This is a genomic window from Methylorubrum thiocyanatum (assembly GCA_014138645.1).
Taxonomy (GTDB): Bacteria; Pseudomonadota; Alphaproteobacteria; order Rhizobiales; family Beijerinckiaceae; genus Methylobacterium; species Methylobacterium thiocyanatum.
On the sequence record JACJIB010000006.1, the window covers coordinates 56842 to 112382 of the forward strand.

The 55541-nt window shown below is 70.8% G+C and carries 53 protein-coding genes (2 of these 53 only partly in view); 27 read left to right on the forward strand and 26 right to left on the reverse strand.

Going from position 1 to position 55541, the window contains the following annotated elements:
* Window positions 1-143: the 5' portion of a multidrug effflux MFS transporter gene (locus tag HNR51_RS16960; RefSeq protein WP_012455478.1), read on the reverse strand. Its footprint begins 1024 nt before the window's first position; the window shows 143 of its 1167 coding nt (coding positions 1-143); its start codon is at window positions 141-143; its stop codon lies beyond the left edge, outside the window.
* Between the two features lie 278 nt (window positions 144-421).
* Window positions 422-1030, reverse strand: a complete 609-nt coding sequence (locus HNR51_RS16965) for a hypothetical protein (protein ID WP_182555708.1) — start codon at window positions 1028-1030, stop codon at window positions 422-424.
* Window positions 1031-1252: 222 nt separating this feature from the next.
* On the opposite strand from HNR51_RS16965, the gene HNR51_RS16970 reads away from it, so the two are divergent.
* From HNR51_RS16970 to HNR51_RS16985, 4 genes are all read left to right on the forward strand, one after another.
* Entirely contained in the window at window positions 1253-3082 is a 1830-nt protein-coding gene (locus HNR51_RS16970) for a serine hydrolase (RefSeq protein WP_239681512.1), read from the forward strand.
* A gap of 252 nt (window positions 3083-3334) precedes the next feature.
* Window positions 3335-4858 carry an aldehyde dehydrogenase gene (gene adh, locus HNR51_RS16975; protein ID WP_012455481.1) on the forward strand — a complete coding sequence of 508 codons (1524 nt, stop codon included), beginning with the start codon at window positions 3335-3337 and terminating at the stop codon, window positions 4856-4858.
* A gap of 107 nt (window positions 4859-4965) precedes the next feature.
* On the forward strand, window positions 4966-5343 hold the full coding sequence (locus HNR51_RS16980) for a hypothetical protein (RefSeq protein ID WP_182555709.1): 378 nt from the start codon (window positions 4966-4968) through the stop codon (window positions 5341-5343).
* A 444-nt stretch (window positions 5344-5787) separates the two neighbouring features.
* The gene (locus tag HNR51_RS16985; protein WP_239681513.1) at window positions 5788-6186 is read left to right on the forward strand and encodes an ester cyclase; all 399 of its coding nucleotides are present in this window, start codon (window positions 5788-5790) and stop codon (window positions 6184-6186) included.
* Window positions 6187-6213: 27 nt separating this feature from the next.
* On the opposite strand, the gene HNR51_RS16990 is transcribed toward HNR51_RS16985, so the two are convergent.
* From HNR51_RS16990 to HNR51_RS17000, 3 genes are read right to left on the reverse strand one after another with little or no spacing between them, the layout of a single operon-like run.
* Window positions 6214-7503 (reverse strand): type III PLP-dependent enzyme, encoded by a 1290-nt coding sequence (locus HNR51_RS16990; RefSeq protein WP_182555711.1) that lies wholly within the window; start codon window positions 7501-7503, stop codon window positions 6214-6216.
* A gap of 5 nt (window positions 7504-7508) precedes the next feature.
* On the reverse strand, window positions 7509-9026 hold the full coding sequence (locus tag HNR51_RS16995; protein ID WP_182555712.1) for an AMP-binding protein: 1518 nt from the start codon (window positions 9024-9026) through the stop codon (window positions 7509-7511).
* Window positions 9027-9033: 7 nt separating this feature from the next.
* Window positions 9034-9285 carry an acyl carrier protein gene (locus tag HNR51_RS17000; protein ID WP_012455487.1) on the reverse strand — a complete coding sequence of 84 codons (252 nt, stop codon included), beginning with the start codon at window positions 9283-9285 and terminating at the stop codon, window positions 9034-9036.
* A gap of 208 nt (window positions 9286-9493) precedes the next feature.
* On the opposite strand from HNR51_RS17000, the gene HNR51_RS17005 reads away from it, so the two are divergent.
* Window positions 9494-10018, forward strand: coding sequence for a DoxX family protein (locus tag HNR51_RS17005; RefSeq protein WP_182555713.1), 525 nt, complete (start codon window positions 9494-9496; stop codon window positions 10016-10018).
* Here HNR51_RS17005 and HNR51_RS17010 read toward each other — a convergent pair.
* Window positions 9975-11519, reverse strand: coding sequence for an MFS transporter (locus HNR51_RS17010; RefSeq protein WP_182555714.1), 1545 nt, complete (start codon window positions 11517-11519; stop codon window positions 9975-9977). The two genes, HNR51_RS17005 and HNR51_RS17010, sit on opposite strands and share 44 nt — an antisense overlap.
* 263 nt (window positions 11520-11782) lie before the next feature.
* Between HNR51_RS17010 and HNR51_RS17015 the strand changes: the two genes are divergently transcribed.
* On the forward strand, window positions 11783-12673 hold the full coding sequence (locus tag HNR51_RS17015; protein ID WP_182555715.1) for a DUF3313 domain-containing protein: 891 nt from the start codon (window positions 11783-11785) through the stop codon (window positions 12671-12673).
* 84 nt (window positions 12674-12757) lie between these two features.
* On the opposite strand, the gene HNR51_RS17020 is transcribed toward HNR51_RS17015, so the two are convergent.
* Together HNR51_RS17020 and HNR51_RS17025 are read right to left on the reverse strand one after the other, a co-directional pair.
* Window positions 12758-14563, reverse strand: a complete 1806-nt coding sequence (locus HNR51_RS17020) for an adenine deaminase C-terminal domain-containing protein (protein ID WP_012455491.1) — start codon at window positions 14561-14563, stop codon at window positions 12758-12760.
* Between the two features lie 84 nt (window positions 14564-14647).
* Window positions 14648-15364: an RlmE family RNA methyltransferase gene (locus HNR51_RS17025; RefSeq protein WP_041372072.1), complete on the reverse strand. Its 717-nt coding sequence runs from the start codon at window positions 15362-15364 to the stop codon at window positions 14648-14650.
* A 274-nt stretch (window positions 15365-15638) separates the two neighbouring features.
* On the opposite strand from HNR51_RS17025, the gene HNR51_RS17030 reads away from it, so the two are divergent.
* On the forward strand, window positions 15639-16094 hold the full coding sequence (locus HNR51_RS17030) for a DUF4440 domain-containing protein (RefSeq protein ID WP_141952473.1): 456 nt from the start codon (window positions 15639-15641) through the stop codon (window positions 16092-16094).
* A 153-nt stretch (window positions 16095-16247) separates the two neighbouring features.
* Here HNR51_RS17030 and HNR51_RS17035 read toward each other — a convergent pair whose 3' ends face one another.
* From HNR51_RS17035 to croR, 12 genes are all read right to left on the reverse strand, one after another.
* A complete protein-coding gene (locus HNR51_RS17035; protein WP_012455494.1) occupies window positions 16248-17390 on the reverse strand; it encodes a Ppx/GppA phosphatase family protein in 1143 nt (380 codons plus the stop codon).
* Between the two features lie 147 nt (window positions 17391-17537).
* Window positions 17538-18698, reverse strand: a complete 1161-nt coding sequence (locus tag HNR51_RS17040; protein ID WP_182555716.1) for a glycosyltransferase family 2 protein — start codon at window positions 18696-18698, stop codon at window positions 17538-17540.
* A complete protein-coding gene (locus tag HNR51_RS17045; protein WP_182555717.1) occupies window positions 18695-19450 on the reverse strand; it encodes a lysophospholipid acyltransferase family protein in 756 nt (251 codons plus the stop codon). Before HNR51_RS17045 ends, HNR51_RS17040 begins: the two co-directional genes overlap by 4 nt.
* A 63-nt stretch (window positions 19451-19513) precedes the next feature.
* The gene (locus tag HNR51_RS17050; RefSeq protein ID WP_012455497.1) at window positions 19514-21052 is read right to left on the reverse strand and encodes a phytoene desaturase family protein; all 1539 of its coding nucleotides are present in this window, start codon (window positions 21050-21052) and stop codon (window positions 19514-19516) included.
* Between the two features lie 70 nt (window positions 21053-21122).
* Window positions 21123-22004 (reverse strand): glutamine amidotransferase-related protein, encoded by an 882-nt coding sequence (locus HNR51_RS17055; protein WP_182555718.1) that lies wholly within the window; start codon window positions 22002-22004, stop codon window positions 21123-21125.
* 110 nt (window positions 22005-22114) lie between these two features.
* Window positions 22115-23326 carry an ABC transporter permease gene (locus tag HNR51_RS17060; RefSeq protein ID WP_182555719.1) on the reverse strand — a complete coding sequence of 404 codons (1212 nt, stop codon included), beginning with the start codon at window positions 23324-23326 and terminating at the stop codon, window positions 22115-22117.
* The gene (locus HNR51_RS17065) at window positions 23323-24291 is read right to left on the reverse strand and encodes an ABC transporter ATP-binding protein (RefSeq protein ID WP_141952482.1); all 969 of its coding nucleotides are present in this window, start codon (window positions 24289-24291) and stop codon (window positions 23323-23325) included. The genes HNR51_RS17060 and HNR51_RS17065 overlap by 4 nt, the downstream gene beginning before the upstream one ends.
* Before the next feature lie 7 nt (window positions 24292-24298).
* Window positions 24299-24727 (reverse strand): DUF2141 domain-containing protein, encoded by a 429-nt coding sequence (locus HNR51_RS17070; protein WP_141952484.1) that lies wholly within the window; start codon window positions 24725-24727, stop codon window positions 24299-24301.
* On the reverse strand, window positions 24727-26319 hold the full coding sequence (gene crtI, locus HNR51_RS17075) for a phytoene desaturase family protein (RefSeq protein ID WP_182555720.1): 1593 nt from the start codon (window positions 26317-26319) through the stop codon (window positions 24727-24729). Before crtI ends, HNR51_RS17070 begins: the two co-directional genes overlap by 1 nt.
* 172 nt (window positions 26320-26491) lie before the next feature.
* On the reverse strand, window positions 26492-27994 hold the full coding sequence (locus HNR51_RS17080; RefSeq protein ID WP_012455503.1) for a helicase HerA domain-containing protein: 1503 nt from the start codon (window positions 27992-27994) through the stop codon (window positions 26492-26494).
* A gap of 112 nt (window positions 27995-28106) precedes the next feature.
* A complete protein-coding gene (locus HNR51_RS17085) occupies window positions 28107-28916 on the reverse strand; it encodes a TrmH family RNA methyltransferase (RefSeq protein WP_182555721.1) in 810 nt (269 codons plus the stop codon).
* A gap of 6 nt (window positions 28917-28922) precedes the next feature.
* Window positions 28923-29396 (reverse strand): 3-hydroxybutyryl-CoA dehydratase, encoded by a 474-nt coding sequence (gene croR / locus HNR51_RS17090; protein ID WP_012455507.1) that lies wholly within the window; start codon window positions 29394-29396, stop codon window positions 28923-28925.
* A gap of 202 nt (window positions 29397-29598) precedes the next feature.
* On the opposite strand from croR, the gene HNR51_RS17095 reads away from it, so the two are divergent.
* The 6 genes from HNR51_RS17095 (at window position 29599) to HNR51_RS17120 (ending at window position 33629) form a co-directional block, all read left to right on the forward strand.
* Window positions 29599-30219 (forward strand): cation efflux transmembrane domain-containing protein, encoded by a 621-nt coding sequence (locus HNR51_RS17095; protein WP_012455508.1) that lies wholly within the window; start codon window positions 29599-29601, stop codon window positions 30217-30219.
* 51 nt (window positions 30220-30270) lie between these two features.
* Window positions 30271-31119, forward strand: a complete 849-nt coding sequence (locus tag HNR51_RS17100; protein WP_182555722.1) for a metallophosphoesterase — start codon at window positions 30271-30273, stop codon at window positions 31117-31119.
* A 93-nt stretch (window positions 31120-31212) separates the two neighbouring features.
* A complete protein-coding gene (locus HNR51_RS17105) occupies window positions 31213-31434 on the forward strand; it encodes a hypothetical protein (RefSeq protein WP_012455510.1) in 222 nt (73 codons plus the stop codon).
* A gap of 125 nt (window positions 31435-31559) precedes the next feature.
* A complete protein-coding gene (locus HNR51_RS17110) occupies window positions 31560-32702 on the forward strand; it encodes an alpha/beta hydrolase family protein (RefSeq protein ID WP_182555723.1) in 1143 nt (380 codons plus the stop codon).
* 34 nt (window positions 32703-32736) lie between these two features.
* Window positions 32737-33348, forward strand: a complete 612-nt coding sequence (locus HNR51_RS17115; protein ID WP_182555724.1) for a glutathione S-transferase — start codon at window positions 32737-32739, stop codon at window positions 33346-33348.
* 68 nt (window positions 33349-33416) lie between these two features.
* Window positions 33417-33629 (forward strand): hypothetical protein, encoded by a 213-nt coding sequence (locus HNR51_RS17120; protein WP_012455513.1) that lies wholly within the window; start codon window positions 33417-33419, stop codon window positions 33627-33629.
* 278 nt (window positions 33630-33907) lie between these two features.
* On the opposite strand, the gene HNR51_RS17125 is transcribed toward HNR51_RS17120, so the two are convergent.
* A complete protein-coding gene (locus tag HNR51_RS17125) occupies window positions 33908-35089 on the reverse strand; it encodes an amidinotransferase (RefSeq protein WP_141952497.1) in 1182 nt (393 codons plus the stop codon).
* Window positions 35090-35300: 211 nt separating this feature from the next.
* On the opposite strand from HNR51_RS17125, the gene HNR51_RS17130 reads away from it, so the two are divergent.
* The 6 genes from HNR51_RS17130 (at window position 35301) to HNR51_RS17155 (ending at window position 41535) form a co-directional block, all read left to right on the forward strand.
* Window positions 35301-36434, forward strand: coding sequence for an HpnL family protein (locus tag HNR51_RS17130; RefSeq protein ID WP_182555725.1), 1134 nt, complete (start codon window positions 35301-35303; stop codon window positions 36432-36434).
* Entirely contained in the window at window positions 36425-37045 is a 621-nt protein-coding gene (locus HNR51_RS17135; RefSeq protein ID WP_182555726.1) for an MlaC/ttg2D family ABC transporter substrate-binding protein, read from the forward strand. Before HNR51_RS17130 ends, HNR51_RS17135 begins: the two co-directional genes overlap by 10 nt.
* Before the next feature lie 174 nt (window positions 37046-37219).
* Window positions 37220-38416, forward strand: coding sequence for a bacteriohopanetetrol glucosamine biosynthesis glycosyltransferase HpnI (gene hpnI / locus HNR51_RS17140; RefSeq protein ID WP_182555727.1), 1197 nt, complete (start codon window positions 37220-37222; stop codon window positions 38414-38416).
* 53 nt (window positions 38417-38469) lie between these two features.
* Window positions 38470-39894: a hopanoid biosynthesis associated radical SAM protein HpnJ gene (gene hpnJ, locus HNR51_RS17145; protein ID WP_012455519.1), complete on the forward strand. Its 1425-nt coding sequence runs from the start codon at window positions 38470-38472 to the stop codon at window positions 39892-39894.
* A 128-nt stretch (window positions 39895-40022) separates the two neighbouring features.
* Complete coding sequence (gene hpnK, locus HNR51_RS17150; protein WP_182555728.1) at window positions 40023-40865, forward strand: hopanoid biosynthesis-associated protein HpnK; 843 nt, start codon at window positions 40023-40025, stop codon at window positions 40863-40865.
* A 151-nt stretch (window positions 40866-41016) separates the two neighbouring features.
* Window positions 41017-41535: a hypothetical protein gene (locus tag HNR51_RS17155; RefSeq protein WP_182555729.1), complete on the forward strand. Its 519-nt coding sequence runs from the start codon at window positions 41017-41019 to the stop codon at window positions 41533-41535.
* 25 nt (window positions 41536-41560) lie between these two features.
* On the opposite strand, the gene HNR51_RS17160 is transcribed toward HNR51_RS17155, so the two are convergent.
* Window positions 41561-44209 carry an MMPL family transporter gene (locus tag HNR51_RS17160; protein ID WP_182555730.1) on the reverse strand — a complete coding sequence of 883 codons (2649 nt, stop codon included), beginning with the start codon at window positions 44207-44209 and terminating at the stop codon, window positions 41561-41563.
* A gap of 713 nt (window positions 44210-44922) precedes the next feature.
* Between HNR51_RS17160 and hpnH the strand changes: the two genes are divergently transcribed.
* A complete protein-coding gene (hpnH, locus tag HNR51_RS17165) occupies window positions 44923-46086 on the forward strand; it encodes an adenosyl-hopene transferase HpnH (protein ID WP_012455523.1) in 1164 nt (387 codons plus the stop codon).
* A gap of 140 nt (window positions 46087-46226) precedes the next feature.
* On the opposite strand, the gene HNR51_RS17170 is transcribed toward hpnH, so the two are convergent.
* Window positions 46227-46910, reverse strand: a complete 684-nt coding sequence (locus tag HNR51_RS17170) for a phosphorylase (protein WP_182555731.1) — start codon at window positions 46908-46910, stop codon at window positions 46227-46229.
* Window positions 46911-46933: 23 nt separating this feature from the next.
* Window positions 46934-48100: a polysaccharide biosynthesis/export family protein gene (locus tag HNR51_RS17175; RefSeq protein ID WP_012455525.1), complete on the reverse strand. Its 1167-nt coding sequence runs from the start codon at window positions 48098-48100 to the stop codon at window positions 46934-46936.
* Between the two features lie 292 nt (window positions 48101-48392).
* Between HNR51_RS17175 and HNR51_RS17180 the strand changes: the two genes are divergently transcribed.
* The 4 genes from HNR51_RS17180 to rpmF all read left to right on the forward strand — a co-directional run bounded on the left by HNR51_RS17180 (window position 48393) and on the right by rpmF (window position 51307).
* Window positions 48393-48965, forward strand: coding sequence for a gluconokinase (locus HNR51_RS17180; RefSeq protein ID WP_182555732.1), 573 nt, complete (start codon window positions 48393-48395; stop codon window positions 48963-48965).
* A gap of 19 nt (window positions 48966-48984) precedes the next feature.
* On the forward strand, window positions 48985-49788 hold the full coding sequence (locus HNR51_RS17185) for a Cof-type HAD-IIB family hydrolase (protein WP_182555733.1): 804 nt from the start codon (window positions 48985-48987) through the stop codon (window positions 49786-49788).
* 242 nt (window positions 49789-50030) lie between these two features.
* Window positions 50031-50960, forward strand: coding sequence for a transglycosylase SLT domain-containing protein (locus HNR51_RS17190; protein ID WP_182555734.1), 930 nt, complete (start codon window positions 50031-50033; stop codon window positions 50958-50960).
* Window positions 50961-51118: 158 nt separating this feature from the next.
* Complete coding sequence (gene rpmF, locus HNR51_RS17195) at window positions 51119-51307, forward strand: 50S ribosomal protein L32 (protein WP_003601373.1); 189 nt, start codon at window positions 51119-51121, stop codon at window positions 51305-51307.
* 34 nt (window positions 51308-51341) lie between these two features.
* Here the strand turns inward: rpmF and HNR51_RS17200 are convergent, their stop codons facing one another.
* Both HNR51_RS17200 and phaR read right to left on the reverse strand, forming a co-directional pair.
* Window positions 51342-51584 (reverse strand): hypothetical protein, encoded by a 243-nt coding sequence (locus HNR51_RS17200; RefSeq protein ID WP_141952516.1) that lies wholly within the window; start codon window positions 51582-51584, stop codon window positions 51342-51344.
* Window positions 51585-51742: 158 nt separating this feature from the next.
* A complete protein-coding gene (gene phaR / locus HNR51_RS17205; protein ID WP_012455530.1) occupies window positions 51743-52351 on the reverse strand; it encodes a polyhydroxyalkanoate synthesis repressor PhaR in 609 nt (202 codons plus the stop codon).
* A 323-nt stretch (window positions 52352-52674) separates the two neighbouring features.
* Between phaR and HNR51_RS17210 the strand changes: the two genes are divergently transcribed.
* The 3 genes from HNR51_RS17210 to HNR51_RS17220 all read left to right on the forward strand — a co-directional run.
* Window positions 52675-53859 carry an acetyl-CoA C-acetyltransferase gene (locus tag HNR51_RS17210; RefSeq protein WP_012455531.1) on the forward strand — a complete coding sequence of 395 codons (1185 nt, stop codon included), beginning with the start codon at window positions 52675-52677 and terminating at the stop codon, window positions 53857-53859.
* Between the two features lie 260 nt (window positions 53860-54119).
* Window positions 54120-54848, forward strand: coding sequence for an acetoacetyl-CoA reductase (gene phbB / locus HNR51_RS17215; protein WP_012455532.1), 729 nt, complete (start codon window positions 54120-54122; stop codon window positions 54846-54848).
* Window positions 54849-55009: 161 nt separating this feature from the next.
* Window positions 55010-55541 carry the 5' portion of a lipid A biosynthesis lauroyl acyltransferase gene (locus HNR51_RS17220; RefSeq protein WP_012455533.1) on the forward strand. Its footprint extends 443 nt past the window's final position, so 532 of the gene's 975 nt are visible here — the first part of the coding sequence; its start codon is at window positions 55010-55012; the stop codon falls past the right edge of the window.

The window sequence follows — 55541 nt, forward strand, 5'->3', positions numbered from 1 at the left end:
TAGACGATCTGCGCCACCCCGAAGCCGATCATGTAGACGTAGACGAGGAGTTGCAGGCTGTTGGGGTCGGCGACCGAGAACCGCTCCTGGATCAGCGGGAAAGCCGGCAGCAGGTTGTCGATCGACATGGCGGTGACCGCCATCATCAGGGCGACGATGCCGACGAACTCGGCAAATCCCGGCCCGACCCAAGGAGGGGCACCCGGCGAGGCCTCCGAGGCGGGGCTGCCGGGAATGGGCCGAGGGGAGGATGTCACGGGCGAAAGCGCTTTCGGAGAGCAGGCCGGCCGGGTTCGCGGCGGTGCGGTGTCGTCAATGGTCGAGGATGTCTTCAACGTTCCAGAATGCGGCGCTTTCCCTCTCCCGTCCGCTCCGCGGGCACCCTCTCCCCAGAGGGGGGAGGGAGATACGGGCGGAGCGCCTACTCCTTATCCTGTCCCTCACCCATCGCCGCGCTGAGGCGAACGTAGTTCTTCGTCACCAGGGCGATGTTGGCCTCGGAAGGCTTGGCCGGTTCGCCGGCGGCGAGCGCCTCCTTGATCTCCTTGACCGTCTCGGCCTTCTCCTGGGCGGGCATCGCCTTGTCGGCCTGCACCGCCGCGAGCTGCTTCTTCAGCAGAGGGGTGGCGCCGACATAGCTCTTGGTCTCGGGGTCGATCCCGCCGAGCACGGCATCGACGGTGTCGCTGGCATCCTGAAACTCCTCCAGGCTCGCAAACCCGTTGCGCTTCACGATCGCCTCGGCCTGCCCCTGCGCCTGCGCCTCGGCCTTCGGATCGGGCTTGTCGGGCGCACCGCCGGTCAGCTTGGCGAGTTCCGGCTGCGCGACGAGGAGGCCGTCGATCTGCCACTGCGTCAGTGCGATCTCCTTGCCCGCCTCCGGTGCCTCGGCCTTCGCGGCGGGCGGGCTGGCGGCGGGTTTGGCGGCCGTCCCGGCCTGGGCCAGGGCCGGCGCGGCGGAGAGGATCGCCGCCGCGGCGAGGGTCGCCGAAAGCGAGGCGGCGAGCAGGGTGCGCGAGTGGATCGTCATGGTCTTCGGCCTCTGATGTCTCGTCGGCTGCGCCGGGCGGAAGGCCGACACGGAACGCCGCCCTTCCGCCCGCGCGGCGCGTTTCTCGCAACGGGTCGCGGCGAAACCGTGATGGCAGCGCTTGACCGCTCCGCGCCGTGCGCTGGCGCAGATGCCACGCAGCGGCCGCAAAGGCGGCTTCTGTTCCGCGCCCGTCCGCCACCCGCGGGGAAAGGGGAGCCCGTGAGCCATGCCAAGGCAAGCGTCACAGCAAACCCGTGCCGTGCGCGGCCCATCCTCGCGATTCTGCTGGCCGCCCTGTTCGCCGTTGCGCTCGCCGCTGCATCCGTGACGGCGGCGCGCGCCGAGGCGGATTACGCGGAGCGGGCGCAGGCCCTCGTCGCCCCCTACATCGAGGCAGGCCTGTTCTCGGGCGTCATCCTCGTCGCGCGGGACGGGCGGCCGGTCTTCCGCCGAGCCTACGGCCTCGCGGATCGCGAGTGGGAGGTCCCCAACACGCCGCAGACCCATTTCCGCATCGGCTCGCTGACCAAGGCCTTCACCGCCGCCGCCGTGCTGAAGCTCGCGGAGGCCGGGCGACTCGGGCTCGACGATCCCGTCCGGCGCTGGGTTCCCTCCGTTCCGGAGGCGTGGGCCGGGGTGAGCCTGCGCCACCTGCTCCAGCACCGCTCCGGCATCATCAACTTCACGGCGCTGCCGAACTACTACGACCAGATCGCACGGGTCGATCACACGCCGGCGCAGATCGTAGCCCTGACCGCGGGCGATCCGCTGCTGTTCCCGCCGGGCGAGCGGTTCGAGTACAGCAACACCAACTACGTGCTGCTCGGCATGGTGATCGAGGCGGCCTCGGGCCTGTCCTACGAAGCCTACCTGCGCGAGACCATCCTCGCGCCGCTGGGGCTCAAGGAGACCGGCTACGACGACCTCACGGTGATCCTGCCGCGGCGGGCCGCCGGCTACCGCCGGGGGCGGGCGCAGTGGCGCAATGCCGTGCCGATGGCGGCAAGTTCGGCCTATGCCGCGGGCGCGCTCTACTCCACCGTGGACGACCTGCTGGCTTGGGACGAGGCGCTCGCCGGGCCGCGCCTGCTCTCGGACGCCTCGCGGGCGGCGATGTTCGACGATCGCGGCACCGGCTACGGCCTCGGCTGGTTCGTCTCCCGTGCCTTCGGCAAGCAGTCCGACACCAAGCCCGGGGCCAAGACGAGCGGCCACCGCGTCTACGGCCATGCCGGTTCGATCCCCGGATTCCTGTCGATCAACGACGTCTACCCCGACGATCATCTCACCGTGATCGTGCTCTCGAACACCGAGACGGCGCCCGCTCAGAAGATCGCCCGCGACCTCGCCTCCCTGCATTTCGGCCACTACGCGGCGCCCGAGGCGATCGTGCTGGAGGACGTGATCCTCGACCGCTACCCCGGCACCTACCGCCTGGGACCGCGCGCCTTCCTCACCGTCGCCCGCGAGGGCAAAGGCAGCGGGCTGACGGCGCGGGCCACCGGAGAGCCCGCCTTTCCCTTCGTGCCGGAGAGCGACCGCACCTTCGTCTCCAAGGTCGCCGACATGCGCCTCACCTTCGAGACCGAGCCCGACGGCACGCCCACCGGCCTGATCCTGCACCGCGACGGCCGCGACCGGACCGGCCCCCGCGTGACCGAGGACGAGGCGAAGGCCGTGCTCGCCGCGCCGCCGCGGCAGCACCGGGAGATCGCCATCGACCGCACGCGCCTGCCCGCCCTCACCGGACGCTACGCCCTGGGGCCGGGTGTCGAGATCGCCGTGACCGTGGAGGGGGGGCGGATTTTCGCGCAGGCCACAAGGCAGCCGCGCAACGAACTCGTTCCCGAGGGGGAGCGGGACTTCTTCCTGCGCGGGAGCGACGCGCAGATCACCTTCACCGCCGACGAGGCGGGCCGGGTGACGGGCCTGATCCTGCACCAGGGCGGCTACGATACCGAGGCGCCGCGGCGGCCCGAGGCGGACGGCCCGACCCCGGGGCTTGGACCAAGGGCGGGGTCGCCAGCGAGCGTGAAAGGGTCTAACTGAAAGGCAGCGCGCGACAGGCGCTCGCGCACGGGAAATCGAGTCGGCGGCCGCCAGAAGCCGCGTTGGCCAAAAGTCCACCTTGATCCGAGACGGCGGCTGTTCTTGTCTCTCGCCGCAATTCGGCGAGGCGGTCGCCCCAGCATCGCCGCGGACGACGGACGGGTTCCGGCTTCCGCCAAAAAGACGATGCACGGCAAAGATCTGCCGCAAAAAGCCTGACGCACAAAAACCGGGCGCAATGGAGGAAACGCGATGAACAAGCCTGAATTCCTGGCTGACGCCAAGACCAAGTCGCCCTTCTCGGCGCGCTACGACAACTTCATCGGCGGCCAGTGGGTGGCGCCGGTGAGCGGCCGCTACTTCGAGAACACCTCGCCGATCACCGGCAAGGTGATCTGCGAGGTCGCCCGCTCCGAGGCGCAGGACATCGAGAAGGCGCTCGACGCCGCCCACGCCGCCAAGGACGCCTGGGGCCGCACCGCCCCGGCCGAGCGCGCCCGCATCCTCAACAAGATCGCCGACCGGATGGAGGACAACCTCGATCTGATCGCGCTGGCCGAGACCTGGGACAACGGCAAGCCGATCCGCGAGACCACCGCCGCCGACATCCCGCTCGCCATCGACCACTGGCGCTACTTCGCCAGCTGCGTGCGCGCCCAGGAAGGCGCGATCTCCGAGATCGACCACGACACGGTGGCCTACCACTTCCACGAGCCGCTCGGCGTCGTCGGCCAGATCATCCCGTGGAACTTCCCCATCCTGATGGCGGTGTGGAAGCTCGCCCCGGCGCTCGCCGCCGGCAACTGCGTGGTGCTCAAGCCCGCCGAGCAGACCCCGGCCTCGATCCTCGTGGTGATGGAGCTGATCGGCGACCTGCTGCCGCCGGGCGTGATCAACGTCGTCAACGGCTTCGGCCTGGAGGCCGGCAAGCCGCTCGCCTCGAACCCGCGCATCGCCAAGATCGCCTTCACGGGTGAGACGACCACCGGCCGCCTCATCATGCAGTACGCCTCGCAGAACCTGATCCCGGTGACACTGGAGCTGGGCGGCAAGTCGCCGAACATCTTCTTCGGCGACGTCGCCAACGAGGACGACGACTTCTTCGACAAGGCGCTCGAAGGCTTCACCATGTTCGCCCTCAACCAGGGCGAGGTCTGCACCTGCCCGAGCCGCGCGCTGGTGCACGAGTCGATCTACGACCGCTTCATCGAGCGCGCGATCAAGCGCGTCGAGGCGATCACCCAGGGCTCGCCCCTCGACCCGGCGACCATGATCGGCGCCCAGGCCTCGTCCGAGCAGCTGGAAAAGATCCTGAGCTACGTCGATATCGGCCGCCAGGAAGGCGCCGAGTGCCTCACCGGCGGCGCCCGCGGCACCCGCGAGGGCGAGCTGGCCGACGGCTTCTACATGCAGCCGACGGTGTTCAAGGGCCACAACAAGATGCGGATCTTCCAGGAGGAGATCTTCGGGCCCGTCCTCTCGGTCACGACCTTCAAGGACGACGAGGAGGCGCTCTCCATCGCCAACGACACGCTCTACGGGCTCGGCGCCGGCGTGTGGACCCGCGACGGAACCCGCGCCTACCGCTTCGGCCGCGCCATCCAGGCCGGCCGCGTCTGGACGAACTGCTACCACGCCTACCCGGCGCACGCGGCCTTCGGCGGCTACAAGCAGTCCGGCATCGGCCGCGAGACCCACAAGATGATGCTCGACCACTACCAGCAGACCAAGAACATGCTGGTCAGCTACTCCTCGAAGAAGCTCGGGTTCTTCTGAGCGTTCGATCGGGATAAACGTTCGAGACCGACTTCAGCCCCGGCCGCAAGGCCGGGGTTTTTTGATAGGCGCGGCGGGCGTGCGGGCTCGATGATGAGGCGGCTTGGGTGCGGTACACGCGCATGGGACCGGCGGGCTGGGTCGGGCAGATCGATCACGTCCGCGTCTATCTGAGCGACGCGGACGGCGAGATCTGCCGCGCCCAGGCCGCGGTGGCGGCGGTGGTGACCGCCTCGCTCCCGCGCCTTCGCGACGCGGCCTCGGCCTATCTCGACCGCTTCGTGGACAGAGCGAAAGCCTGCGGCAGCGCGCAGGAGCCCTGGTGGCTCGACGAAATCGAATTTCGCGATCACGCCGGGGACGCGACGGTCTGCTACGCGCTCCACTTCCGCCTGCAGGGCGACGACGGTGGCCTGTGGACGGTCGACATGCGGGCATCCGCGGACGGGCATCGTCCCTTCCGGTTCGAGCGACGGCAGGGCTGAGGCTGCGCGGGAGGGACGGCGCCATCGCCGACCTCTTGCGCAGGGCGCGGGAATCGCCCGGCAGGCGCGATGAAGCGGCCGTCGCCGAGGGCGATTGGGTCGCGCGGCCCTGCGCTCGGCGCCGGCCCGGGGACCACGACGCCGCGGCCATCGGCATCGTCCGGCTCGGCGCTCACGGCAGGATCGTTGAGCGCTGGGACGTGATGCAGATCCTTCCCGAAACCGGCGCCCCTCCGAACGGGCTGTTTCGAGAGCCCAGCGTCGTTCGAACGTCGATCGCCCGAGAGATGAGCCATTCGACGGGCATCGAAAGCTAGAAACCGGAAAATCTGCAAACTTTTGCAGCAATGCTCCGGTGTTTCTCGCGTATCCTGAGATCGATAAACAACCTAGTCTCGCGCTCAACGAACGAGCGAGGCCTGTCCCATGAGCACGATTACCTCCGTGGCCGAAGCCTTCTTCGAGGCGTGCGAGACGGGCGGTGGCTGGGCGGCGTGCGAACGCTATTGCGCACCGGATGCTGGATTCTCGGCTCAGGCGGATGCCCTGGCGGGCATCACCACGCTGCGCGATTACGCCGAGTGGATGAAGGGCCTTCTGACGGTCCTGCCCGACGGGCGGTACGAGGTGAAGTCGTTCGCCACGGACGAGGAGCGCCGGAACGTGGCGGCGTATGGCGTCTTCCGCGGGACCCATACCGGCGAGGGCGGCCCGTGCCCTCCGACCGGGAAAAGCACGTCGACCGACTACGTCTACGTCATGCAGTTCGACGGCGAGCGGATCGCTCACATGACGAAGATCTGGAACGACGCGCGCGCCGTGAAGGAACTCGGCTGGGCCTGAGATCCGCACCCCGGCCGGGCGGCGGGCTCAGCCCCGAGCGCGGATCATCTCGGCCCTGCCTCCCTCCACCAGCACCTCGGCCGGGGTCGGGTGGCTCAGGAACCCCGTCGGGCTCGCGGTGAGGCCGTAGGCGCCCGATTGCAGCACCGCCACGAGATCGCCCTCGGCCAGCGGCGGCAGGGGGGCGGCGCGGGCCAGCATGTCGAGCGGCGTGCAGAGCGGGCCGACCACGGCGGTGGCGGCGCGCGGCGCCTCAGGGCCCTCGACCCCGGCGGCGAGGGGAAAGTCGCGCTTGACGATCTGGCCGAGATTGCCGCTCGCCGCGAGGTGATGGTGCATGCCGCCATCGGTGATGACGAAGCGGCTGCCGCGCGAGTCCTTCACCGCCAGCACCCGCGCCACGTAGAGCCCCGCCGGCCCGGCGAGGTAGCGGCCGGGCTCCAGCACCACCCGGGCGCCCGCGAGCCGGGGGTCGGCCCGCAGCGTCGCGATCAGGTCGGGCAGGCCGGCGCGGATCGCCCCAAGGTCGAGGGCGGCCTCGCCGGAAAAATACGGGATACCGAGCCCGCCGCCGAGATCGATCGTCTCCAGCGCCCGCCCGGTTCGCTGGGCGATCCGCGCCGCGAGGCCGAGTCCGTAGGCCCATTGGCCGAGAAGCGTCTCGGCCTTCAGTCCCTGCGTGCCCGCGAAGAGGTGGAGCCCGACGAGACGCAGGCGCGGCATGGCCTCCACCGCGTCGATGGCGGCGTCCATAGCCTCCTCGTCGAAGCCGAAGGGGGAGGGCTTGCCGCCCATCCGCATCGCCCCGCCCTGTGCGGTGGCGCCGGGATTGATCCGCAGCGCCACCCGCACGGTCACGCCGTGACGCTCGGCGGCGGCGGCCACGCGAACCATCTCCTCGCGGTTCTCGAGGTGGATCTCGCCGATGCCGCCGGCCACCACCCGGTCGAGATCGGCCGTGCCCTTGCCCGGCCCCGCGAACAGGATCTTTTCCGGCGCGACACCGGCCTTGAGCGCCGCTTCGAACTCGGCACCGGAGGCGATCTCGGCGCCCGCGCCCTCCTCACGGAAAACGCGGATGACCGCCGGGTTCGGGTTCGCCTTGACCGAGAAATCGACCTCCGCGAAGCCGGCGACCGCCGCGCACAAGGCCCGGTAGGTCCGGCGCATCGTGGCGGCGTCGTAGACGAAGAGCGGCGTGCCGAATTTTTCGGCGAGATCGGTCAGCGGCAGGCCGCCGACCTGCAGCACGCCGCCCGCATCCCTAGAAAAGTTTTCGGCGATCAGCGCGGCGGCGAGGTCGGGAGCGTCGGCCATAGGAGCTAGATTTCCGCCGCCGCGCGCTCGGCGGTGAGGCGCTTGTAATCGACCTTGCCGTTGGGCGTGGTCGGCAGCGCCGCCACCGCCTCGATGGTGCGGGGCACGAGATGGGGCGCCAGTGCCTTGCGCAGGCCTTGGAGGACATCCGCGGTGCCCGGCGCGTCCTCGGCCGGCACGGTGACCGCGTGGATGCGCTGCCCCAGGCTCGGATCGGGCAGGCCGATCACGGCGGCCGCGCGGAAGGCGCCGGTCTCCATCAGCGCCGCCTCGACCTCGGTCGGGCTCACGCGGAACCCTTGCGTCTTGATCATCGTGTCCTCGCGGCCGATGAAGCGGAAGAAGCCGTCCTCATCCTCCACCACGAGGTCGCCGGAGCGGCAGACGAGGCCCGGAGCCGATCCGGGCGGCGGGAACGGGTCGGGCACCAGCACGCGGGCGGTGTCCTCCGGCCGGTTCCAGTAGCCCATCGAGACGGTGGGGCCGCGGTGATGCAGGATGCCGGGCTCGCCCGGCCGCGCCCGCCGCCCGCCGGTCGTGACGGCGAAGATCTCGGTCTCGGGGATGGCGCGGCCGATCGAATCCGGCCGCCGGTCGATCTCCTCCGGCGGCAGATAGGTCGAGCGGAAGGCTTCCGTGAGGCCGTACATCAGCACGATCGCCGTGTGCGGCAGCCGCGCCCGCAGGCGCTCGATCGTCGGCAGCGCGAGGCTGCCGCCGGAATTGGTGATGGCGCGGAGGGCCGAGAGATCCGCCTTGGCGAGGTGCGGCGCGGCCCGCGTCAGCAGCGTCCACAGCGTCGGCACGCCCGCGAGCAGGGTGATGCGATGCGCCTCCAGGGCGCGGACGACGTCGTCGCCGAGCCTCGGCGTCAGCAGCACGATCCGCGCGCCCTGCTCGACGCTGGTGAGGAGCTGGTTGAGACCGTAATCGAACGAGAACGGCAGCACCGAGAGGATGCGGTCTTCACGGTTGATGCCGAGATAGGTCCGCACGATGCGGGTACCGGCGATCAGGTTGGCGTGGGAGAGCATCACGCCCTTGGGCAGGCCGGTCGAGCCCGAGGTGTAGAGGATCGCCGCCAGACCGTCCGGCGCCGGCTCGCCGGGGACAAGGGCCGTGCCGTTCTCCCCCGCCTCTCCGTCGAGGATCACCAGATCCGAAAGGTCGTCCAGCGCGCCCTCCAGCCCGGTGGCGTGGGCGGCATCGGTCAGCAGCACCCGCGCCCCGCTGTCGGCGACGATGTGGCGGACCTGCCGCGGGCGCAGGGACGGGTGGATCGGCACGAACACGCCGCCCGCCGCGCTCACGGCAAAGATCGCGACGCCTTCGCGGATCGATTTCGGCAGCAGGATCGCGACCCGGTCGCCGGGCGCGAGCCCGAGGCGCGCCAAGCGCCGCGCCAGCGCGCCGACCCGCGCCCGGAAGGCGGCGTAGGTGAGGGTCTCGTGGCCCTCGACGATCGCGGGGGAATCCTCCGCGCCGGCTCCTTCGAGCAGGTGGTGCAGCAGCGTCGGGGCCATCACGGAGTCAGGCGTCGGAGCGCCGGTCGTCGATGAAATGGGCCAGCGCATCGACGCTGTCGAAATTGGCGAGGTCGAAGCTGTCCTCGTCGATCTCGACGCCGAAGCGGTCGCCGAGATGCATCATCAGGTCGAGGATGCCGATCGAATCCAGCGCGTCACTGGTCACGAGGGAGGTCTCCCCGGTGACGGCGCCGGAGGGAAGGCCCGGGTTGCGGGCCGCGATGAAGGCGAAGATCGCCTCCCGCACGTCGGCCATCGACTGAACCACGGCTCGGATGCCCCTCGATCGGTCCTGTGCTGGTCTCGGGTTGCGGGCTTAAGCCCAACGCACGGGCAAGTCCATGGTGCCTCCCTGGTGAGCGCAAGATCCCCAGCCTTCCGCGCCTTCGCGCGATCCGCTTAACCCGCGATTCACGCTGGCCCCCGAGGCTTCGGGCTCCCTTCCCTCCCGGAGTCCTCGGCCCGTGTTCGGTTCAGCCCAGAACGGTGTGCTTCTCGCCGCCCGCCTCCTCATGGCCTCGGCCCTGCTGCCGACCGGCGTGGCGCGGGCGCTCAACGTGTCCGGTTTCGCGGTGACGTTGGCCGGGGCCGGCTGCCCGGCGCCGAACGCCGTCGCAACGGCGGCCGTGATCGTGCAGGTGTTCGGCCCGCTCGCGGTGATCCTCGGCGTGATGCCGCGGATCACCGGGCTCGCCATGGCCGGCTTCGTCGCCGGCATGGCCGCGCTGCTGCACCCGTTCTGGCTCCAGGCCGGCGCCGCCGCGGTGACGGAGCGCAGCTTCTTCCTCGCCGATCTCGGTCTGGCGGGCGCCTTCCTGATGTATGCGATGACCGGCCCCGGCGCCTGGGGCTGGCAGGGCTTCTTCCGGAGCGGCGACGCCCCGGCGCCCGCCCGCGCGACGAAAGCCGCACCGAAGGCGCCGGCGCGGGCCAAGACCGGCGGCGTCAAACGGAGCGGCGGCCGGGCTCCGGCGCGTGCTGCGGCGTGACCGGAGCGAGGCTCGCGCCTTTCGTGTTCGCATCGTCTCTGTCCGATAGCCGGCAACCACCGATCGGGACGATGCTCTGAGGCGACCCGTCGGCGGGTCGCGGGACGGCCTGCGCGACGCGGCGCTGCCCCGAGACTTCGGCGCCGGCATCCGGCGCCAGCCGCCGGAACACGAAGAACGCGCCGACCGAGATCACGGCCACGCCGAGGAAGGCGAGGGAGAAATCCCTTGCCTCGATCCCCGCATGGCCGTGCCACGCGGCGGCGCCTTCCAGCGCGAGGGCGCCGATGGAGACGCCGAGGCTCAGGGACAGTTGCTGCGCGACGCTGGCCAGACTCGTCGCCGCGCTCATCTCCCGCGATTCGAGGTCGGCATAGGCGATGGCGTTCACGCAGGTGAATTGCAGCGAGCGCACGCAGCCGCCGAGCAAGAGCACGCTGATGATGATCCAGTGCGGCGTCTGCGCGGTGAACAGCCCGTTGGCGGCGAGGAAGGCGGAGGCGACCAGCGCATTGACCACCATCACCCGGCGGAAGCCGTAGGCGCGCAGGATGCGCGGGCCGACGATCTTGATCAGCAGCGCGCCCGCGGCCGCGGCGAAGGTGATGAGCCCCGAATGCAGCGGATCGAGCCCGAAGCCGATCTGCAGCATCAGCGGCAGCAGGAAGGGGATGGCGCCGGTGCCGATCCGGAACAGGCTTCCCCCGGTCACGGCCGCGCGAAACGTGTCGTGCTTGAGGAGGTCGAGGCGGATCAGCGGATGCGCGGTGCGCTTGGCGTGGCGCAGGTAGAGCCCGACCAGCACGGCCCCGCCGGCCATGCAGCCCCAGGACACGCCGTCGGGCAGCAGGTGGCGCCCGGTCGCGGCGAAGCCGAGCATCAGCAGGGCGAGCCCGCCGCCGGAGAGCAGGAAGCCGGCGACGTCGAGGGGCGGGCGCGTCTTCTCGCGGATGTCGCCGAAATACACGGTCGCCAGCACGATGCCGGCGAGCCCGATCGGGATGTTGATGAAGAAGATCCAGCGCCAGTCGGCGTAGGTGGTGATGAAGCCGCCCAGCGGCGGCCCGAGGATCGGGCCGATCAGCGCGGGGATGGTGAGGTAGGCCAGCGCCCCGACGAGTTCGGATTTCGGCACCGAGCGCAGGATCACGAGGCGGCCGACCGGCACCATCATCGCCCCGCCGATCCCCTGCACGAAGCGGGCGGCGACGAAGCCGGTGAGCGAGTTCGCCGCGGCGCAGGCGAGCGAGCCCGCCATGAACACGCAGAGCGCCGCGCGGAAGACGTTGCGCGCGCCGTATCGGTCGGCGGCCCAGCCGGAGACCGGGATGAAGATCGCCAGGGACACGAGATAGGCGGTGAGCGCGAGCTTGAGGGCGATCGGATCGACGCCGAGGCTCGCCGCGATCGCCGGCAGCGCCGTGGCGATCACCGTCGAGTCGGTGTTCTCCATGAACAGGGCGGTGGCGACGACGAGGGGAACGATCTGGGCGGGACGCATCGGCAGAGACAAGTGTAGGACGTGTCGAAGGGTTGCGGCCGACGGCAGGTGGAGCACGTCTGCGGCAACGCGTCGGAATAAACGACGTGGCCGAACGGTCACAGCCCCCGGGGATACGTCCGGCAGCCTGCCGCGCGTCCTTCCGGGACGCGCCCCGCACGGCTAGGCTTCCGCCCGAAAAGAGGGGCTGTCCCGCCATCCGCGGCAGGATCGTCTCCCCGCGCGCCGCACGGTGCCGGTCCTATTATCCACGAAAGTGCCCGATGCCCCTGCGGTCGAATCCTCGTCCCGCCTTCTCCGCCCGCCTCGCGCTCGCCGCCTCCCTGCTCGCCGGCCTCGCCGGCTGCGGCGACGTCGTGCTCACCGACGGCAGCGCGCTCTCCCGCCGCGACCAGTTCGTGACGAGCGACGCGGTGGCCTCCGAATCCAAGCTCTTCATCGACCCGACCCTGCCGCAGACGGTTCGGACCGTGCGCATCGTGCCGACGCGGTTCACCGAGGCGGTTTCCGGTCCCGGTCTGAACGAGGTGGAGCGGCGCCTGATCGCCAACGCCGCCGACCGGGCGCTCTGCTACGACCTGTCGCTGCGCTACGACGTGGTCTCGTCGGGCCGCGCCGACCTCACCGTCCGCTCGGCGGTCACACGGGTCGATCTGACCAACGTGCCGGCCTCGGGCGCGACCATCACCGCCTCGGCGGCGATCTCTATCGCGGCCCAGGTCGGCGTCGGCTTCGCCGACACGGTGGGCAAGATCCCGGTGCCGCGGGTGCCGATCGGGCTGGGCAGCCTGACCATCGAGGCCGAGGCGCTCGACGCCCGCAATCGCCAGCGCGCGGCGATGATCTGGGCCGGGGCGGCCAACTCCTTCACCAATCAGGCCCGCTTCTCCGCCGCCGGCGACGCCTACGATCTGGCCGGCGAGTTCGGCCAGGATTTCGGCTCCTACCTCGCCACCGGCCAGGATCCGTTCAAGGGCGAATTGCAGATCCCGACCTACGACCGGATCCGCATCACCACGCTGGGCGAGGCCCCCCTCGATCCCGATTGCGAGGCCTTCGGCCGCGCGCCCGGCATCGACGGCATCCTCGGCGACATGATCGGCCTGCCGCCGGACTGGACCGACAAGGGACCGGGCGTCTCGGCGGCGCGCTGAACCTCGCTTCGATCGCCTCGATCAACGCAGCCCCCTCTCCCCGCCCGGCGGGGAGAGGGGGAAGCCCGCGTCTCTCCCGTCGGCTCACGCCGCCTCGAACAGCGGCACCTGGGCCATCTCCGGAACCAGCACCAAGCCCTTGTCGGTGATGCGGATCTGCGGGATCACCGAGAGCGGGATGAGGTTGAAGCCCATATAGGGGATGCTGCAGCCGGCCCGCGCCCAGGCCGCCTTCAACGCCTTCACCTCCTCCGCCACCGCACCGACGCGCTTGTCGGAGAGGAGGCCCGCCACCGGCAGCGGCACCATCGCGGCGACCCGCCCGTCCTCCACGACGCAGACCCCGCCCTGATGGGCGGCGATGGCGTCGAGCGCCACGCGCATGTCGCTCTCGTTGAGACCCGCGACGATGACGTTGTGCGAGTCGTGGCCGACGCTGCTCGCCACCGCGCCGCGCTTCAGGCCGAAGGCGGAGAGCAGCCCGTGGGCGACGCCGCCGGTACGGCCGTGCCGCTCGATCACCGCGACGTGGCAGAGATCGTGCGCGGCGAGCGTCGCCGGCCAGTCGGGGCCGGGCTCCAGGGCGATGCGCTCGTGGGTGAGCTCGATGCCCGGCAGCGTGGTGCGGATCGCGTTGACGGTGCAGGGCCCGGCGGGCAGCGCCGGAACCAGCGCGGGCAGGGGATCGGGCAGGTGCACGGTGGCGTAGGCCGGCGCCGGATAGCGGTAGGGCTTGTCCAGCGCCTGTTCGAGGCGCTGCGTCGGTCTGCGGTCCTCCACCACCAGCTCGCCGCCGTACCACGTCGCCTGCGGCACCAGATCGTCGTTCAGTAGCACGAGGTCGGCCCGGCGCCCGCCGCCGAGGCCGCCGATCTCGCCGTCGAGGCCGTAGCGGGTGGCGCCGTGCAGCGAGCCCATCGCCCAGGCGGCAGGCTTCGGGATGCCGCGGGCGACCGCCTCGCGCACCACCCAGTCGAGGCCGAAGGCGAGGAGGTCGTCGGCATCGCGGTCGTCGGTGCAGGCGCAGACCCGCTTCCAGGCAGCGCCGTACTCGGTCACCGTGCCGATCGCCTTCGGCAGCGAGTGCCAGGGCGTGGTCGGCGGACCGCCGCGCAGAAAAATCCAGAGGCCGGCTTCCAGCAGGTCGTCGGCGATGTCGGCATCCACCGCCTCGTGGGTGTCGGTGACGCCGCTGGCGGCATAAGGCGCCACGAAGTCGCGGCCGTAGACGTGGCCCGAGACCGGGCGGCCCCGCTCCAGGGCGGCGCGGAGGATGGCGTGGGCCCGCGCGTCGCCGCTCGCCACCGCGACGAAATCCATCTTCTCGCCGAGACCGATCGCTTCCGGCCAAGCGTCGAACAGCCTCGCGATCTTGTCCGCCGTCAGGTCGCCGCCTGCGGTCTCGAGGTCCGGGGTGGTGGCGGGCACCGTGCTCGGCACGGTGAGGAAGATGTTGAGCGGAGCCTCCCGAGCATCCTCCAGCATCCACTCGACGCCGTTCACGTCGAGCACGTTGCCGATCTCGTGGCTGTCGCAGACGATGGTGGTGGTGCCGTTGACGAGCGCCGCCTCGGCATAGGCGCACGCCGTGATCATGCTGCTCTCGATGTGCAGGTGCGGATCGACCAGCCCCGGCGCGATCAGCCCGCCGGCCGCATCGTAGCGCGGCGCCGCGCCGCGGTGGCTTCCCGCGGGCTTCACCGCGGCGATGCGCCCGCCCGCGATCCAGACCTCGCGATCGGGCAGGATGCGCTCGGAATAGGTTGAGAGCACCCGCGCCCCGGTGATGACGCGATCGGGCGCGGCGCGGCCGGAGGCGACCTCGGCGAGGCGCCGCGTCATCTCGGCCAACGGGGCGACGGAGAAGCGGTTGAGGGGTCTGGCGGTCATCGGGGCCTTCCTTGCGCGACGTCGGGCAGGATGCGCAGGCATCGTGCCACGAAAGGCGGACCGGGCGCAGCCGCCGGCGACACCTCAGTCGGCGTCGTCCGCCGCTGCGTTGCCCGACTGGCCGCGGAACCCGGTGGCGAGCACGTAGAGCTCGCTCGAATCCGCCCGGCTCGCAGCCGGCTTGACGTGGCGCACGGTCGCGAAGTCGCGCTTCAGGTCGGCCAGCAACTGGCCCTCGGTACCGCCCTGAAACACCTTGGCGAGGAAGGCGCCGCCCGGCGCCAGGATCTCGGCGGCGAAGGCGGCGGCGGATTCGGCGAGGCCGATGGTGCGCAGGTGGTCGGTCTTCTTGTGGCCGGTGGTGTTGGCGGCCATGTCGGAGAGGACGAGGTCGGCCTTGCCCCCCAAGAGCTCGGTCAGGCGCTCGGGGGCGCTGTCGTCGAGGAAGTCGAGGGTGATGAAGGTGGCGCCGGCCATGGGCTCGACGTCGAGCAGGTCGATGCCGACGATGCGCCCGCTCTCGCCGACGATCTTGGCCGCGACCTGCGACCAGCCGCCGGGCGCGGCGCCGAGATCGACGATGCGCTGGGCGGGCTTCAACAGCTTGAACCGCTCGTCGATCTCGATGAGCTTGAAGGCCGCGCGGGAGCGATAGCCCTCGCGCTTGGCGCGGGCGACGTAGGGGTCGTTGAGCTGGCGCTCCAGCCAACGCTTCTGGGAGAGGGTGCGCCCGCGGCCGGTCTTCACCCGCTGTTTCAGGTCGCCGCGCAGGCCGCCCGTTCCGCCTCGCCGGTCGCTCATGGTGCCGTTCCCCAGCATCGGCCCGGATCGGGCCGGAGGCTTCCCGCGAAGCCCGCGCGACGATGGTCGCAAGAGGCGTCCCTAACGCGATGTGTCCGGCGCGTGAAGCCAAGCGGCGCGCACCCGACGCAAAGAACGACCCGAGGCGCCAGGAAAGCGCGAGGCGCGGGGATGATGCCAGGATACGCAACGTTATTACACTACAGGCGCGGATGCGGGTCGATGAGGGCGTGGGGCCCCGTCCCGATCCGGCTTTGCCGCGAGAGGATTGCGCATGAGCTTCGAGGACAACACCCTGATCGCGTTCCGGCCGCAAGACAGGACGGAACGGACCGCCGCCTATTGCCTGACCGAGGCGAGCAAGCTGCTGCTGACCTGGGCCGAGACCGTCGGCACGCGCAACGTCGATGCGGTGCTCTCCCTCTACGCCCGGGATGCCATCCTCGTCCCCACCCTCTCGGACGACGTGCGGGACGGCGAGCACGACCGGCGCCACTACTTCGAGAGCTTCCTCGACAACGACGGCATCAGCTGCGGCATCACGGTGCAGAAGAGCCGCGTCAGCCGGCGGCTCGGGACGGTCGTGATCGGTGGGCTCTACACGTTCCAGATCACCCGCGACGGCGAGACGTCGGAGGTGCCGGCCCGCTTCCTCTTCACCTTCGAGGAGATCGAGGGACGCTGGCTCATCACCGGCCACCATTCCTCGAAAGCCGTCGAGGACGTCTGATCGGGCCCGTGCCCGATCGCTTCGGCATCGTCGGCATCCAGGCGCGGTAAGGCTTCAGCACTCGGGTCGCGCGACCTCTTCGGCGAGGTCGCGCCGCCGTTCGAGCGCATCGTCTTTTGCCGAAAGCCGGCCACCACCTTTCGGGGCGATGCTCTAGCGGTAGCGCCCGCGACGCCAGACGCCGTCCTCGCGCATCATGTTCATCAGCAGGCCCTCGCGCAGGCCCCGGTCGGCGATGCGCAGCCGCTCGGACGGGAACACCCGGCGGATGGCTTCCAGGATCGCGCAGCCGGCGAGCACGAGGTCGGCCCGGTCGCGGCCGATGCAGGGGTTGTCGGCGCGCTGCTCCAGGCGGGTGTCGAGCAGATCCTCGATCGCGTCGCTGACCTCACCGTCGTTCATCCAGAGGCCGTCGACCCGGCGCCGCTCGTAGCGGGCGAGCCGCAGATGCATCGCCGCGAGCGTGGTGACGGTGCCCGAGGTGCCGAGCAGGTGGAAATAGGGCGCCGTGGCCGCCGCCGCAGCGCGGATCGCGAAAGGGGAGATCAGGTCGCCGACCTCCTCCACCATGCCCTCGAAGGTCCGGCGCGTCACCTCGGTGCCGCCGTGGCGCTCGGCCAGCGTCACCACGCCGACGGGCAGCGAATCCCAGGCGCGGATGCGTAAGGTGGGGTCGGTCGAGGGGTTGGCCGCGGCGCCGTCGAGCCACGCGATCTCGGTGGAGCCGCCGCCGATGTCGAAGATCACGACCGATTCCGCCCGCGGGTCGGCGAGCGCGGCGCAGCCGGTGACGGCGAGATAGGCTTCCGTCTGGCGGTCGACGATCTCGAGGTCGAGCCCGACCTCGGCGCGCACGCGCTCCACGAACTCCGCGCCGTTGACGGCGAGCCGGCAGGCCTCGGTGGCGATCACCTTGGAGCGGGCGACGGCGCGGGACTTCATCTTGCCCCGGCAGATGCGCAGGGCCTCCACCGTGCGCTCGATCGCCGCCTCGGTCAGGCGGTTGGAATTGCCCAATCCCTCGCCGAGCCGGACGATGCGGGAGAAGGCGTCGATCACCCGGAAGCCGTTGGGCGTCGGCTCGGCGATCAGCAGGCGGCAATTGTTGGTGCCAAGATCGAGGGCGGCGTAGGCGTCGCGGCGGCCGTGCCGGCCGGTCTCATGCCGACCGCCGTCGTAGCGCGGGGGGTAGCTCTCGATCGGGCGCCCGCCCGTGACCGTGCGGGATCCCTCCCGCGCTGTCTGCGGGTCGGCGGTGGGGCGGGCCGACACGGCGGCGGCGCTCTCATCCCTCATCGACGCGACCGAACTTCCTGGCGATGCAGCCCGGCAAAGCGCTGGACCGTCGTGGCACCAAGGCTACAGGCGTTGTCCGGGAACTGCAAAGGCTGGATTGCCGGCCCTCCACGATTTGCCGCACGGATCGTCTCGGATTGAACTCCGTCATCCCAGCTTCCGCTGCGGCTCCGGTTGCCCGGCGACCGCGTAGCTGCGGCCCTTCCACACCGCCCGGCCGGCGCGCCCGGGACGCAGCAGCACGTTCCACTGGATCGCCAGCGCCGTGCAGACGGTGGCCGGGTGCAGGAGGATCGTCGCCAACGGTTCGGCCACCTTGAGGGTGATCGCCGCACGGGTCGCGAGGGAGACGAGGCCGGCGGCGGCCGCCACAGCCGCGGCGGTGCCGGCACCCAGCGCCAGGGCGGCGGCGAGAACGAGCCAGGGCAGGACGTGTCCGCCGAGCAGCAACAGGGTCCAGACGGGCAGCGCCGCGGGGGTGGCCATGCCCTCGTGGGCGTTCTTCGAGAAGCCGGCCCAGGACTGCGCGAAGTTCCGGTACATCCGGCAGGCGGCGAGCGTCTGGCCCGCGACGAGATCGGTGACGAAACCTTGCTCGCGGAACAGGCGCGGCAGGCGCACGCCGTCGTGGAGCGAGGTGCGGATCGCTCCGTGGCCACCGGTCTGCCGGTACGCATCGCGGGCGATCAGGATCATCTGCCCGCAGGCGGCGCCGAGCGAGACCTGAGGCGAGGCGCGCATCAGGGCGATGGGCAGATAGCCGAGGAGGAGGAAGTCGATCATCGGCACGGTCAGGCGCTCGCCCAGGGTCTCCATCACCTGCCGCGGCACGCCGCTGACGAGATGGGCTCCCTTCTCGGCGGCATGCGCGGCCAGCGCCGCCGCGCCGCCGGGCGCCAGCGTCACGTCGGCATCGAGGAACAGCAGGCGCTCGCCCCGCGCCGCCTCGGAGAGGGCGACGCAGGCGTGGTTCTTGCCGGTCCAGCCCTCGGGCAGGGCGGGCACGGAGATCAGCCGCAGGCGCGGATCGGTGCGGGCGATGCCCTGGACGATGGTCGCGGTGTCGTCGGTGGAATGGTCGTCGCCGACGATCACCTCGACCGGGACGCCGTGGCTCGCGAGCGCGGCCCGCACGGTTCCTTCGATCACAGCCGCCTCGTTGCGGGCGGGGATCAGGATCGAGACGAGACCCTCGGTCCGCGTGGGTTCGGGGCTGCGCAGGATGGCGAGGTTGACCGCCGCCAGCCCCGCCGGCAGCAGCGCCAGCGCAAGGGCGATCATCGCCAGGATGAGGAGCGCCAACGTCATCGGGTCCGCCTCTCCTCGCCGTCCCGGTGTCCGGGCTCGAAGCGGCGGCCGGTGAGCGCCGCCGCCAGCCGCCGCCAGCCGTCATAGACCCCGCCGACGCCGCGCCGTCCGGAGAGCAGCGTCTCGAACCGGGCGGGGTCGCGGGCGATCACGTCACCCGAGAGCCGGTCGAGGGTGGCGGTCAGCGCCGTCTCCATCCGGGCGAGACGCTCCGGGCGGGGCAGGGCGCGGAGGTCGGCCGCGCGCATGGGAGCGCCGAAGGCAAGGAAGGCCTCCGCCCCGCGCTCGTCCCAGAAAGCGTATTCTACGGCGAGCGGCAGGAAAACCGCCTCGGGCGCGATCTCGGCCAGCCGCGCGACGCCGGGCTTCAGCCCGAGGGGGCGCGCCCGCACGTCGGCGAAGCGGCCCTGCGCGGTGATCCACAGGACGCGCTCGGACGGCGCCAGGATCGCGCGGGCGGCCGAGAGGAACTGCGCCCCGCCCCGCGCACTGTCGAGATCCACCGGGAAGGCACCCATCTTCCGGAAGATGCCGTACTTCTCCAGCATCGCCGCGTCGATCGGGGCGAAGCTCTCGCGCTCGGGAAACAGCCGGTCGGCGGCGACGATCAGGATCGCCGCGTCCCACCACGCGGGATGGTTGGCGTAGATCACCACCGGCGCCCCGGCGGCGATCCCGGCCGGACGCCCCCAACGGGCGAGCCGGAGGGCGTTCATGTGCCGCCGCACGAAGCGGTCGAAGTAGGCACTCATAAACCGCCAGAGCCGCGGTGAGCGCTCGGGCGGCCTCGTCGTCCGCGTCATGACGGAGACAGCTCAGGCGCTCTTGCGCAGCTCCGGCTCACCCCTGCCGCGCAGATCCTGATCGAGGGCGTCGGCGGCGATCCAGCCGGACATCATCACCATCGGCATGCCCGGCCCCGGATGGGCGGCGCCGCCCGCGAGGTAGAGGCCGCGTACCTCCCGCGAGCGGTTGCCGGGCTTGAACGCACCCATCATCCGCCCGTGCGAGGCGAGCCCGTAGATCGCCCCGTTCAGGACCTTGTAGCGGTCGTGGATGTCCTGCGGGGTGAGGTGGCGCTCGACGACGATGCGCTCCTCGATGTCGGGCATGCCGCCGGTGCGCTTGAGCTTCTCCAGGATCGTCCGGCGATAGGCCGGGAACATCTTCGACCAGTCGTGGTGCGGGCGCAGATAGGGCGTGTGGACGAGGACATAGAGCGCCTCGCCGCCCTCCGGCGCCACGCTCGGATCGGTGGAGGAGGGGGCGGCGAGATAGGCGGTCGGATCGGGGGCCGGCTCGCCCTTGCGGTAGATGAAGTCGAACTCCTCCTCCGGATCGCGGGAGAAGACGAAGTCGTGGTGGGCGAGATGCTCGTAGCGCTTGTTCAGCCCGAGATAGAGCACCACGCCGGAGCAGGCCGGCTCGAAGCTCTTCTTCTCGTAGGTTTTGCCGACCTCACCGCCGACGAGCTCGCGGTAGGTGCGCACCGAATCCATGTTGGAGATCACCGCGTCGTAGGCGCTGATCCCGTCGCGGGTGCGCAGACCGCGGAGCTGCCCCCCCGCGATGTCGAGGCCGAGCACCTCGTCGGCGGGCTTCATCGTCGCGCCGAGCTCCTTCGCGAGCCGCATCAGCCCCTCGGCCACCGCGCGGGTGCCGCCCATCGGGTACCAGACGCCCTCGGCCGTCTGCATGTGGGCGATGGCGCAGAGCACGGCGGGCGCGCCGTAGGGCGAGGAGCCGACATATTGCACGAAGTGGTCGAGCATCTGCGCGAGGCGCGCATCCTTGACCTTGCCGCGGATCGTGCTCGCGACGGTGGCGTGCATGCGCAGGGACAGCACGTCGCGCAGGGTGCCGGGATTCATGTTGGCGCGGATGTCGATCGTGTCGAACAGATCCTGCACCGCCTTCCAGAAGAAGAACCTTTCCGACACGCCGTGCAGGTGCTCGGAGACGGCGATGAATTTCTTGTAGCCCTCGCCGACCCCCTGGCCGGGCGCGAACCGGTCCATGGAGGCGGCCATGGCGTCCACGTCCTCGATCAGGTCGATCGCCGAGCCGTCGTCGAAAAGGCAGCGCCATTGCGGGTCGAGGCGGCGCAGATCCATGTAATCGTGCACCGAGCGTCCGGCCTCGGCGAAGATGCGCTCCAAGACGCGGGGCACGGTGAGGATGGTCGGCCCCATGTCGAAGCGGAAGCCGCCCTCGTGCAGCACCGCGGCCTTGCCGCCCATCCAGTCGTTCTTGTCGTAGACCGTGACGCGATGCCCGCGGGCCGCCGCCACGCAGGCGGAGGCCAAACCGCCGAGCCCGCTGCCGACGACGGCGACCGAAGAACCCTGGCTCATTGGATACGCGTCTCCCTCGGGGCTTCAGAAGAAGCCCATCATGGCGAAGCTAGATGCGGCAGGAGGCGGGTCAACGTGCCACCCGGTCGCGCTCGCGCCATTCCACACCGCGGGCTGTGGACAGAGACGCCAGAAAGTTGCCGATCTCCCGGCGCCGCTGCCCGGCCTCGAGGACGTCGGCCCCGACACCGAGGCGCCACGCCCGCTGGCGGCGGCCCGGACGATCGTCTCCGGCCAGCCCCTCGACCTCGCGGGCGGAGGCCTCGACCGCCGCGTGATCGGCGGCAAAGCCGGCGGAGACCACCGCCTCGGCGCTCAGCCGCAGCATCGCGGCGAGTTCGTCGAGATCGGTCTCCGGGTGGTACTGCGTGCCCCAGAACAGCCCGCGGCCGTAACGGATCTCGATCGCCTGCACATCGAGGACGGCGTTGGCGGCGAGCACCCGCGCGCCGGACGGCGCACCGATGACGGCGTCGAGGTGGATCGCCGGCGCGTCCCAGGCGAGGCCGCGTCCGGCGAGCAGGGGATGCGCCGCGCCATCCCCGACCGCCGCGAGGCGCCGGGCGAAGCCGTATTCCGGCCCGCGCGGGTTCTCGCCGACCGCCCCGCCCGCAATCGCCGCGGCGACCTGCATGCCCCAGCACGAGCCGAAGACCGGCAGGCCGGCCTCCAGCGCCGCGCGCATCAGGTCGAGCTGCCGCCGTACGGCGGGGCCGTCCTCGGCGAGGCGCAGGGTGGAGCCGGTGAGGACCATGCCGTCGAACCCCGCCAGATCGATCCCGGCCCCGGCATCGGCGGGATTCACCAGCGTGCAGACCGCCTCCGGGGCGAGGTCGGACACCACGGCGGCGAAGGCCTGCGAGGTGGTCTGGCCGACGGCGGCCTCGCGCTTGGCGCGGCCGTCACGGTCGTTGCCGTCGGCGATCAGCAGGCGCAGCATCGCGTTGGTCATGGGAGGCAAGCGGTTCCGGGACAGTCAGGTCGGGGGCGTTGCCTCTGCCCGATCCGCGCCCCCGGGTCGCGAGCGCAGGTCGCCGCGGGGCGATCCGCCTCAGAGAGGATTCAAAGACGCCTGCGCCCCACGGCCCCGACCGCGACCGCCAGCCCCGCGGCCGCCAGAGCCGCCAGCACGCCCCAGGCCGGCAAGGCGGCGGAGACACCCTCGCCCAGAGCCGCCTGATAGGCCTCGATCGCCCAGGCGTTGGGGGTGAGCCAGCCGGCCTGCTGCAGCCAGGGGGGCATGAGGAAGCGGGGCACCATGCTGCCGCCCACCGCCGAGAGCAGCAGCACGCCGAAGGTCGCGGCGAGATGCGCCTGCTGGCGCGTCGCTGAAAGGGAACAGGCGGCGAGCGCGAGCCCGGCCGCCATGGCGGAGACGAGAACCGAGGTGACGAGCCAGCCGAGCCAGTGGCCGGAGACATCGACCCCGTGCAGCAAAGCGGCGGCGGAAAAGATCAGCCCGGCCTGGACCACGCCCTGGCCGAGCAGGAACAGGAATTTGCCCATCACGATCACCGGCAGGCCGCCGGGGCCGGCGGCGAGACGGTCGGCCAACCCGCCCTCGCGTTCGTCCACGAGGGAGAGCGCCCCCTGCATCGCCGCAAACAGCAGGAACACCGCGGCGATGGCGCCGGCGTAGTAGCTGACCCGCTCGTTGCCGCGCCCGCTCGCGGTGGTGCGGGTCTCGACGAGGCGGGCAAACGAGAACGGCTCCTTCTTCGCCCGCTGCTCGGCGAAGGCCTCGTCGAGGAAGGCGCGCTCGTCGGGGCCGATCTTGCCGGAGCGCTCCACGTCCGCGACGATCCGCGAGAGCACCACGTCGGGCAGGGCATCGTTGAGGGCGCGCTGGAGCTGGCCCAGCGCGATCGGCGTGGCGAGCGCCCGCGATGGGCTCTCGATCAGCAGCACCGGCTGGTCCGGTGCGGCGCGTCCTTTGTCCGCACCGACCGGCGCGCCGAGGTCGCCGCGCAGCACCAGGGCGACATCGACCTCGCCGCGGCGCACGGCGCGGATGGCCGCCGCCTCGTCCGCCACATCGAGGCGCGCGACGCGTAAGGACGGCTCGGCCTCCAGGGCGGTGACGAGGCGCTGCGTGGTCGCGGTGCCGGCAAGGTCGACGAGGCCGAGATGGATGCGGATGCGGTCGCCGATCGCGCCCGAGAAGATCGCGGCGAAGATCGCGAAGATGACGGTGGGCAGCACGAAGGCCATGGTCAGCGCCGCGCGGTCGCGCAGCAGCGAGAGCCACATCACCCGGAACGCCGCCGCGATCACGCCGCGCTCTCCAGGTCCGGATGATCGGCGAGGCTGTCCCGGTAGAGGGTTTCCAGGCCGGGGCGACGCACGCGGATCTCGGCCACCGGCACGCCGGCTCCGCGCAGGGCGGCGAGCAGGGCCGCGCCGTCGAGGCCGCCCGCGGCGCCGTGGTCGGCACGCCAGAACCGCGCATCGCCCCCGTGCGGGGCGAAGCCGGAGCGGCGCAGGGCCGCCTCGGCGGCGGCGTCGGGGGCGCCTTCCAGAACCGCCTCGTGCTCCGGTGGGGCGGCATCGAGGGGGCGCATGAGGGCGGCGAGCGGCCCCTCCCGCCGGATCCGCCCGTCGGCGAGGATGGCGATCCGGTCGGCGAGGCGCTCGGCCTCGGAGAAGTCGTGGGTGCTGACGACGAGCCCGGCGCCGCCCGCGCGCAGGGCCGCCAGCACCGCGTGGATCGCCGCCCGCGCCTCGAGATCGACGCCCTGGGTCGGCTCGTCGAGGAGGATCAGGTCGGGGGAGGCGAGGAGGCTCGCGGCGATGTTGACCCGGCGCTGGTAGCCGCCGGAGAGCGTGGCGACGGGCCGGTCCTTCACCTCGGCCAGGGCGCAGCGCCCGATCGCCGCCGCCACCGCCCCGCGCCGCTCCCCCCGCTTCAGGCCGGCGAGCCGGGCGAACACGTCGAGGTTCTCCGCGACGGTGAGGCGCGGATAGAGCGCGATCTCCTGCGGCACGAAGCCGATCCGCTTCCGGGTCGCCCGGTCGGCATGGGGGTCGCCGCCGAGGACGCGCACCGAGCCGGCCTCGGGCGCGAGCCGCCCGGCGAGCAGGCGGATCAGGCTGGTCTTGCCGGCCCCGTTCGGGCCGAGCAGCGCCAGCGTCGTGCCGCGCACGAGCGTGAGGTCCAGGCCGCGCAGGGCCGGGCGGCCGCGATAGGCGAGGGCGGCACCCTCGACGGAGACGAGGGGCGAGGCATCGCTGCGCATCATCCGGCTGTCAGCGGTGCGGCAGAGGACGGGCGAGGCGGACCCGGACAGCGGCGCCGGGTTCACGCACGGAGACGCTCGCGCTGGCGAAATCCGGCCGGGCCCGCCGGCCGACCACGCCGGAGAAGCCGTAGGGTTCCAGCGGCAGGCCCAGCCTCGTCCGGTCGAGCCGGCCGTTGCCGTTCTCGTCCTGGAAGGCGGCGACCGCCCAGACGCCCGCCGGCACCTCGGTGAAGACGAAGCGCTCGACGCCGCCGCGGGCCGGGACGCTGCGGCCGATCGGGCAGGCGGACTCCGTCAAGCCGCCCTGGCACAGCGTGACGTAGATCTCGCCCGGCCCCGGCTCGATGCCCTCGACGAACACCTCCAGGCTCGCCGCGCCGGCCGGGCCTGCGAGGGCGGCGAGCACGGCGAGGCCGGAGAGACACGCGGCCCGCATCAGCTCGGATCGCCCTGCGTGGCGAGGGGCGAGGTCGTCGGCAGGTCCGCCAGGATCGCGGGCGCCTGCTCCTTGGCGAGATCCTCGATCAGGAGCCGGGCGGAGATACGCGCGCCCTCGTAGATCACGGGCAGGCCCGAGCCCGGATGGGTGCCGCCGCCGACGAGGTAGAGCCCCGGCCCGAAGCGGTTGTGCGGGCGGAACCACAGCATCTGCATCAGGTCGTGGGCGAGATTGAAGGTCGCGCCCTCATGCACGGCGAACGCGTCGCGCCAGTCGCGGGGATCGACCACGCGCTCGTAGCGGATGCGGCTCTCGATGTCGGGAATCCCGAGGAGCTTCAGACGCTCCAGCACCAGCTTGCGGTAGCTCGGCCCGACCGCCTCCCAATCGATGCCGGACTTCAGATTGGGCACCGGCACCAGCACGTAGAGGGCGGTGTGGCCGGGCGGCGCCATGCCGCCATCGGTGAAGCCCGCATGCTGCACGTAGATCGACGGCTGCATCGGCAGAGTGCCGCCGGTGATCTCGGTGATGTTGCGCTCGTATTCCTTGGACAACAGGATCGTGTGATGGCCGAGGCTCTCGGGCATTTTGCCCTCGATCCCGAGGTAGAGCATGTAGGTCGAGCAGGAGAGGCGCGCCTTGCCGATCTTGGCGTCGCGCCAGCGCGGGCGCCGCTCCTCCGGCACGAGATCGCGGATCACCTTGGCGAAGTCGCCGTTCACGACCACCGCATCGGCCTTCAGGGTCTCGCCGCCGACGACCACGCCGCAGGCGCGCTTGCCCTCGAACAGCACCCGATCGACCGATTGGCCGAGACGGATATCGACGCCCATGCGGCGGGCGAGGCCCGCCATCGCCTCCGAGACCGCGCCGCAGCCGCCGACCGGGTGATAGACCCCGTGCTCGTATTCGAGGAACGAGAGGATCGTGAACAGGCTCGGGCAGCGGAAGGGGCTCATCCCGAGATATTTGGTCTGGAACGAGAAGGCGAGGCGCACCCGCGGGTCGGCGAAATAGCGCCTGAGATCCCGGTCCACGCTGCGGCCGGGATGGAGATGGGGCAGGGCCGCGAGCATCGCCGGACTCGCCATCGACAGGATGTTGTCGAAGGGCTGCTCCAGCACCGGCTTGAAGTAGTTCAGCTTGGTCCGGTTCTCGGCGAAGAACTTCTCTACGTTCTCCGCGTCGGCGGGGGCGAGACGGGCGATCTCCTCCTTGAGCCGCAGCACGTCGCCGGTGGCGCGGATCTGGCCCGAGACGCCGTCCTCGCCCTCGAAGACGAGGTTGTATTGCGGGTCGAGCCGCTCCAGCCTGACATGGTCCTCCAGGCGCTCGCCGCAGGATTCGAAGATATCGGCGAGGATCTGCGGATACAGGAAGAAGGTCGGGCCGATGTCGAAGCGGTAGCCGCCCGGCGCCTCGACGGTCTTGGTGCGCCCGCCGACGACGTCGTCGCGCTCGATCACCGTCACATGCAGCCCGGCCTTGGCCAGGAGCAGCGCGCTGGCGAGCCCACCGGGGCCGGCCCCGACGACGACGACGCGGCGGCCCGACAGGGTACGCAAACCTTCCCGCGACTGCAGCAACGCTCTGAGACTCCCGACCTGAAATTGTGCGGCCAATCTTGGCCGGAAGCAGACGGACGGCAAGGGGCGCGGATTGTCGCGTGCCGCCGGCCTCAACAGATTCCGGTTGTGTCTTCCCGGCTCAGCCCGATCGACCCGAGGCCACGGCGTGCGAAATCGCCCCCTGAACGCCTCAGGGGCGCCCCCGCCGCCTCAAGGGAAGCACGGCGGCCGCACCGACCTGCGGCCCGGTCTCGGCGTCGAGATCGGGCACGGCGATGATCGGCGCGCCGCGCAGATCCCTGCGCATGACGATGGCGCCGCGCTCCTCCAGATAGCCGAGCATGCGCCGGGCGCGCCCCGCCGAGGAGGTGCCGTAGGCCTCCGCCAAAGCCGCGTCGGACGGGCAGGGCGATCCTTCGAGCGCCGTGCGGGCGATGAGCAGGAACAGGCCGGCCAGATCCTCGGGCAGGCTGGCGGCGATCTCCTGGGCGCGCTCCCAGCCGGGCCCTTCCGCGGTGGCGCCCTGGACGCCGGCCCGCGCCACGGCGAGGCGGCGCTTGAACTCGGGCAGGCCCATCGCCTCGCCGCCGATCCGGCGGATACGGCAGCGGACGGTGAAGTCCTGATAGAGGGTGGCGGGCGTGCAGGCGGCAGCGTCCGAATCCGCCAGCACCGAGGCGAGGATCTCGGCCATCGCCGCCTCGCGCTCGGCCGGGTCCATCGGCTCCTCTTCCGGCAGATCCTCGCGCACCGGCGGACGGTAATTGGCGAGCTGGACCAGAACGTCCGGCCCCGGCGCCCGCACCGGCTTCGGCCGGGGGGAGGGCAGCGGCCGCGCCTCCTCCTCGGGGGAGGCGGTGAGAATCAGGGCGCGCGCCTCCTCGCCCATGGTCGGCAGCGGCAGCAGGGCCGGGGCGGCGTTGCGGCTCTCGGTCACCGTCGGGCCGATGGCGATCGGCAGCGGACGCTTCGAGAGGGCGGGGCCGAGGCCGACGAAATGCCCGCGCGCGAGGTCGCGAAACATCTCAGCCTGACGGCGGTCGAGGCCCAGGAGGTCGGCGGCGCGGGCCATGTCGATGTCGAGGAAGGTGCGGCCCATCAGGAAGTTCGAGGCCTCCGCCGCGACGTTCTTGGCGAGCTTGGCCAGACGCTGCGTGGCGATGATGCCGGCCAAACCGCGCTTACGGCCGCGGCACATCAGGTTGGTCATGGCACCGAGCGACAGGCGGCGGGCCTCGTCCGAGACCTCGCCCGCGGCGGCCGGCGCGAAGAGCTGCGCCTCGTCGACGACCACCAGCATCGGATACCAGAGCGAGCGGTCGGCATCGAACAGGCCGCCGAGGAAGGCGGCGGCGGCGCGCATCTGATCCTCGGCGTCGAGCCCTTCGAGGGACAGAACGACCGAAACGCGGTGCTCGCGCACGCGGGCGGCGATCCGCAGGAGTTCGGCCTCGTTGCCGTCCGCCTCGACCACGACGTGGCCGTAGCGCTCGGCGAGCGTGACGAAATCGCCCTCGGGGTCGATGATCGCCTGCTGCACGAGGCCGGCGCTCTGCTCCAGCAGGCGGCGCAGCAGGTGCGACTTGCCCGAACCGGAATTGCCCTGGACGAGCAGGCGCGTCGCCAGAAGCTCGGTGAGGTCCATCGTCCCGGGCCGATCGCCGGCCCGCCCCAGATCGATCTCGTAGCCCATCCCGTTCCCCGCTGGCGCCCGAGGCTTCTAACATGCGCGGGGCGGCCGGGGTCCGCGGGGGCTCCAGCCGTCCACAGGCGGGAGGTCGCAGCCGCCTCTCGAGGTCCCGGCTTCAGCCTGCGAGCCGCCGTCCCGCCAGATGATGCAGCGCGATCGCCCCCGCCGTCGCGACGTTGAGCGAGTCGAAGCCCGGCGCCATGGCGATGCGCAGGCGGCGGGCGCGGGCCATCAGCGCCTCCGGCAGGCCGGGGCCTTCCGTGCCGAGCAGCAGCAGCGCGCGGGACGGCGGCGCCAGCCTGTCGAGCGTCTCATGGCCGCCGGGGGTCAGCGCCAGCGGGGTCAGGGCGTGGCGCTCGGCCAGATCCAAGAGCGCCGCCCCGCTCGCCGCGCGGGCGAAGGGCACGGTCAGCGCCGCGCCGGCCGAAACGCGGATCGCCTTGCGGTAGAGCGGATCGCAGGTCTCGGCGTCGAGCCAGACCGCGTCGGCGCCGAAGGCGGCGGCGTTGCGGAACAGGCCGCCGACATTGTCGTGATTGGTCAGCCCCACCATTCCGACGACGAGTGCCGGGGCCGGGGCGGGCGGGACCAGCGCCTCGGGCGCGGGCTCCGCGCCGCGAAGGCCGACCGCCAGCACGCCGCGGTGGATCGGGAAGCCGGCCACCGCGCTCATCACGTCCTTGCCGGCGAGGTAGACCGGCGGCCCGTCCCCCCTCAGCAGATCCGAGAAACCCGGCCAGCGCTCGGGCGCCAGCAGCACCGATTCCGCGGCGAAGCGGGCGCCGGGCGAGAACAGCAGCCGCAGGGTGACCTCGCCCTCGACGATGATGCGCCCCTGCCGGCCCACGAGGTCGCGCTCGCGCACGGCCCGGTAGGCGCAGAGCCGCGGATCGTCCGGATCGTCGATGGCGATCGGTTCAGGCAATCGGGGTCAGGCGCGTCCGCCGCCCATGCGCATGGCGAGCGGGTCGGCCTCCTCCTTCTTCGGCACCTTCACCAGGGCCTCGCCGTCGAGCACCACCTCGTCGCCGACGGAGCAGGTGCAGGCGAGCCGCGCGCGGCGGCGCTCGGGGATCAGTTCGGCGACCTCGACCTTCACCTCGACGACGTCGCCGATGCGCACAGGCGCGCGGAAGTTCAGGGTCTGCGAGATGTAGACCGCGCCCGGCCCGGGCAGGCGGGTGCCGAGCACCGCCGAGATCAGGCCGGCGGTGTAGAGGCCGTGGGCGATGCGGGTGCCGAAGGGCGTGCGCGCGGCGAAGTGCTCGGAGAGGTGGATCGGATTGCGGTCGCCGGTGATCTCGGCGAAGCCGACCACGTCGGAGGAGGAGATCTCCTTCTTGAGGATCTCGGTGAGACCGACTTCGAGATCCTCGAAATAGAGCACGCGCAGTTCGGGCAACATCGTCAACGCCTCCCCGGTCCGGACCGCCGCTCGACGGGCGGCTTGTCTATCCTTTGGCAGATCCTTCGCCTTGCACAGCCGGGCGCGCAAATCCAGACGGACGTTAGGCGGAAAGCGCGGCGCCTGCGGGAGGGCTCTCGACAGGGCCGGGCGGCTTGAGGCAATCACCGGCCCGCTTCGTTCTGCCCGCGGGATCCCACCGGTGCCTCGTCTGCCGCCCTCGCCGAGCCTGCGCCCGGTCGTCGCCCGCGTGGCGGCGCTGAACCTCGGCTATTTCGGCATCGAGATCGCGGTCGCGCTCGCCATCGGCTCGGTGGCGCTGATCGCCGACAGCCTCGACTTTCTCGAAGACGCCGCGATCAACCTCCTGATCTTCGCAGGCTTGAGCTGGAGCGTGCGCAACCGGGCCCGGCTCGGCACGCTTCTGGCCGGCATCCTGCTGGTGCCGGGCCTCGCCACGGCCTGGGCCGCCTACGAGAAGTTTTCGGACTTCACCACGCCGGCTCCCGTGCCGCTGACGCTGACCGGCCTCGGCGCGCTTCTCGTCAACCTTGCCTGCGCGCTGATGCTGGCGCGCCACCGCGACGGCCATGGCAGCCTGACCCGGGCGGCCTATCTCTCCGCCCGCAACGACGTGGCCGCCAACCTCGCGATCATCGTCGCCGGCCTCGTGACCGCGCTGACGCTCTCGCCCTGGCCCGACCTCGTGGCGGCGGCGGGCATCGCCGTGATCAACGCCGATTCCGCCTTCGACGTGCTCAAGGCCGCCCGCCGCGAATGGCGTGCCGCGGCCGAGGACGCCGCCTCGCGGGCGCGCGCCTAACCCTTAACTCGCCCCTTACTCGACCCTTACTCTCACGGACCTGCGGACCGCGTGCTGCGCCTTTTCCCCCTCTCCGATCTGCATCTCGAACGGCGCCGCCCGGAGATGATCCCGCCGCCCGCGGCGCCCTTCGACGTGCTCGTCTGCGCCGGCGACCTGCACGAGGGCCAGCCCGAGGCCGGGCTCGCCACGGTGCTCGCGCTGGCGGACGGGCGGCCGGTCGTGCTGGTGCCGGGCAACCACGAGCACTATGCCCCGACCGGCGATCCGCGCACCGCGCCGGAACTGCTCGCCGCGCTGGAGCGCGAGGTCGCCCGGATGAATGGGCGGGGCGGCCGCATCCACCTGCTCCAGGGCGGGCAGGCGGTCGTGATCGGCGGCGTGCGCTTCGTCGGCACCACGCTGTGGAGCGACTGGTCGCTCGCCGGGCGCTGGCTCACCGACGACATGCCCGACCGCCCCGACGACCCCGTCGCCTTTGCCGCCGCGCGGATGACCGATCCGGTCACCGGCTCGCGGGAGTACCGCGGCTCGATCCGCCGGGCCGACCGCGCGGCCTGGTCGCCGGCGGACGCGATGGAGGCCCATACCCGCGAGAAGGCCGCCCTGCTCGAAGCCCTGGCCCGGCCGCACGAGGGTCCGACGGTCGCCGTCACGCACCATCCGCCGAGCCCGCTCGCCGCCGACGCGTTCCGCGGGGCACCCGGCGTGCCGTGGTGGGTGCCGGCCTTCTACGCCACCACCGTGCTCGACGATCTGCCCGACGCGGACCGCCCGGATCTCTGGATCTCCGGCCACTTCCATGCCGGCCACGACAAGCGGATCGGGCGCACCCGCTGGCTCGCCAACCCCGTCGAAGGAAAGACCTTTCGGAGCGACCTCATCGTTGCGGTGGGATGACGCTCCCCTCGGCGAAACCCGATGACGACATCGTGCGTAGCCTCCCGGCCGCCCCATGCGGGTAGAACTGACAAAAAACCCGGGAGATTCGCCATGAATGCCTTCATCGCCGTCGTGCTCGTCTGCGCCAACGGCATCCCGCAGCAGGACTGCACCGACGATCGCGCGAGCGAAGTGCGCAAGGTCCGCGTCGCGAACGAACTCGGCTGCACCAACGGCTGGCAGGAGATCATCGCCCGCACCGATCTGCGCGACGAAGTCGGCAAGACGAGCTACCTCAAGACCGAGTGCCGACGGGTGAAGGAGCGCGAATAGTGCCGGCCGTTGCCCCTGCGTCGTCGCCTCAGCGGCGGAATCTGCTATTCAGGCCCGGCCGAGTCCTGAAACCCGCGTGAGCGGACGGGGCCGGCGCAGATTGCCGCCGATCGCCCGAGAGATTGATGCGCCCGAAGTCCGGACTCGCCGCCCTGCCTTGGCCCGCCCTGGGCCTGCTGGCCGCCCTGTCCGTGGCAGCGCCCGCGAGCGCCGCCGCACCGCCGGCCCAGCCGACGGACGGACCCGGCGGCGTCGGCGACAAGGCCGCCACCATCACCAAGCGCGCGGTGGGCCGGGCGAGCGCGGCCACCTACGCCTTCTACAAGGCCGGCCCCGCGCCTGAGGGCGGGCGGCCGGTGGCGGTGTTCCTGCACGCCTGGGGCGCACCGAACCCGCAGGCCTACGGCGCCTGGATCGACCACCTCGCCCGTCACGGCTGGCTCGTGCTGTTCCCCCGCTTCCAGGAGGTGAACCGAACCCGTCCCGCCGACGCCCCGGCCATCGCCGCCCGGCTGCTCAAATCCGCATTGTCGGATCTGGCGGGCGACGCCGATGCGCGGCCCGATCCCGAGCGTCTCGCCCTGATCGGCCACCTGGCCGGCGCGCCGCTCGCCGCCCACCTCGCGGCGGAAGCCGCGAAGGAGGGCCTGCCGGCGCCCAAGCTCGTCTACGTCGTGATGCCCGGCGGCATCGCCCGCGACGCCAAGTCCCGCGGCATCCCGCTCGGCGACCTCGACGGGATGTCGCCCAAGACCCTGCTGGTGACGGTGATCGGCGACCGCGACGCGCGGGCTGCCGACGCTGCCGCCCGGCGCATCCTGCGCGACGCCCATTCCGTGCCGCCGGAGCGCAAGCTGCTCGTGCGCGCGCTCTCGGACGACCACGGCTTCCCGGCGCTCACCGCGACGCTGGCCTCGCCCGCCGGGCTCGACGCAGCCTATGACGGCGGCGCGATCAAGCTGCCGCCCGACCCGCCCGGCGAGAAGCCGCCGCCCTTCCGTTGGTCGGCGGACATGGCGCTCTCGGGCGAGCAGACTACGCTCGTCTCGCAGATCAACAACGCCCGCGCCGACAGCCTCGATTTCCTCGCCTTCTGGCGCACCTTCGACATGGCGGCGGCGGCGGCCTTCGCCGGCAAGGACGCCCAGAGCCTGAAGAACGACCCCGCCTTCAGCGACATGCGCCGCTGGGGCGACGGCTGGCCGGTGAAGCGCCTCGGCGTCGAGACGCCGAAGGTGCCGGCGACGCCCGCCGCCGTGCAGCGCTGATCTCTCGAAGAACTCAGAGGATGTTTGCAAGCCGATGAAGCTGTTCCACTCGCACAGCTCGCCCTTCGTGCGGAAGGTGATGGTCGTCGCCCACGAACTCGGTCTCGCCGAACGGCTGGCGTTGCTGCCGAGCGCCGTCCACCCGGTCAAGCGCGACCGCTCCGTGCTGGCGCAGCACCCGCTGGCCCAAGTGCCCACCCTGATCCTCGACGACGGCGAGAGCCTCGCCGACAGCCGGGTCATCTGCGAGTATCTCGACGCGATGGCCGGCGGCCGCCTGTTTCCCGCCGAGGGCGCCGCGCGCTGGCGGGCGCTCAACGCGCAATCCACCGCCGACGGCGTGCTCGATGCCGCCCTGCTGATCCGCTACGAGCTGACGGCGCGGCCCGAATCCGAGCGCTCGGCCGCCTGGATCGAGGGGCAGACCGCCAAGATCGAGAGCGCGCTGGCGTGGTTCGAGGACCAGGCGGAGACCTTGGGCGAGCGCGTCGACATCGGCACCATCGCGCTCGCCTGCGCACTGGGCTACCTCGACCTGCGCTTCTCCGACATCGCGTGGCGCGACGATGCCCCCCGGCTCGCCGCGTGGTTCGCCCGCTTCGAGGAGCGGCCCGCCATGGTGGCGACCCGCCCGCCGGCCGGCTAGCCTTTCGGGGGTCTTCCGGCTGGCTCGGCCCTTGCTAAGCTTGGGCCGTCCCATCCGGGAGGCCCACCATGCCCGATTTCGTCGCCGCCGCCCTCGCGTCGGCCGTCTTCTGCCTCACCGTCATCGCGCTCAATGCGCTGACCCGCCTCGCGCTCCAGACCCATCTCGCCCCGGACGGCCTCGCCGAGAACGGGTTCCTGCAATACGGCGGCGCGCTCGCGCTTGCGGGCTCGACCTACCGGCGGGCGACGCGGGTGCCGGGCCGGCTGGTGGGCGACTGATCCCCCCGTCATCCCGGGGCCGGGCAGCGGAAGCCGGGATCCACCCGCGATGCGTCGCTCGAGTCCGGTGTCGAGCGCGGTCGCGGATTGCACGCCTCTGGCGCGTCCCCTCGGGTCCGGGTTCGCCGATCAGCGCCCCGGATCGACCGGGGCGGCGGCTGGAGCGACGCCACCGGCCAGACGCTGGATAAGAGCCGGATACGAAAAGAGCCTGCCGCACGGTATGCGCGGCAGGCTCCGGTTCGTCGAAAGGCCCCGCCCGCAGGCGGGACGATCGCCTAGAAGTAGGACTTGAGGACGCCGCGGCGGCGCACGTCGAGCGTGGCGCAGTGGAACGAGCCACCGAACGGGCCGTAGGACAGGAACGGCGCCGGGATCGGGTCGAAGCCCCAATCCTTCAGGGCCTTGATCAGGGTCGGCTGGCTCTGGTCGACGACGATCTTCTTCTCGTCGAGGGCGAGCACGTTGATCGAGGTCCAAGGCGAGCACATCGAGATCTTGCTCATGAAGCCCGAGACCGGGTCGGGGCGCGGGGCGATCAGCACGTCCCACTTCTTGAGCACGGCGGGCAGCTTCTCGACGTCGATGTAGTCGGGGTTCACCAGCACCTTGCCCGGCGCCAGCGGCATGAACGACGAGTCGATGTGCATCGGCTGCGGGCAGCGGCTCTCGATCTCGTGGATGCGGAAGCCGGGGCCGAGGTGGCGGCGAAGCCACTCGATGCCCATCAGGTTCGTCACGTTGGAGCGGGTCACGAACAGGTCGCGGCCGCACCGCACGAAGTCGGCGGCGTCGAAGACCGGCTCGAACTCGTTGACCGTGAACTGCATCGGCTCGCCGGCCTTCAGGTTCGGCACCCGATAGTCGTAGTTGTAGAGGTCGTCGGTGAGCTGCGGCCGCGGGGCCGAGGTCCACCGCGCCCCGGCGCGAAAATATTCCTTGAACAGCGAGCGGTAGGCGTCGCCCTCGAAGTAGCGCGAGCGCCAGCACATCGGGCTCTCGATGATCTCGTCGCCGATCACGAGATACGGGTCGCGCGGGCAGGCGACGCAGAAGCCGCGGGAGGTCCAGCGCGGCGCCTTGAACTTCTTCGAGAAGTCGACCGGATCGGGACGGCGCACCTTCACGCCCTCGCCGGCCAGGATCGAGATGAAGTTGTCCAGCTCGGCCTGAGCCAGCTTCTTCATGAACTTCGGGTATTTCCAGCCGGAGGCGAAGCGGTAGAACGGCTGGGCCGCCCGCGGCAGGTTGAAGATCACGGTGAGGTGATGGGTCGGGATCGTGGCGCCGTCGAGCGAGCCGACGATCACCTCCTCCAGCGGATCCCACTCGTTCCAGGCCATCACCGGACTGCGCGTGGCGGGCACATCGTTGCGCCCCTCGTAGCCCTGCGAAAAACCCTTCGACGAGGCGTCGTCGATCAGGGCGGAATCCGCCGTGATCTGCGGCTCGCGATCCATTTGAGGCTCCCTAGAAGCGGCATCTCGCGACAATCGTCGTCGGCATCCACCGCGGGCGCCGCTTTGCTCCCCGGTGTGTCAATCGGGTGATAGACAGCGCTTGGCAAAGCTGCAACCTGCCGGAACGCTTCCCGCCACCGGCTAAGCTTCGATGGTCGCTTCGGGTGGGATTTCGACAACACAAGCCTTCGCGATCATTCGAAAGAGGCTGATGAAGCGTCTCACAACATTGGCATCGATCGTCGGACTGGGCACGGCGCTCGCGCTGTTCCTGTCTTCCGGCGTGTCCGATGTCACCGCCGCGGTCGTGAGCGCGGGCTGGGGCACGCTGGCCGTCGTGGTCGCCCGCTTCCTGGCGGTCGCCTGGGCCGGCCTCGGCTGGCACGCGGTGTTCCCCCGCGGCGCCGGGCCGACCCTGCGCGACTGCATCTCGCTGCGCTTCGTGCGCGAGGGCATCAACACGCTGCTGCCGGTGGCGCAGGTCGGCGGCGACCTCATCGGCGCGCGCCTGCTCACCCGCCGCGGCACCCCCGGCGGCATGGCCGGCGCCAGCATGTTCGTCGACCTGATGACCCAGGCGGTGACGCAGCTCGTCTTCACCGTGGCCGGCCTTCTCCTCCTGATCCAGATCACCGGCGACGGTCCTCTGGTCCGCACGGTCGGGGGCGGCGTGCTGGTCGCCATCCCGGCGCTCGCCGCCTTCTACGTCATCCAGCGCCGCAGCGGTCATCGCCTGATCGAGGCCGCGCTCAGCCGCTTTGCCGCCGGCCGCGAGTGGCGCGCGCTCGGCGCGATCGACGTGCTCTACGAGAATCTGCGCCGCCTCTACGGCAACCGCGCCCGCGTCGGCGCGGCGCTGCTGATCCACCTCATCGGCTGGGTCGTCGGCACCGTCGAGGTCTGGATCGCGCTGAACGCCATGGGCTACTCCATCAGCTTCATCGATGCCCTGGTGATCGAGAGCCTCGCCCAGGCCGTGCGCGGCGCCGCCTTCGTCGTCCCCGGCGCCATCGGCGCCCAGGAGGGCGGCCTGATCGCGCTCGGCGCCCTGTTCGGCATCCCGGCCGAAGCCGCGCTCGCCCTGTCGCTGGTCAAGCGCGTCGCCGATCTCGGCGTCGGCCTGCCGAGCCTCGCCCTGTGGAATTGGATGGAGCGCAAGGCCGCGCTCGCACCCGAGGCCGACGGTGCCACGGCGGTGCGCGACGGGCTCGGCGCGATCCGGGCACGGCTCGGCCGCCGCCTCGGACCCGCTCCGCTGGCCTCGGCCTACGGCTTTCCCGCCCCGCGGAGCCCGGCCGCCCTTTCCTCCGACAACGAAGCTGGAGCGCTCAAGAAGTGCGCCTGAACCGTCGCACCCTGCTCGCCGCCGCCGCGGCGCTCGCCGTCTCGGGAACGCCGCACGCCGTCCGTGCCGCCGAGGATCCCGCGGTCGAGCCGATCAAGCGGCTCTACGCCAAGTTCGAGGAGGCGCTGAAGAACGGCGCGGGCGACCTCAAGAGCCGCCTCGCCATCGTCGGCGACACCCTGGCCGCGACCTTCGACACGCCGGCCATGGTGCGCACCGCCGTCGGCCCGAAGTGGAAGACCTTCAAGCCCGAGCAGCAGGAGGCGCTGACCGAGGCCTTCGGCAAGTACTTCGTCACCCTCTACGCCAACCGCCTCTCGCAGGCAGCGGGCGGCAAGTTCGAGATCAAGCCGCAGAGCGAGGAGCACGGGCCTAACCGCGTCGTCTCCACCCGCGTCTCGAACAAGGACGGTGACGATTCGGAGGTCGATTACGTCGTCAACGCCGGCAACAAGGTTCAGGACGTGCTGCTGAACGGCAATGTCAGCGAGGTCGCCTCGATGCGGGCGAGCTTCGCCGACCCGCTCAAGGGCGGTGCCGACGGCCTGTTGAAATTTATGCGCGAACGCACCGACGGGATGCTCGCCGCCAAAGTCTCGCCCCGAGAGTAGGGGCTTAGAAGGCATCCCTCCTGTCGAAGCGGCCCCGCTGCGGCAGGACCAAGACCATCAGGCAGGCCCGGAAGCCGCCCCGCGACCCGGTTGGGGCGGCGATCCGGGCTTTGACCCATTCAGACCGCCGCCCGCGGCGCCCGACACGAAGACAGCAGCGAGCAACGCCGCGCCATGGATCTGAACGAGCTGTCGGCCTGGATCGCCCCCGCGCTTCTCCTGATGGCGCTCGCCGGCTGCGTCTACGCCCTCCTCGCCGCTGCGCTCGTGGGCCGCTTCGCCGCCCAGGCCCCGACCGTGCTCGCCGCGGACGCACCGCGCCCCGGCGTGACGATCCTCAAGCCGCTCTGCGGCCTGGAGCCGGACCTGTTCGAGAACCTCGACAGCTTCTGCCGCCAGGATTATGCCGGCCCGGTCCAGGTCGTGTTCGGCATCCAGAACGCCGCCGACCCGGCGCTCAGCGTGGTGCAGCGCCTGCGCGAGGCCCATCCGCGCCTGCGCCTCGACCTCGTGGTGGATGCGAGCCAGCACGGCTCGAACCGCAAGGTCTCCAACCTCATCAACATGTCGGAGAAGATCGCCCACGACGTCGTGGTGCTGGCCGACAGCGACATGTCGGTGAAGCCGGACTACCTGGAGCGCGTCGTCGCCGCCCTGTCGCAGCCGAATGTGACCGGCGTCACCTGCCTCTATCACGGCGTGCCGGGCGATCGCGGCGTCTGCGCCCAGCTCGCCGCGCTCGCCATCGACGTCCAGTTCGTGCCCAACGTCATCCTCGGCACCACCTTCGATCTGGCCCGCCCCTGCTTCGGCTCCACCATCGCGATGACCGCCGAATCGCTCGCCCGCATCGGCGGCTTCCGCGCCTTCAAGGACGATCTCGCCGACGACTACGCCATCGGCGAGGCCCTGCGCGCCGAGGGCGGCACGGTGGCGATCCCGGCGCTCACCATCGGGCATGCCTGCGTCGATACCGAACTCTCCGGCCTGTGGCGGCACGAGCTGCGCTGGAACCGCACCATCCGCAACGTCGATCCCAAGGGCTATGCCGGCTCGGTCGTTACCCACGCCTTCCCGCTGGCCCTGCTCGCCGCGCTGATGCCCGGCGCCGGCTCCGGCGCGCTGGCGGTGGCCGCCCTGGCGCTCGCCTGCCGCATCGGACTCTGCCTGCGTATCGAACGCGCCTTCGGGCTCAGCCCCCACGCCTACTGGCTGTTGCCGATTCGTGACATGCTCTCCTTCATCAACTTCACCTGGAGCTTCGTCTCGGGTGCGGTGACATGGAAAGGTCACGATTACCGTGTGGTTGCGGACGGTACGCTGATTCCGGAGCACGGCCTCGGTCGCGAGTCGCGCGCCACCTCGGTCTGAGCTTCCAAACACTTCACATCAATACTGTCTCGAGCCTTGAGGCCTTGAACCCCATGCGCACGCTCTTCCTGCAGGCCCCCACCTTCGACGGCTTCGACGGCGGCGCCGGCTCCCGTTACCAGGCCAAGCGCGAGATCAAGTCGTTCTGGTACCCGACCTGGCTGGCCCAGCCGGCCGCCCTGGTGCCGAACTCGAAGCTGATCGACGCGCCGCCCCACAACATCAAGCTCGAAGAGATCGTGGCCCAGGCCAACGACTTCGACCTCGTGGTGCTCCACACCTCGGTCCCGTCCTTCAAGTCCGACGTGAAGACCGTCGAGGCGCTGAAGGCCGCCAACCCGAAGCTGATTGCCGGCCTGATCGGCGCCAAGGTCGCGGTGGATGCCGCCGGCTCCATGGCCCAGGCCCCCTGCATCGATTTCTGCGCCCGCAACGAGTTCGACTTCACCGTCAAGGAAGTCGCCGAGGGCGTGCCGATGTCGGAGATCAAGGGCCTGTCCTATCGTGACGCCAACGGCGTCGTGGTCCACAACGAGGACCGCGAGATCATGACGGACATGGACCAGCTCCCCTTCGTCACGAGCGTCTACAAGCGCGATCTCGAGATGGAGAAGTACTTCATCGGCTACCTGAAGCACCCCTACATCTCGTTCTATTCCGGCCGCGGCTGCAAGAGCCGCTGCACCTTCTGCCTGTGGCCGCAGACCGTCGGCGGGCACACCTACCGAACCCGTTCGGTCGCCCACGTGATCGAAGAGATCAAGTACTGCATGAAGGAGTTCCCTCAGACGAAGGAGTTCTTCTTCGACGACGACACCTTCACCGACAATCTGCCGCGGGCCGAAGAGATCGCCCGCGAGCTGGGCAAGCTCGGCGTGACGTGGTCGTGCAACGCCAAGGCCAACGTGCCGCGTGAGACCCTGAAGGTTTTGCGTGAGAACGGCCTGCGTCTGCTGCTGGTCGGCTACGAGTCCGGCAACCAGAAGATCCTGAACAACATCAAGAAGGGCATGCGCGTCGAGGTGGCCGAGAAGTTCACCAAGGACTGCCACGACCTCGGCATCGCCATCCACGGCACCTTCATCGTCGGTCTGCCCGGCGAGACCAAGGAGACGATCCAGGAGACGATCGCGTTCGCCAAGCGCATCAACCCGCACACGATCCAGGTCTCGCTGGCCGCGCCGTACCCGGGCACCTTCCTCTACAAGCAGGCGGTGGAGAACGGCTGGCTCGACGTCGAGAACGCCGAGCTGGTCGACGAGAACGGCGTGCAGATCGCGCCGCTGCACTACCCGCACCTGTCGCACTCGGAGATCTTCTCCGCAGTCGAGGAATTCTACCGGAAGTTCTACTTCCGCGCCCCGAAGATCGCCTCGATCGTGAACGAGATGGTCCGCTCGCCCGAGATGATGAAGCGGCGGCTGCGCGAGGGCGTCGAGTTCTGGCACTTCCTCCGCGACCGCAAGGCCGCCGCGTAAGGCTCAGGCTGCCAGCCATCGAACAAGCGAGGAAGGCCGGGCGCGAGCCCGGCCTTCCTCGTTTCCAGGGCGGTGCCCTGGACCCGCGAGAGGGCTTGCCCTCCCGACACCCGAGACAGGGGCAGAGCGTGAAGCGACTGGTCGTGACCGCCGACGATTTCGGCCTGAGCCACGAGGTCAACGAGGCCGTCGAGCAGGCCCATCGCGACGGGATCCTCACCGCCGCGAGCCTGATGGTCTCCGCCCCCGGCGCCGACGACGCGGTGGCCCGCGCGCGGCGCACGCCCTCCCTGCGGGTCGGGCTGCACCTCGTGCTGGTCGAGGCATGGCCGACGCTGCCCGCCGCGGAACTGCCCGACCTCACCGACGGGCAGGGCCTGATGCGGCGCGACATGGAGCGGCTCGGCCTCGACCTCGCCCTGAAGCCCGCCGCCCGCCGGCAGCTCGCCGCCGAGATCCGGGCACAGTTCGAGGCCTACCGCGCCACCGGCCTGCCGCTGGATCACGTCAACGCCCACAAGCACTTCCACATCCACCCGCTGATCGCCGGGATGGTGCTGCGGATCGGCCGCGACTACGGCATGCGGGCGCTGCGGGTGCCGCGCGAGCCGCGCGACCTGTTGCGGCGCGCCGAGCCCGGCTTCCAGCCGAAGCCCGCCCTCGATACCGCCCCCTGGGCGGCGCTGCTCGCCGTGCGCGCCCGGCAGGCGGGCCTGCTGGTCCCGACCCGGACGCTGGGCCTCGCATGGTCCGGCGCGATGACCCCGGAGCGCGTCGCCGCCCTGCTGCGCCACCTGCCGGACGGGCTCACCGAACTCTACACACACCCTGCCACCGCCGGCGGCTTCCCCGGCGAGGCGCCGGGCTACCGATACGCGGCCGAGCGGGACGCGCTGATCGCCCCGCAGGCGCGCGAGGCCGCGGACCGGAGCGGGGCCGAGCGGGGCGGCTTCTCGGATTTCCTGCCGTAGCGTCGCCGTGGCGCGGCGGTGTTCGCCCGCTGATCGAAATCAAGGCCGGGCGACGGGTTGGCGGGCATCCTTCGAACGGAGCCGGTCCTGCGGTCATGGCGGGGAGGGTGCCCCGCACGGGCGGGTCCGAGGCCGTGAGGAGCCGTGAGACATGGGAAGCCGCACCGCCCGCTTGGTCCTCGCCCTCTTGGTCCTCGTCCTCGCGGCGGGATCGGTCGGTCCCTCCGCCTCGGCCGCCGGGATCGATTGCGGCAAGCCCCCGGCGCCGCGCCCGGAAGCCGACGCCGTGCTGACCCAGGCGATCCTCTCGCCGCAACTCGACACCAATGCGAGCACAGCGCTCGCCTCGGCGGTCCAGCGTCTCAGGAGCCAGGGCGTGCCACGGCCGGAGATCGTCGATCGCGCCGTCGCCACCTATTGCCCCCTCGTCGCCCGGGACGAGAGCCTGACGCCCGACCGCCAGCGCGAGGCGGTCCGCCGTTTCGCCGCCACGCTGACGAGCCTCGTCTACGATCCGATCGAGCCGGGGCAGGGCGAGACCGCGTTCCTCCTGAGCCTGCCGGTCAGGCCGGCGCTGTCGCTGCAGATCGATGCCGCCGCAGCCAAGGCCGGACAGACCCGCGAGGCGTGGATCCTGGAGGCGATCCAGGCCCGGCTGGCGGGCGACTGACGCCCCCGCCGGCCGAGCAGGGCGGCTACTTCACCACCGCGTGCTCGCGGGTGACCTCGCCCGGCGGGCGGCCCGCTTCCTCGCCCTCAGGGCGGTCGGCATCCGGCTGCTTCGGCGGCGGCCCGAGGAAGGCCGGCACCACGAAGAACGCCGCCACCAGGGTGAAGAACAGCGACAGGGCGAGCAGTTCGCCCATGCTCGCCGTGCCCGGATGGCTCGACAGCATCAGCGAGCCGAAGGCGGTGCCGGTGGTCAGCGCCGAGAAGAAGATCGCCCGCGTCAGGCTGGAGGCCAGCATGTCGACGACGCCCGCGCGCCACGCGATCACGTAGTAGATGTGGAAGGCCACGCCCACCGCCAGCATCAGCGGCAGGGCGATGATGTTGGCGAAGTTCAGCGGCATGCCGATGACCTTCAGCGCCATCAGCGTCCACAGCGTCGCCAGCACCAGCGGCCCGAGCGTCATCGCCACGTCCCAGGGTTTGCGCAGGGCCACCGAGAGCAGGATGAAGATCAGCGCCAGGGCGGTGAGGCCCGCCTGCACGAAGGCGCCGAGGATCGTATAGCTCGACTCCGTCGTGGCCACGGGCGCGCCGGTGGCATGGGGGTCGATCGACAGCACCTCCTTGGCGAAGTGGCGCAGCACCTGATCGTCGTTCGAGTCGCCCTTCGGGTGAACCTCGATCCGCGCCCGCCCGTCGCTCGTCACCCACTCGGCCTTGAGGGGCTTGGGCAAGTTGTCGAGGGTGATCTTCTTCGGATCGAGCAGGCCGGAGAGGCGGCTCATCAGCGTCTTCAGATCGGTGGTGAGCGCCACGCTCGCCGCCTCGCGCTTCTCCGCCGGAGCGTCGGCGAGGGTGTCGAGGGTGCCCGAGAGCCGCGCGGCCGCCTTGGCCCCGGCGTTGTCCCCGCTCGCGATGGTCTTCAGCGCGGCCGCGGTATCCTTGAGCGCCTTCACGTTCTCGGCGTCGGTGGGCGGCGGCGGCTTGCGGGCCGGGTTGAGGGCGGGGGCGAGGAGTTGCGCCGTCTCCTGGATCGTGGCGAGCTTCTGGTCCTGGTCGCGCGGCACGAAGGTGTCGATCGAGATCACCTTGGCCACCGAGTCGAGCTTCAGCAGCCGCTCCGAAAGGGCCGGCACGGCCTCGACATTGGGCGCCAGCACGTCGATGGAATTGGGGCTGGTCGCCGGGTCCTTGATCAGGTCGAGATAGGTCGCGATCGATTCCACCTTCGGGCTGCGCAGGTGCATCGGGTTGGAATCGAACGGCAGCTTCAGCAGCAGCGGGATTCCGGCGACCGTGATCAGGCCGACGAAGATCAGCACCCATTTGCGGTGCTCAATGATCCAGTGGTCGACGCCGGCCATCCACGTGGTCTCGACCGCCCGCTTCTCGCCCTTCGGGTTGAACACCGCGATCAGGGCCGGGAGCAGGGTGAGGGAGAACAGGTAGGCCACGATCATGCCGACGCCGGCGATCAGGCCGAGTTCGGACACGCCCCGGAACTGCGTGGGCAGGAAGGCGAAGAAGCCGGCGAGCAGCGAGACCGCCGCGAGGGTCAGCGACCAGCCGACCCCGCGCGCCGCGCCGCGCAGAGCCGCGTCGACGCTCCCGAGTTCGTAGCGGTCGGCGCGGTAACGCACGGCGAACTGGATGCCGAAATCGATGCCGAGCCCGACGAACAGGGCGGCGAAGGCCACCGAGATCGGGTTCAGCTCGCCCACCATGAGCAGCCCCAAGGCCGCCGTGACGACGAGACCCGCGAAGGTGGTGATCAGCACCGCAGCGACGAGGGGAGCGGAGCGCAGGGCCAGCCCCAGGAACAGGACGATGGCGGCGGTCGTCAGCGAGTAGTTCAGGAAGGCGTCATCGGCGAGGGTGGCGAACTCGTCGTCGGCCACTGCCACCGGGCCGGTCAGGCGGATGCGCAGGCCGTGGGCGGCGTCGATGTTCTGCTCCGCGGCGACACGCCGGATCAGCTTGGTCGCCTCGCGGCCCGGCTCCAGGGCGTTGTAGTCGAGCACCGGCTGGATCATCACGAACTTGCGGGTGTCCGTGGTCTCGCTGCGCCCGCCCGCGAGCAGGGTCTGCCAGGACATCCGGGCGCGCTGGCCGTCGAGCACCTTGCGCAGGGTGTCGTCGATCTGCGTCATCGGCTGGGCGAGGTCTTCGAGCTTGGCGTCGCCGCTCTTGACGCCCTTCACGCCGAGGGTGAGCACCCGCATCACGCCGCGCAGCGACGGGTCGGCGGCGAGCGGTCCGAGAAGGCCCTGCTGCTCGATCAGGCGCTGGGTGGTCTGCTCCAGTTCCTCCTGCGACATCAGCAGCAGGCCGTTGCGATCGAAGAACGGGCCGCCGTCGGGGCGGTAGACCGTCTCGATCTCGGAGCGGTGCGACTTCAGCGCCTCGGCGAAGCGCGCGGCGGCCTCCTCGGCGATCTCCGGCGTCTGCCCGTCGATCACCGCGGCCACGAGGTTCGTGCGCTGCGGGAACGCCTTCTCGAAGGCGATCTCGTCCTGGCGCCAGGGAACGCTCGGCTCGATCAGCCGCTCGACATCGGTGTTGATGCGGAACAGGTGGGCGGCTGCGCCCGCGCCCGCGACCGTGAGGAGCGCCGCGGCCACCAGTACCAGCCAGCGGCGCCTGACGGAAAACGCGACGAGACGTTCGATCACGTAAAACCCTGCCTGCCTAACGATCCGGCCTGTCCCCCCGTGACGACGGGCCGGGACGCTTCGGTCCCGTCCTCCCCGCGACACAGGACGCGGCGTCCTCATCAGGCGGCGACGCGCCGAATCGATCCTCGTCATGGCCCGCGGGACGTGACCCTCGCGAGCGGGAAATCCGGAGGGCGCCGCCGACCGGCGGCCCCTCTCCGGCGGACACGGACGGCGCGAAGATGCTCCACGCCGATCATTCGTGTCGTTGGCGCGCTACCTACTTGTCCCGGCGAGGGAATGCAACGCACAGCCGGAATCGCGTCCGAAGGGGCGCCGATGGGCGGAGACGGTGCGATTGCGCACTGCAACCTGATTGCGCGCCGCCTCGGCTTCGAACAAGCATGGCGGTGTTCGTGCTCGATCGAGCCGCCGCGCGAGAAATCGTGAACTCGTTTCACCCTGCGTGGTTTGGTCGAGCATCGCGAAAGGTCAAAAATCCGCCGCAGAAGGCGGAAATCAGCAGATCATCCCGTTCCGGATCGCACGGCCGCGGGCTTCATCCCCGGAGCCGACGGCCGGCCGCGAGACCGGTGCGCCACAGTCCTTCGAAATCGCGCTCTGGCAGCGCCGTCTCGGAACAGTTCCAGCCTAATGCGCTGGAATTTCTGTCCTTCTCACGCTAAGCAGCCCGGCTAAGCCCGGAACCACAGCATCTAAGGAGCCGCGTCTTGGGAATCCCCATACGGTACGTCGCGAAGATCGGCGGCTACATCCTCAAGCAGCACATCACGGGGCGGAAGCGCTACCCGCTCGTCATGATGATGGAGCCGCTGTTCCGCTGCAATCTCGCCTGCGCCGGCTGCGGGAAGATCGATTATCCCGACGAGATCCTGAACAAGCGCCTGCCCGTGGACGAGGCGCTCGAATCCGTGCGCGAGTGCGGCGCACCGGTGGTCGTGATCGCCGGCGGCGAGCCGCTTCTCCACAAGGATCTGCCGCAGATCGTGCAGGGCATCATCGCGCAGAAGAAGTTCGCGATCGTCTGCACCAACGCGCTGCTGCTCGAGAAGAAGATCAAGGACTACAAGCCGAGCCCCTACTTCACGTGGTCGATCCATCTGGACGGCGACAAGGAGATGCACGACCAGTCGGTCTGCCAGCGCGGCGTCTACGACAAGGCCGTGGCGGCGATCGCCAAGGCCAAGGAGATGGGCTTCCGGGTCACCATCAACTGTACCTTCTTCAACAACTCTTCGCCCGACAAGATCGCCGACTTCTTCGATTCGGTGACCCGGATGGGCATCGACGGCATCACCGTCTCGCCCGGCTACGCCTATGAGCGCGCGCCGGACCAGAAGCACTTCCTGAACCGCAAGGCGACCAAGGACCTGTTCCGCGGCGTGTTCCGGCACGGCAAAGAGAAGGGCCGCGAGAAGTGGACCTTCCAGCAGTCGGGCCTGTTCCTCGACTTCCTGGCCGGCAACCAGACCTATCACTGCACCCCGTGGGGCAACCCGACCCGCACCGTGTTCGGCTGGCAGAAGCCCTGCTACCTCCTCGGCGAGGGCTACGCGGCGACCTTCAAGGAGCTGATGGAAGAGACCGACTGGGACGCCTACGGCACCGGCAACTACGAGAAGTGCGCCGACTGCATGGTCCACTCGGGCTACGAGGCCTCCTCGGTGGTCGATTCGGTCAAGAAGCCCTGGAAGCCGCTGGTGCACGCGATCCGCGGCATCAAGACCGAAGGCGACATGGCGCCGGAGATCTCGCTCGAGAACCAGCGTCCGGCCGAGTTCGTGTTCTCCCGCAACGTCGCCCAGAAGCTGTCCGAGATCAAAGCCTCGGGCGTCGACACCAAGCAGGAAGCCCGCAAGCGCACGGCCGCCTGAGCCGCGCCTGACGCGCCCCCTGAAAAGACCCGCGCGGCTCCGGCCGCGCGGGTCTTTTCGTTTCAGGGACGGCCGTCAGGGTCTTTGATACCCGGCCTCGTAGCACGGTCTCTTGCGCACGGGCGCGCGGCGACGGCGGCTCAGAGCAGCCCGAGGCCGGGCCCGAGCCGGGCGCGGCAGCGGGTGAGGGCGGCGAAGGCGGCCGAGGAATCGCGCCCGAGCCGGATCAGCTCGCCGATCCGGGCCCGTCCGCGCAGCAGCGCGGCGAGGACGGCGCGGATGTCCGGCTCGCCCTCGGGCGTCAGCGCCGAGGCCGCAAAGGCAGGCAGGGCGCGCCCGGCAGGGTCGCAGACCACCCGGATCGCGGCGAAGGGGAGGGCGTGGCGGGCGGCGTAGGCGGCGGCCACGTGCGATTCCATATCGACGGCCAACGCGCCGGTGCGGGCCCGCAGCGCCGCCTTGTCGGCGACCGCCAGGACCGCGACGTCGGAGCCCGCGAGGCCGCCGGTGACGACCCGGTCCGGCGCGCCGTTCAGGCGCTCGGACAGGCGACGGACGAGAGCGGAATCGGCGGGAAAGCGCGCCTGCGCATCGAGATGGGTGCAGACGACGATGTCGCCCGGCTGCAAGGCAGGGTCGAGGCCTCCGGCAATCCCGAAGCTGACCACGGCGCGCAGCCCCCGCGGGGGGCGCGCGTCGAGGAGCGCGCGCAGCCGCGCCGGGTTGCCGGCGGCCTGGATCGTCTCGACGCCCGGCCCGGCGGCGATGCGCGCTTCGCGGGCGAGTCCGGCGACCGCCAGGACCGCACCGCTCTCCACTGCCATCCTCCCGGCCTCCGCGCGCCGGATCACCGCGCGACGGAGTAGACCGAGGCGCCCGCGGCGACGGGGGCGGTCACGGTGGAGAACACGCCGAGCACCTTGCCCAGCTCTGCAAACGGCGAACTCGACACGTAGACGAGGTCGCGGTTGCGCATCCGGAAGCTCTGGGTGAGGAACAGCCCCTGCGCGTCACGCAGGTTCACCCGGTACACCACCGGCACCTGCGGCGAGGCGAGCAGCGGCGAGTTCGGCCGCAGCCGCCGCACCACCGCCGACGGCTCGTAGCGGAACACGAACACGCCGGCCGGGTCGGCCTGGGCCTCACGCAGCCCCGCGGCGCGGGCGAGCGCCTGCGACAGCGTCAGCCCGTCGGCCGAGAACGGCACCTCGGTGGTGCTGCCGAGCGCGCCCACGGACAGGAAGGTCTGCGGATCGCGCACCAGCGTCAGCGTGTCGCTGGGGCGCACGAAGATGTTTTCGCGCGGATTGGCGACCACGGTGCTCATCGGCACGGTAACGGTGCGGTTGCCGCGCGAGAGCCGCACGAAGGTCTCGGCCACCGGCGTGCGTACGCCGCCGGCCTGGGCGATGACGTCGAGCAGCCGGTCGCCGCGCCCCGACAGCGGCACGCGCATGCCCATGGCGCCCTCGCCGGTGACGGTGGCGGATTGCGAGACCGGCTTGGTGACGGAGACGAGCACCTGCGGCTGGATCGCCTTGCCGGCGAGTTCGGTCTCGATCAGCGCCTGGACGTCCTGGGTACGGCGGCCGACGACCTTGATGCGGCCGGCATAGGGCACGGTGATGCCGCCGTCGGGCCCGACCACCTGCTCGGGGATCAGGGCGGACTTGGAGCCGGCGGAGAAGCGGTCGGCGACGAGCGGGCCGGAGAACAGGCCGCCGGAGCCGGCCTCCCACACCTGGACCGCGACGTAATCGCCGACGCCGATCACCGGCTCGAGCGCCGGACGGTTGTCGCCGAAGGTGACGAGGAGGCTGTCGAGGGGGCGGGTGCGCAGGGCCTCGACGATGGCGGGGGTGACGTCGATGATCTCGTAGCGGGCGAACAGGCCTTCGGCGGTGGCGACGTCGGCGCCGCTCTCGATCGCCGAGGTGGTCGGGCCCGCGGCCGGCAGGATCGAGCACCCCGACACCGCCGAGGCGATGACGAGGGCAGTGGCTAGAGCGCGCATTCAGGCCGCCTGACGGTTTCTCTCACCGGGTGGGTAGCCCAAACCGGCCAAGCTGTCCGTGGCGAGGCCGCCACACCGGGCCGGGGAGGACGGCCGGCGCCGGCCTTTCCCCGAAGACCACATCTATCCCACCCCTTCGGGGGATGCCGCGCGACCGCATGGCGCGAGGGCGCAAGAGGAACGGATGCGGGGCCGAGGATGGTCGCGCCGCCGCACTCCGCTACCTGTCTGTCTCCGGCCAAGCCGGGGCCGGCCCGCGGCGCGCCGACACATGATCTTTCCAAGGAGCCGGATGACCGCCCCTCGTTCCTCCGCCCCGCAGGCTGCCGATTCGCGCGCCGTCGCCCCGACCGTCCTCGTGGTGATGGGCGTCTCCGGCTCCGGCAAGAGCACGGTGGCCGCACTGTTGGCCGAGCGGCTCGGCTGGACCTTCGCCGACGGCGACGACTTCCACACGCAAGAGAGCATCGCCCGGATGCGGGACGGGCACCCCCTCGACGACGCGGCGCGCCAGCCCTGGCTCGGCCGCATCCGCGCCTGGATCGACGCGCGGCTCGCGGCCGGCGAGAACGCCGTCGTCGCCTGCTCGGCCCTGAAACGGGCCTACCGCCGGACGCTGACCGGCGATTCGGGCCAGGTCCGCATCGTCTTCCTGGAGGGAAGCCGGGCGGTCATCCAGGGTCGGGTCCAGGCCCGGCACGGGCATTTCATGCCGGCCTCCCTCCTCGACAGCCAGTTCGCCGCCCTCGAACCGCCGGGGCCGGAAGAGGATCCGATCACCGTCGGCATCGAGGACGGCCCCGACGCCATCGTCGCGGCGGTCGCCGCCCGGCTCGACCTCCCGGCCGGCGACGTCTGCGGATAGGGAGCGGATAGGGAACAGCATGGACATCGCCCTCGTCGTCTCCGATGTCGACGGAACCCTCGTCACCGACGACAAGCGGCTGACACCGGCCGCCATCGCGGCGGTGCGGCGGCTCGGCACGGCGGGAATCGGCTTCACCCTGGCCTCCAGCCGCCCGCCGGTCGGTCTGCGCTCCCTTGCCGAGGCGCTCGACCTGCGGCTGCCGCTGGGCGCCTTCAACGGCAGCACCGTCTGCACGCCCGACCTCCGGCCGATCTCGGAGCGGCTGATCCCCGAGGCGGTCGCCCGCGCGGCGGCCACCCGCCTCGACGCGGCCGGGATCGACGTGTGGGTGTTCGCCGACGGCGCCTGGAACCTGCGCAATCCGCAGGCGCCCTATACCGACCTCGAACGCCGCACCCTGCAGACCGAGCCGCACGTGGTGCCGGACCTGTCAGCCCTGCTCGGTCGGGCGGCCAAGATCGTGGGTGTGAGCCGCGACCATGCCGGGCTCGCGCGGCTCGAGGAGGCGCTCGCGGCGGAACTGGACGGGCGGGCCGCCGTGCATTGCTCGCAGCCCTATTACCTCGACGTGACGCCGCCCGGCATCGACAAAGGCAGCTTCGTCTCCGATCTCGGGCGGCAGCTCGGCATTCCGCGAGAGCGAATCGCCACGCTGGGCGATGCGGCCAACGACGTCGCCCTGTTCCGCGAGAGCGGATTGTCGATCGCCATGGGCAACGCCGCCCCCGCCGTGCAGCGGGCGGCGTCGGCCGTGACCGCGGACAACAACGAGGACGGTTTCGCCCGCGCGATCAACCGGTTCGTGTTCGGGGACACCTGAGGTTCGCGAAACGTTCCTCGGCGGGCGCCTGTGCCTCTTCTGCGACAGGGCCGCCGCCACGGGCCCCGGCATCCGCAGGGATTTGGCCGGCCTCCACGTTCCCGCCTCATTTGGCCCCGACCCAGGAGGGACAAACTGAGCCGTAACGAGTGATCCTCACGAGATTCCCAGGGCCGCCGCTCCCGTCAGGGGCGCCGGCCGGCGGGAGGCTTCGTGAGGCACCGAAAACGACCGGGTCTCCCATGCGTCTTCTCCTCGCCGCCCTGCTTGCCGCCGCCCCGGCGTCGGCCTTCGCCCTGGAGGCGGCGCGGGACAACATCGATGCACTGATCGCCGAGCAGGCCCGGGCCAACAAGGTGCCCGAATCCTTCGTCCATCGGGTGGTCAAGCGGGAGAGCAACTACAACGCCCGTGCCAAGGGCGGCTCGGCGCTCGGCCTGATGCAGATCAAGCACGCCACCGCCCGGGGCCTCGGCTATACCGGCGATGCGGCCGGACTGTTCGACCCCGAGACCAACCTGAAATACGGCATCGCCTATCTCGCCGGCGCCTACCGTGCCGCCAAGGGCGACCTCGAACAGGCCTACCGCTACTACAATCGCGGCTACTACTACGCCGCCAAGCGCCTCGGCATCGACGCGACGCCGCCCGACGCCGACAGCGCGACCACCGTCGCCTCGGCCGCGCCTCCCGCGACCGCCCGCTCCGCCAACGGCTTCGACGGCATGTTCGCCCTGCGCGGCAGCGCGCCGGCGGCGGGCAGCCAGGCGCTCGCCTACGCGGCTCCGGGGCCGGGGCCGACCGACGCCGTGGAGGTCCCGCTCCCGCCGCGCCGGCCCGCCGCGCTCTCCGGCGCCGCCGATGCGGTGCAGGTCGCGAGCCTCGCGCAGCCCGCCGCTCCGCAGCCGCAGGCCGCGATCCAGAACCCGCCCCAGGCCGCCGCACTCCAAGCGGCCGCATTCCAGACCACGCCGTCCCGGTCCGCCGTGCCGCAGGCTGCTGCGCAGCTGGCATCCGCCGCCGTGGCGGACGCCGTCGAGGTGCCGCTGCCCCCGCGCCGCCCCTCCGAGACCGTGCTCGCCGCCATGGCCCGGCCGACCGTCGCGGTGGCGCGCAAGCCCGCCGCGCCGGCCCCGATCCTGGAGGCCTCGGCCGCCCACGGCACGCCCTGAACCAACCGCCTGTCCATAGGCGAACCGGCACTCTAGCCAGTCGCCCTTCCTGCGGTTATACAGCCCGCCTCGAATCTCCGTCATCCCACGCGGTGCCATCGGCGATCCTCGCAAGAGGAGGATCCCTTGGGCGCCCTTTTTGCCTGAGGTACTCTCCCATGGCCGTTCCGAAGCGAAAGACATCCCCCTCCCGCCGCGGCATGCGCCGCTCCGCCGACGCGCTCAAGGCCCCGACCTATGTCGAGGACAAGGACTCGGGCGAGCTGCGCCGTCCGCACCACATCGACCTGAAGACCGGCATGTATCGCGGCCGTCAGGTGCTGAAGGTGAAGTCCGCCGAGGCGTGATCGAAGGAACCGCCGGCCCGTCCGGCGGTCAGGCTTACGGCCCGAAGGCCGCGGCCCGTGCGTAGAGCGCGGCCGCGGCCTTCGTGCGTTCGGGACGCGCGGGACGTAGGGCCGGATCGGCGCTGACGATCAACTGGGTCAGGAAGCCCGCCATCGGGCGGCCGCCCCTGAGGCGGGGCGCGGCGCGGCCGGGTCCGGCGGCGACGAGGGCACGCGCGGACGCCTCGGGTCCGGCGCTCCGGCCCTGATCGGCACAATCCTTCTCGGAATGGTCCATTCGCGTCACGCCTCCGGCCTCACACGGATTTCCGTGCAAGGCCGGGGCCGACGTTAACCGGATCTTAACGCTCTGTCTCGCGCCATCCGGCGCGGGCCGCTCCGACGCGCCCCGCGGGACGACTGACGCCGGGCGCTCGCGCCGGCTACTTGCGCCGGCTACTTGCGCGCCAGCGATTCGAGGCGGGCCTGCATCTCCGCCATCTGCTTCTTGAGCTCGTCGAGGTCGCTCGCGCCGCCGGATGGGGCCGCGGGCGGCGTGGCGACCGGGGTCGATCCCGTCGACGATGGCGGGGCAGGGGGGCCGAAGCCGCCCGTGAACATCTTCATCGCGTCGCCGAAGAAGGTCATGTTGGCCCGCACCTGCTCCTGCAGCGCCTGCTGGAAGGCGGAGGGGCCGAAGCTCTGGGCCATCTTCTCGCGAAGACCGTCCTGATCCTTGGCGAAATTCGCCATCGAGAATTCGAGGAAGCTCGGCACCATCGTGCGCATGCTGTCGCCGTAGAAGCGGATGAGCTGGCGCAGGAAGGCCACCGGCAGCAGGTTGTCCTCGCCGGCCTTGTTCTCCTGCTCGAAGATGATCTGCGCCAGGACCGAGCGGGTGATGTCGTCGCCCGAGCGGGCGTCGTAGACGATGAAGTCCTCGCCGTTCTGCACCATCGTCGCGAGATCTTCGAGCGTGACGTAGGTGGAGGTGCCGGTGTGATAGAGCCGGCGATTGGCGTATTTTTTGATGACGGTCTGATGCGCCCTGCCGTTCTCGGCCATCGTTGCGACACCTCCCGCTTCGGTCATGAGTCTGCGCAAAGCTCAACGCTCCGCCATGATCGGCTGCCCGCCTGCGCAGGCCGGGTTCTGCATTCTTCAGATCCAACCTTAAGGCTTTCGCGACGCGGCGAAAACAGCAATTTATCCCTGTCCCCGTAGAATCCGGATAGGCCGGCGCGACGCCGATGCGACGTTCCGGCCATGTTGTCCGAAAGCACGCTTGACTTCGTCAGTCCTGCGCTCTTCATCCGAGGAACGGCAGGCCGCGCACCGGGTAATCTGGTCTACCAAATATCGCGCCGCCGAATGAGGAGAACGTCACGATGGCAGCCAGCGAAGATATCGTCATTGTCGGGGCGGCGCGCACGCCGGTGGGCTCGTTCGCCGGCGCCTTCGGCTCCGTGCCGGCGCACGAACTCGGCGCCGTGGCGATCAAGGCCGCGCTGGAGCGCGCCGGCGTCTCGCCGGACGACGTGGACGAGGTGATCTTCGGCCAAGTGCTCACGGCGGCTGCCGGCCAGAACCCGGCCCGTCAGGCCGCCATCGCCGCCGGCATCCCGGAGAAGGCCACCGCCTGGGGCCTCAATCAGGTCTGCGGTTCGGGGCTGCGCACCGTCGCGGTCGGCATGCAGCAGATCGCCAACGGCGATGCCACGGTGATCGTGGCCGGCGGCCAGGAATCGATGTCGCTCGCGCCCCATGCGCAGTACCTGCGCGGCGGCCAGAAGATGGGCGACCTCAAGCTCGTCGACACGATGATCAAGGACGGTCTGTGGGACGCCTTCAACGGCTACCACATGGGCCAGACCGCCGAGAACGTGGCCCAAGCCTTCCAGCTCACCCGCGAGCAGCAGGACCAGTTCGCCGTCCGCTCGCAGAACAAGGCCGAGGCCGCCCGCAAGGAGGGTCGGTTCAAGGAGGAGATCGTCCCCGTCACCGTGAAGGGGAAGAAGGGCGACACCGTCGTCGACACCGACGAGTACATCCGCGACGGCGCCACCGTCGAGGCGATGGCCAAGCTCAAGCCCGCCTTCACCAAGGACGGCACCGTGACCGCCGCCAACGCCTCCGGCCTCAACGACGGCGCCGCGGCGCTGGTGCTGATGTCGGCCTCCGAGGCCGAGAAGCGCGGGATCACGCCGCTGGCCCGAATCGTCTCCTGGGCCACCGCGGGCGTCGATCCCAAGGTGATGGGCACCGGCCCGATCCCGGCCTCGCGCAAGGCCCTGGAAAAGGCCGGCTGGAAGCCCTCCGACCTCGACCTGATTGAGGCCAACGAGGCCTTCGCCGCTCAGGCGCTCGCCGTGAACAAGGACATGGGCTGGGACGACGAGAAGGTGAACGTCAATGGCGGCGCCATCGCCATCGGCCACCCGATCGGCGCCTCGGGCGCCCGCGTCCTCATCACTCTGCTGCATGAGCTGAAGCGCCGCGACGGCAAGAAGGGTCTCGCCACGCTCTGCATCGGCGGCGGCATGGGCGTCGCCATGTGCGTCGAGCGCGTCTGAGCGACCGACCTTGGGGAAGGGAGCGCGGCGCCCTTCCCACCGCAAACCTCAAGCTGAATTTGACGAAAACAGCTTGAGGGTTTGTGAAATTTAAATGCGATGCAGGCCCCCGATCCGCCGGCTAAACCGGTGGGGACGAGGCGTGGAACCCGCTCCGCGAGAAGGCCGCGACAGGATCACGGTTCTGTCGACCGCACACCGAGCGGGTGTTTCGCGAAGCAGCGTAACAACAAGCCCGATATGGGATTACGGAGGAAAGCATGGCTCAGGAACGCGTCGCCCTCGTCACGGGCGGAACGCGCGGCATCGGCGCCGCGATCTCGAAGCGCCTGAAGGACAAGGGCTACAAGGTCGCCGCCAATTACGGCGGCAACGACGAGGCGGCCAACGCCTTCAAGGCCGAGACCGGCATTCCGGTGTTCAAGTTCGACGTGGGCGACCTCGCGAGCTGCGAGGCCGGCATCAAGGCGATCGAGGCCGAGGTCGGGCCGATCGACATCCTGGTGAACAATGCCGGCATCACCCGCGACGGCGCCTTCCACAAGATGACCTTCGAGAAGTGGCAAGCGGTCATCAAGACCAACCTCGACTCGATGTTCACCTGCACCCGTCCGCTGATCGAGGGTATGCGCTCGCGCAATTTCGGGCGCATCATCATCATCTCGTCGATCAACGGTCAGAAGGGCCAGGCCGGCCAGACCAACTACTCGGCGGCCAAGGCCGGCGTGATCGGCTTCGCCAAGGCGCTGGCCCAGGAGAGCGCGTCGAAGGGCGTGACCGTCAACGTGGTGGCCCCCGGCTACATCGCCACCGAGATGGTGATGGCCGTGCCGGAGGATATCCGCAACAAGATCATCTCGACGATCCCGACCGGCCGCCTCGGCGAGGCCGACGAGATCGCCCACGCGGTCGAGTATCTCGCCAGCGACGAGGCCGGCTTCGTCACCGGCTCGACCCTGACGATCAACGGCGGCCAGCACTTCGTCTGATCGACGCCGCCTGCCGAATTGTCCGGAGGCCGCCGGTCCGCTCCACGGGCCGGCGGCCTCCGCCGTTTTCCGGGCAAGGTGCTCGCCTGCCCGAAGAAAATACTTTATGCCGCGGTCCCAACTCCCCGATTCCCCTGCCACTTTCGATCGATGAACCGGCTGTGCTGCGCCTCGCGCTGATCCTGCGGCGGAACCTGCCCCGGCTGGCGGGGCTCGCGACCATCCCACTGATCCGGGCGGTGTTCCTGCTGGCGCGGATGCTCGGCACCGACCGGGCGAGCGCCGCCGGCGGCCGGCTCGCGCGGCTCGTCGGCCCGTTCCTGCCCTCGCACCGCACGGCGATGGCCAATCTCCGCGCAGCCTATCCCAAGGAGGACGAGGCGCGGCTGAAGGCGATCGCGGGGGAGGCCTGGGAAAATCTCGGCCGCACCGGGGCGGAATACGCCCATCTCGACACGATCTTCGATTACGACCCTGAAAATCTCGCGACCCAGCGCATGGAGGTGCGCGGGCTGGAGCAGTTCTTCGCGATCCGCGACGACGGCCGGCCGGGGCTGATCTTTTCGGCCCACTTGGCGAACTGGGAATTGCCGGCGATCTGCGCCGAGAAGTTCGGGCTGGAGACCACCGCCGTGTTCCGGCCGCCGAACAACCCGGCCGCCGCCCAACTGGTGCAGGAGGTCCGCCGCAAGA

Bases quoted from the DNA above. Each gene is read 5' to 3' on its own strand.
- HNR51_RS17120 (WP_012455513.1), top strand. From the start codon at position 33,417: ATGCCCGATTTCGTCGCCGCCGCCCTCGCGTCGGCCGTCTTCTGCCTC.
- phbB (WP_012455532.1), top strand. From the start codon at position 54,120: ATGGCTCAGGAACGCGTCGCCCTCGTCACGGGCGGAACGCGCGGCATC.
- HNR51_RS17105 (WP_012455510.1), top strand. From the start codon at position 31,213: ATGAATGCCTTCATCGCCGTCGTGCTCGTCTGCGCCAACGGCATCCCG.
- HNR51_RS17200 (WP_141952516.1), bottom strand. From the start codon at position 51,584: ATGGACCATTCCGAGAAGGATTGTGCCGATCAGGGCCGGAGCGCCGGA.
- HNR51_RS17030 (WP_141952473.1), top strand. From the start codon at position 15,639: ATGAGCTTCGAGGACAACACCCTGATCGCGTTCCGGCCGCAAGACAGG.
- HNR51_RS17015 (WP_182555715.1), top strand. From the start codon at position 11,783: ATGCCCCTGCGGTCGAATCCTCGTCCCGCCTTCTCCGCCCGCCTCGCG.
- HNR51_RS16965 (WP_182555708.1), bottom strand. From the start codon at position 1,030: ATGACGATCCACTCGCGCACCCTGCTCGCCGCCTCGCTTTCGGCGACC.
- HNR51_RS17010 (WP_182555714.1), bottom strand. From the start codon at position 11,519: ATGCGTCCCGCCCAGATCGTTCCCCTCGTCGTCGCCACCGCCCTGTTC.
- HNR51_RS16990 (WP_182555711.1), bottom strand. From the start codon at position 7,503: ATGGCCGACGCTCCCGACCTCGCCGCCGCGCTGATCGCCGAAAACTTT.
- HNR51_RS16995 (WP_182555712.1), bottom strand. From the start codon at position 9,026: ATGGCCCCGACGCTGCTGCACCACCTGCTCGAAGGAGCCGGCGCGGAG.
- HNR51_RS17110 (WP_182555723.1), top strand. From the start codon at position 31,560: ATGCGCCCGAAGTCCGGACTCGCCGCCCTGCCTTGGCCCGCCCTGGGC.
- HNR51_RS17040 (WP_182555716.1), bottom strand. From the start codon at position 18,698: ATGACGTTGGCGCTCCTCATCCTGGCGATGATCGCCCTTGCGCTGGCG.
- HNR51_RS17050 (WP_012455497.1), bottom strand. From the start codon at position 21,052: ATGAGCCAGGGTTCTTCGGTCGCCGTCGTCGGCAGCGGGCTCGGCGGT.
- hpnJ (WP_012455519.1), top strand. From the start codon at position 38,470: ATGCGCACGCTCTTCCTGCAGGCCCCCACCTTCGACGGCTTCGACGGC.
- croR (WP_012455507.1), bottom strand. From the start codon at position 29,396: ATGTTGCCCGAACTGCGCGTGCTCTATTTCGAGGATCTCGAAGTCGGT.
- HNR51_RS17055 (WP_182555718.1), bottom strand. From the start codon at position 22,004: ATGACCAACGCGATGCTGCGCCTGCTGATCGCCGACGGCAACGACCGT.
- HNR51_RS17035 (WP_012455494.1), bottom strand. From the start codon at position 17,390: ATGAGGGATGAGAGCGCCGCCGCCGTGTCGGCCCGCCCCACCGCCGAC.
- HNR51_RS17190 (WP_182555734.1), top strand. From the start codon at position 50,031: ATGCGTCTTCTCCTCGCCGCCCTGCTTGCCGCCGCCCCGGCGTCGGCC.
- HNR51_RS17180 (WP_182555732.1), top strand. From the start codon at position 48,393: ATGACCGCCCCTCGTTCCTCCGCCCCGCAGGCTGCCGATTCGCGCGCC.
- HNR51_RS17045 (WP_182555717.1), bottom strand. From the start codon at position 19,450: ATGAGTGCCTACTTCGACCGCTTCGTGCGGCGGCACATGAACGCCCTC.
- HNR51_RS17155 (WP_182555729.1), top strand. From the start codon at position 41,017: ATGGGAAGCCGCACCGCCCGCTTGGTCCTCGCCCTCTTGGTCCTCGTC.
- phaR (WP_012455530.1), bottom strand. From the start codon at position 52,351: ATGGCCGAGAACGGCAGGGCGCATCAGACCGTCATCAAAAAATACGCC.
- HNR51_RS17115 (WP_182555724.1), top strand. From the start codon at position 32,737: ATGAAGCTGTTCCACTCGCACAGCTCGCCCTTCGTGCGGAAGGTGATG.
- hpnI (WP_182555727.1), top strand. From the start codon at position 37,220: ATGGATCTGAACGAGCTGTCGGCCTGGATCGCCCCCGCGCTTCTCCTG.
- HNR51_RS17125 (WP_141952497.1), bottom strand. From the start codon at position 35,089: ATGGATCGCGAGCCGCAGATCACGGCGGATTCCGCCCTGATCGACGAC.
- HNR51_RS17025 (WP_041372072.1), bottom strand. From the start codon at position 15,364: ATGAGCGACCGGCGAGGCGGAACGGGCGGCCTGCGCGGCGACCTGAAA.
- HNR51_RS17185 (WP_182555733.1), top strand. From the start codon at position 48,985: ATGGACATCGCCCTCGTCGTCTCCGATGTCGACGGAACCCTCGTCACC.
- HNR51_RS17065 (WP_141952482.1), bottom strand. From the start codon at position 24,291: ATGATGCGCAGCGATGCCTCGCCCCTCGTCTCCGTCGAGGGTGCCGCC.
- HNR51_RS17210 (WP_012455531.1), top strand. From the start codon at position 52,675: ATGGCAGCCAGCGAAGATATCGTCATTGTCGGGGCGGCGCGCACGCCG.
- HNR51_RS17175 (WP_012455525.1), bottom strand. From the start codon at position 48,100: ATGCGCGCTCTAGCCACTGCCCTCGTCATCGCCTCGGCGGTGTCGGGG.
- rpmF (WP_003601373.1), top strand. From the start codon at position 51,119: ATGGCCGTTCCGAAGCGAAAGACATCCCCCTCCCGCCGCGGCATGCGC.
- HNR51_RS17000 (WP_012455487.1), bottom strand. From the start codon at position 9,285: ATGGCCGACGTGCGGGAGGCGATCTTCGCCTTCATCGCGGCCCGCAAC.
- adh (WP_012455481.1), top strand. From the start codon at position 3,335: ATGAACAAGCCTGAATTCCTGGCTGACGCCAAGACCAAGTCGCCCTTC.
- HNR51_RS17070 (WP_141952484.1), bottom strand. From the start codon at position 24,727: ATGCGGGCCGCGTGTCTCTCCGGCCTCGCCGTGCTCGCCGCCCTCGCA.
- HNR51_RS17170 (WP_182555731.1), bottom strand. From the start codon at position 46,910: ATGGCAGTGGAGAGCGGTGCGGTCCTGGCGGTCGCCGGACTCGCCCGC.
- HNR51_RS17080 (WP_012455503.1), bottom strand. From the start codon at position 27,994: ATGGGCTACGAGATCGATCTGGGGCGGGCCGGCGATCGGCCCGGGACG.
- HNR51_RS17020 (WP_012455491.1), bottom strand. From the start codon at position 14,563: ATGACCGCCAGACCCCTCAACCGCTTCTCCGTCGCCCCGTTGGCCGAG.
- HNR51_RS17130 (WP_182555725.1), top strand. From the start codon at position 35,301: ATGAAGCGTCTCACAACATTGGCATCGATCGTCGGACTGGGCACGGCG.